Source organism: Desulfitobacterium chlororespirans DSM 11544 (assembly GCF_900143285.1).
Lineage (GTDB): Bacteria > Bacillota > Desulfitobacteriia > Desulfitobacteriales > Desulfitobacteriaceae > Desulfitobacterium > Desulfitobacterium chlororespirans.
The window spans coordinates 113,292-170,962 of record NZ_FRDN01000015.1 but is presented as its reverse complement, the minus strand read 5'-3'; the positions used below and the strand labels follow the sequence as shown (position 1 = coordinate 170,962).

52 protein-coding genes (1 of these 52 only partly in view) are annotated in these 57,671 nt (G+C 46.3%); 7 read left to right on the top strand and 45 right to left on the bottom strand.

Annotated features, from left to right (window positions below; translation table 11 throughout):
• Positions 1-242 precede the first annotated feature (242 nt).
• Both BUA14_RS22165 and BUA14_RS22160 read left to right on the top strand, forming a co-directional pair.
• Positions 243-911: a TVP38/TMEM64 family protein gene (locus tag BUA14_RS22165; RefSeq protein ID WP_072774600.1), complete on the top strand. Its 669-nt coding sequence runs from the start codon at positions 243-245 to the stop codon at positions 909-911.
• Between the two features lie 91 nt (positions 912-1,002).
• On the top strand, positions 1,003-2,151 hold the full coding sequence (locus tag BUA14_RS22160; protein ID WP_072774599.1) for an MGDG synthase family glycosyltransferase: 1,149 nt from the start codon (positions 1,003-1,005) through the stop codon (positions 2,149-2,151).
• A 99-nt stretch (positions 2,152-2,250) separates the two neighbouring features.
• On the opposite strand, the gene BUA14_RS22155 is transcribed toward BUA14_RS22160, so the two are convergent.
• The 24 genes from BUA14_RS22155 to glgB form a co-directional block, all read right to left on the bottom strand.
• The gene (locus BUA14_RS22155) at positions 2,251-2,658 is read right to left on the bottom strand and encodes a hypothetical protein (RefSeq protein ID WP_242954730.1); all 408 of its coding nucleotides are present in this window, start codon (positions 2,656-2,658) and stop codon (positions 2,251-2,253) included.
• 273 nt (positions 2,659-2,931) lie between these two features.
• A complete protein-coding gene (locus BUA14_RS22150) occupies positions 2,932-3,378 on the bottom strand; it encodes a hypothetical protein (RefSeq protein ID WP_072774598.1) in 447 nt (148 codons plus the stop codon).
• A gap of 792 nt (positions 3,379-4,170) precedes the next feature.
• Positions 4,171-4,476: a type II toxin-antitoxin system RelE/ParE family toxin gene (locus tag BUA14_RS22140; protein ID WP_072774597.1), complete on the bottom strand. Its 306-nt coding sequence runs from the start codon at positions 4,474-4,476 to the stop codon at positions 4,171-4,173.
• Positions 4,466-4,732, bottom strand: coding sequence for a type II toxin-antitoxin system Phd/YefM family antitoxin (locus BUA14_RS22135; RefSeq protein ID WP_072774596.1), 267 nt, complete (start codon positions 4,730-4,732; stop codon positions 4,466-4,468). The genes BUA14_RS22140 and BUA14_RS22135 overlap by 11 nt, the downstream gene beginning before the upstream one ends.
• A 210-nt stretch (positions 4,733-4,942) precedes the next feature.
• Positions 4,943-5,524, bottom strand: coding sequence for a hypothetical protein (locus BUA14_RS28610; protein WP_242954729.1), 582 nt, complete (start codon positions 5,522-5,524; stop codon positions 4,943-4,945).
• On the bottom strand, positions 5,508-6,557 hold the full coding sequence (locus tag BUA14_RS28605) for a hypothetical protein (protein WP_242954728.1): 1,050 nt from the start codon (positions 6,555-6,557) through the stop codon (positions 5,508-5,510). The genes BUA14_RS28610 and BUA14_RS28605 overlap by 17 nt, the downstream gene beginning before the upstream one ends.
• A 264-nt stretch (positions 6,558-6,821) precedes the next feature.
• Positions 6,822-8,333 (bottom strand): L-lactate permease, encoded by a 1,512-nt coding sequence (locus BUA14_RS22125; protein ID WP_072774595.1) that lies wholly within the window; start codon positions 8,331-8,333, stop codon positions 6,822-6,824.
• Between the two features lie 166 nt (positions 8,334-8,499).
• Positions 8,500-9,414 carry a sulfite exporter TauE/SafE family protein gene (locus BUA14_RS22120; RefSeq protein ID WP_072774594.1) on the bottom strand — a complete coding sequence of 305 codons (915 nt, stop codon included), beginning with the start codon at positions 9,412-9,414 and terminating at the stop codon, positions 8,500-8,502.
• Between the two features lie 148 nt (positions 9,415-9,562).
• Positions 9,563-11,245 (bottom strand): dihydroxy-acid dehydratase, encoded by a 1,683-nt coding sequence (ilvD, locus tag BUA14_RS22115; protein ID WP_072774593.1) that lies wholly within the window; start codon positions 11,243-11,245, stop codon positions 9,563-9,565.
• 29 nt (positions 11,246-11,274) lie between these two features.
• A complete protein-coding gene (locus BUA14_RS22110) occupies positions 11,275-12,567 on the bottom strand; it encodes a nickel pincer cofactor-dependent isomerase, group 22 (RefSeq protein ID WP_072774592.1) in 1,293 nt (430 codons plus the stop codon).
• Positions 12,568-12,598: 31 nt separating this feature from the next.
• Positions 12,599-13,522: a dihydrodipicolinate synthase family protein gene (locus BUA14_RS22105; RefSeq protein WP_072774591.1), complete on the bottom strand. Its 924-nt coding sequence runs from the start codon at positions 13,520-13,522 to the stop codon at positions 12,599-12,601.
• Between the two features lie 60 nt (positions 13,523-13,582).
• The gene (locus tag BUA14_RS22100; protein ID WP_072774590.1) at positions 13,583-15,073 is read right to left on the bottom strand and encodes a tripartite tricarboxylate transporter permease; all 1,491 of its coding nucleotides are present in this window, start codon (positions 15,071-15,073) and stop codon (positions 13,583-13,585) included.
• A 13-nt stretch (positions 15,074-15,086) separates the two neighbouring features.
• Positions 15,087-15,590: a tripartite tricarboxylate transporter TctB family protein gene (locus tag BUA14_RS22095; RefSeq protein WP_072774589.1), complete on the bottom strand. Its 504-nt coding sequence runs from the start codon at positions 15,588-15,590 to the stop codon at positions 15,087-15,089.
• 93 nt (positions 15,591-15,683) lie between these two features.
• The gene (locus tag BUA14_RS22090) at positions 15,684-16,706 is read right to left on the bottom strand and encodes a tripartite tricarboxylate transporter substrate binding protein (RefSeq protein ID WP_072774588.1); all 1,023 of its coding nucleotides are present in this window, start codon (positions 16,704-16,706) and stop codon (positions 15,684-15,686) included.
• A 78-nt stretch (positions 16,707-16,784) separates the two neighbouring features.
• Positions 16,785-17,867 (bottom strand): iron-containing alcohol dehydrogenase family protein, encoded by a 1,083-nt coding sequence (locus tag BUA14_RS22085; protein ID WP_072774587.1) that lies wholly within the window; start codon positions 17,865-17,867, stop codon positions 16,785-16,787.
• A 299-nt stretch (positions 17,868-18,166) separates the two neighbouring features.
• The gene (locus BUA14_RS22080) at positions 18,167-19,606 is read right to left on the bottom strand and encodes an NAD-dependent succinate-semialdehyde dehydrogenase (protein WP_072774586.1); all 1,440 of its coding nucleotides are present in this window, start codon (positions 19,604-19,606) and stop codon (positions 18,167-18,169) included.
• Between the two features lie 379 nt (positions 19,607-19,985).
• Positions 19,986-20,732: a GntR family transcriptional regulator gene (locus BUA14_RS22075; protein WP_072774585.1), complete on the bottom strand. Its 747-nt coding sequence runs from the start codon at positions 20,730-20,732 to the stop codon at positions 19,986-19,988.
• A 257-nt stretch (positions 20,733-20,989) separates the two neighbouring features.
• Positions 20,990-22,591 (bottom strand): glucose-6-phosphate isomerase, encoded by a 1,602-nt coding sequence (locus BUA14_RS22070; protein WP_207649563.1) that lies wholly within the window; start codon positions 22,589-22,591, stop codon positions 20,990-20,992.
• A gap of 117 nt (positions 22,592-22,708) precedes the next feature.
• A complete protein-coding gene (locus BUA14_RS22065; RefSeq protein WP_072774583.1) occupies positions 22,709-26,233 on the bottom strand; it encodes a bifunctional glycogen debranching protein GlgX/4-alpha-glucanotransferase in 3,525 nt (1,174 codons plus the stop codon).
• 10 nt (positions 26,234-26,243) lie between these two features.
• On the bottom strand, positions 26,244-27,680 hold the full coding sequence (glgA, locus tag BUA14_RS22060; RefSeq protein WP_084078793.1) for a glycogen synthase GlgA: 1,437 nt from the start codon (positions 27,678-27,680) through the stop codon (positions 26,244-26,246).
• Between the two features lie 4 nt (positions 27,681-27,684).
• A complete protein-coding gene (gene glgD / locus BUA14_RS22055; RefSeq protein WP_072774581.1) occupies positions 27,685-28,803 on the bottom strand; it encodes a glucose-1-phosphate adenylyltransferase subunit GlgD in 1,119 nt (372 codons plus the stop codon).
• 14 nt (positions 28,804-28,817) lie between these two features.
• The gene (locus BUA14_RS22050; RefSeq protein WP_072774580.1) at positions 28,818-30,014 is read right to left on the bottom strand and encodes a glucose-1-phosphate adenylyltransferase; all 1,197 of its coding nucleotides are present in this window, start codon (positions 30,012-30,014) and stop codon (positions 28,818-28,820) included.
• A gap of 37 nt (positions 30,015-30,051) precedes the next feature.
• The gene (locus tag BUA14_RS22045; protein WP_072774579.1) at positions 30,052-32,487 is read right to left on the bottom strand and encodes a glycogen/starch/alpha-glucan phosphorylase; all 2,436 of its coding nucleotides are present in this window, start codon (positions 32,485-32,487) and stop codon (positions 30,052-30,054) included.
• A gap of 58 nt (positions 32,488-32,545) precedes the next feature.
• Positions 32,546-34,492 (bottom strand): 1,4-alpha-glucan branching protein GlgB, encoded by a 1,947-nt coding sequence (gene glgB / locus BUA14_RS22040; RefSeq protein ID WP_072774578.1) that lies wholly within the window; start codon positions 34,490-34,492, stop codon positions 32,546-32,548.
• Positions 34,493-34,729: 237 nt separating this feature from the next.
• Here glgB and BUA14_RS22035 point away from each other — a divergent pair, with 237 nt between their 5' ends.
• The gene (locus tag BUA14_RS22035) at positions 34,730-35,254 is read left to right on the top strand and encodes a CarD family transcriptional regulator (protein WP_072774577.1); all 525 of its coding nucleotides are present in this window, start codon (positions 34,730-34,732) and stop codon (positions 35,252-35,254) included.
• Positions 35,255-35,412: 158 nt separating this feature from the next.
• On the opposite strand, the gene carB is transcribed toward BUA14_RS22035, so the two are convergent.
• From carB to BUA14_RS28135, 8 genes are all read right to left on the bottom strand, one after another.
• Positions 35,413-38,673 (bottom strand): carbamoyl-phosphate synthase large subunit, encoded by a 3,261-nt coding sequence (carB, locus tag BUA14_RS22030; protein ID WP_072774576.1) that lies wholly within the window; start codon positions 38,671-38,673, stop codon positions 35,413-35,415.
• Positions 38,663-39,769, bottom strand: a complete 1,107-nt coding sequence (gene carA, locus BUA14_RS22025) for a glutamine-hydrolyzing carbamoyl-phosphate synthase small subunit (RefSeq protein WP_072774575.1) — start codon at positions 39,767-39,769, stop codon at positions 38,663-38,665. The genes carB and carA overlap by 11 nt, the downstream gene beginning before the upstream one ends.
• A 248-nt stretch (positions 39,770-40,017) precedes the next feature.
• Complete coding sequence (locus tag BUA14_RS22020; protein WP_072774574.1) at positions 40,018-40,518, bottom strand: hypothetical protein; 501 nt, start codon at positions 40,516-40,518, stop codon at positions 40,018-40,020.
• 16 nt (positions 40,519-40,534) lie between these two features.
• On the bottom strand, positions 40,535-40,729 hold the full coding sequence (locus tag BUA14_RS22015; protein ID WP_072774573.1) for a DUF4083 family protein: 195 nt from the start codon (positions 40,727-40,729) through the stop codon (positions 40,535-40,537).
• A gap of 46 nt (positions 40,730-40,775) precedes the next feature.
• Positions 40,776-41,423 (bottom strand): LolA family protein, encoded by a 648-nt coding sequence (locus BUA14_RS22010; RefSeq protein WP_072774572.1) that lies wholly within the window; start codon positions 41,421-41,423, stop codon positions 40,776-40,778.
• Positions 41,424-41,425: 2 nt separating this feature from the next.
• Positions 41,426-41,758 carry a hypothetical protein gene (locus BUA14_RS22005; RefSeq protein WP_072774571.1) on the bottom strand — a complete coding sequence of 111 codons (333 nt, stop codon included), beginning with the start codon at positions 41,756-41,758 and terminating at the stop codon, positions 41,426-41,428.
• Between the two features lie 64 nt (positions 41,759-41,822).
• Positions 41,823-42,617 carry a hypothetical protein gene (locus BUA14_RS28140; protein ID WP_178371773.1) on the bottom strand — a complete coding sequence of 265 codons (795 nt, stop codon included), beginning with the start codon at positions 42,615-42,617 and terminating at the stop codon, positions 41,823-41,825.
• A gap of 55 nt (positions 42,618-42,672) precedes the next feature.
• Entirely contained in the window at positions 42,673-42,825 is a 153-nt protein-coding gene (locus BUA14_RS28135; protein ID WP_178371772.1) for a hypothetical protein, read from the bottom strand.
• Between the two features lie 130 nt (positions 42,826-42,955).
• Here BUA14_RS28135 and BUA14_RS28130 point away from each other — a divergent pair, with 130 nt between their 5' ends.
• Together BUA14_RS28130 and BUA14_RS21990 are read left to right on the top strand one after the other, a co-directional pair.
• Positions 42,956-43,126: a hypothetical protein gene (locus BUA14_RS28130; protein WP_178371771.1), complete on the top strand. Its 171-nt coding sequence runs from the start codon at positions 42,956-42,958 to the stop codon at positions 43,124-43,126.
• A gap of 2 nt (positions 43,127-43,128) precedes the next feature.
• Positions 43,129-43,542, top strand: coding sequence for a type II toxin-antitoxin system death-on-curing family toxin (locus BUA14_RS21990; protein WP_018306166.1), 414 nt, complete (start codon positions 43,129-43,131; stop codon positions 43,540-43,542).
• Positions 43,543-43,688: 146 nt separating this feature from the next.
• Here the strand turns inward: BUA14_RS21990 and BUA14_RS21985 are convergent, their stop codons facing one another.
• The 11 genes from BUA14_RS21985 to BUA14_RS21940 form a co-directional block, all read right to left on the bottom strand.
• The gene (locus BUA14_RS21985) at positions 43,689-44,591 is read right to left on the bottom strand and encodes a toll/interleukin-1 receptor domain-containing protein (protein ID WP_072774569.1); all 903 of its coding nucleotides are present in this window, start codon (positions 44,589-44,591) and stop codon (positions 43,689-43,691) included.
• A 389-nt stretch (positions 44,592-44,980) separates the two neighbouring features.
• The gene (locus BUA14_RS21980) at positions 44,981-46,819 is read right to left on the bottom strand and encodes an LTA synthase family protein (protein WP_072774568.1); all 1,839 of its coding nucleotides are present in this window, start codon (positions 46,817-46,819) and stop codon (positions 44,981-44,983) included.
• Positions 46,820-47,033: 214 nt separating this feature from the next.
• The gene (locus BUA14_RS21975; protein WP_072774567.1) at positions 47,034-47,639 is read right to left on the bottom strand and encodes a hypothetical protein; all 606 of its coding nucleotides are present in this window, start codon (positions 47,637-47,639) and stop codon (positions 47,034-47,036) included.
• A gap of 20 nt (positions 47,640-47,659) precedes the next feature.
• Positions 47,660-47,998, bottom strand: a complete 339-nt coding sequence (locus BUA14_RS21970; protein WP_072774566.1) for a HesB/IscA family protein — start codon at positions 47,996-47,998, stop codon at positions 47,660-47,662.
• Positions 47,999-48,227: 229 nt separating this feature from the next.
• Positions 48,228-49,739 (bottom strand): IMP dehydrogenase, encoded by a 1,512-nt coding sequence (locus tag BUA14_RS21965; protein ID WP_072774565.1) that lies wholly within the window; start codon positions 49,737-49,739, stop codon positions 48,228-48,230.
• An 88-nt stretch (positions 49,740-49,827) separates the two neighbouring features.
• Positions 49,828-50,259: a YaiI/YqxD family protein gene (locus tag BUA14_RS21960; protein WP_072774564.1), complete on the bottom strand. Its 432-nt coding sequence runs from the start codon at positions 50,257-50,259 to the stop codon at positions 49,828-49,830.
• Positions 50,256-50,849, bottom strand: coding sequence for an HD domain-containing protein (locus BUA14_RS21955; RefSeq protein ID WP_072774563.1), 594 nt, complete (start codon positions 50,847-50,849; stop codon positions 50,256-50,258). The genes BUA14_RS21960 and BUA14_RS21955 overlap by 4 nt, the downstream gene beginning before the upstream one ends.
• 14 nt (positions 50,850-50,863) lie before the next feature.
• A complete protein-coding gene (gene queC, locus BUA14_RS21950; protein WP_072774562.1) occupies positions 50,864-51,565 on the bottom strand; it encodes a 7-cyano-7-deazaguanine synthase QueC in 702 nt (233 codons plus the stop codon).
• 43 nt (positions 51,566-51,608) lie between these two features.
• The gene (locus BUA14_RS21945; protein ID WP_018211389.1) at positions 51,609-52,121 is read right to left on the bottom strand and encodes a VUT family protein; all 513 of its coding nucleotides are present in this window, start codon (positions 52,119-52,121) and stop codon (positions 51,609-51,611) included.
• Positions 52,122-52,191: 70 nt separating this feature from the next.
• Positions 52,192-52,344, bottom strand: coding sequence for a hypothetical protein (locus BUA14_RS28125; RefSeq protein ID WP_178371770.1), 153 nt, complete (start codon positions 52,342-52,344; stop codon positions 52,192-52,194).
• A 28-nt stretch (positions 52,345-52,372) separates the two neighbouring features.
• Positions 52,373-54,340 carry an ABC-F family ATP-binding cassette domain-containing protein gene (locus BUA14_RS21940; RefSeq protein ID WP_072774561.1) on the bottom strand — a complete coding sequence of 656 codons (1,968 nt, stop codon included), beginning with the start codon at positions 54,338-54,340 and terminating at the stop codon, positions 52,373-52,375.
• A 202-nt stretch (positions 54,341-54,542) separates the two neighbouring features.
• On the opposite strand from BUA14_RS21940, the gene BUA14_RS21935 reads away from it, so the two are divergent.
• Positions 54,543-54,911, top strand: coding sequence for a BlaI/MecI/CopY family transcriptional regulator (locus tag BUA14_RS21935; RefSeq protein WP_072774560.1), 369 nt, complete (start codon positions 54,543-54,545; stop codon positions 54,909-54,911).
• Positions 54,912-56,807: a M56 family metallopeptidase gene (locus BUA14_RS21930; RefSeq protein ID WP_072774559.1), complete on the top strand. Its 1,896-nt coding sequence runs from the start codon at positions 54,912-54,914 to the stop codon at positions 56,805-56,807.
• Positions 56,808-56,921: 114 nt separating this feature from the next.
• On the opposite strand, the gene BUA14_RS21925 is transcribed toward BUA14_RS21930, so the two are convergent.
• Both BUA14_RS21925 and BUA14_RS21920 read right to left on the bottom strand, forming a co-directional pair.
• Positions 56,922-57,149, bottom strand: coding sequence for a tautomerase family protein (locus BUA14_RS21925; RefSeq protein ID WP_072774558.1), 228 nt, complete (start codon positions 57,147-57,149; stop codon positions 56,922-56,924).
• Positions 57,150-57,211: 62 nt separating this feature from the next.
• Positions 57,212-57,671, bottom strand: the 3' portion of a protein-coding gene (locus BUA14_RS21920) for a M56 family metallopeptidase (RefSeq protein ID WP_242954727.1). Its footprint extends 1,814 nt past the window's final position; 460 of the gene's 2,274 nt are visible here — the last part of the coding sequence; its start codon lies beyond the right edge, outside the window; it ends in the stop codon at positions 57,212-57,214.

Sequence of the window (57,671 nt, the reverse complement as noted above, 5' to 3'; positions counted from 1 at the left end):
TGAGAAAACAGAGGTTGGCATTATTTTTTTACCCTCACTTTACTTTTAATTAATGATACAAGGGATACAAAATGTTTGGGCCATGATATTGTATTAATGTGGAAATGAAACTTTTTACTTCACTTTTTCGTTTTACAAACAGCAGAAGATTAACATATTGATCCAAACCAGTTTAATAAGAATTAAGAAAGCGGAACGAGCCATATTAATATAGTGTAAGTGATTAAAACAGCGGGAGGCTGATGATGCAGAATAAGCTCTTAAATGTAAAAAACCTGCAAACTAAAGGTTCCGGCGCCGCTTTCCTGATTACCGGGGTTTTTCTGACTTTACTTGTGGCTTTCCTTTATTTTGACCGGAGTTCTGAGCTTTCGGCTGTCATCCAGAATTTAGGAGCGGCGGGAATGCTGCTCGCCGTTATGCTCATGGCTGTTTTCTGCCTGACCCCCATCCCTTCGGAAGGCCTGGTTGTAGTCTTCCTGAAGATCTATGGCATATACCTTGGAACATTTCTGGCCTGGCTGGGATGCAATCTGAGTACCTTGGTTATCTTTTTTGCAGCCAGGCATTACGGGCAGCTCTTTTTTAAAAAGCTTCTGACTCCGGAGCGGTTTAAGCTGGTGGATAGCTGGGTTAACGATAAAGGAACCTGGGGTTTGTTTATAGCCCGGCTGCTGCCGCTCCCGGCCTTCATCGTCAATTACGCTGCCGGAATGATTCCGTCGATTAAATTGTGGCCCTACTTCTGGACAGCTGCTTTATCCATCATTCCCTATTATGTGGGAACTGCTTTAGTCTATCTGGGGATTACAGCCAAGATGTGGATTTGGCTGGTGATCGGCGGAGCAGCAATTCTTATTTTCTGGAGCGTTAGCTATCTGCTTAACCGAAAATCCCTCAAAGTCGGTTAATCGTAACTATTCCAAGCTGCTAAGACTCAGCAAAGGAGATCTTTTACAGAAATGGCTGCCACTTTAATTTCATTGCAGGAGGTTGAGCAATATGAGCAATTCACGGGTGTTAGTCATTTCCGCTGCCTTTGGTGCAGGCCATATCAGGGCTGCTGAGGCGGTTATTGAGGCAATCTGGGCTAAAAGGCCCAACACTGAGATCTATCACGCCGATTTCGGAGCATTTTTGAATAAAGCCTTTCATTTGGTGATTAAAACCGCCTACATTGATATGATCAAATATACTCCCAAGCTTTGGGGGGAATTCTATTACAGGACATCGGATATCCCGTCGGATTCCTTGTTCCAGCGTTTCTTAAATGGTTTGGGGCGCCAGGAGTTTATCAGCTATATCCATTCTGTGCAGCCGGATCTTATTGTCTGCACTTATCCGACCATAGCCGGCGTTTTGGCTCAGTTGAAAGAAAAACGGCTCCTAACCGTTCCCCTGGCTGCCGTGGTAACCGATTATGCCATTCACAACCAATGGGTTCATCAAGGTGTAGACTTGTACCTGGTGGGCTCACAAGAGGTTGCGGATGGATTGGCTCAACGGGGCATCGATCCGGGGTGCCTTAAGGTTACTGGAATACCGGTCAGTCCCAAATTTGAAATCAAACTGGACCGGGAAGAGCTGGCCGGAAAATTCGGGCTCGATCCGGATCAGCCCACTATACTGGTCATGGGAGGAGCGTATGGGGTTCTGGATAACGCCGCAGGCATCTGCCGGTTGATCATGCAAAACAAACTTCCTGTCCAGCTGCTGATCGTTTGCGGCAGGGATAAACGACTATACAGTACCCTGGAACCGCTGGTCCGAAAAGCAGAAAACAGAGTGCTGCTCTTCGAATTTGTGGAGAATGTAGAAGAATTGATGACAGTTTCCGATCTTATGATAACCAAAGCGGGGGGCCTGACCGTGTCGGAAGCGTTGACCAAGCAGCTGCCCATGGTGATTTACAAGCCTATCCCCGGTCAGGAAAAAGCAAACTCAGAGTTTTTAAGAAGGGTTGGAACAGGAAAAATTGCCGCTACTGAGGGGGAGCTCCTGCAAATTCTGACTCATCTTCTGGAAAATCCGGAGGAAATCAAGGTAATGAGTCATGCGGCCGCGAAACTGCCCCGGCGCACTGCGGAAACTGCTGCGGATTATTTGCTTGAGCTGTTTCGCCAGCGGAATAGGGTCCGAAAGGTTGGGTAGGGTCAATGGCCAGAACAATATCGCAGATAAAGAGGACGGTAATTCTCAAACACCGGTGTCAATCGCCTCAATTAAACCGATCATGTTGACAATTCAATTTTATTGAAGGCTTAGCTGACTACTTTGTAATAAGGCATGAAGACTGCCCTTACTATCCAACACAAAACTTTTGTTATTAAACGAAAATGGTTTCGAAACATCAATTCCTAGTGACGTTAAAAATTCAGCTGTCGATACAGCTCCACTTCCCAAATCTGTTTCATTATATTGCTTAACAGAAATATCACCCTTAGCAACCGAGTAGAGCATTTGAAAACGACCGCTAAGTGAATCCGCTTTAGCCCGTTGTGCTGTCGTATATTTGTCAAGTAATAAAAACGCAAATCTATTTCTATCCGAATTAACAGGATCATCACGGTGGATAGCGGTAGAGAAATTCGTATTCATCCCATAAGAGTCAAAGAATATATTTAATGGGATACCATCCACTGTTCCAATATTTTTCATCTCACCCTCTTAATATTAATACTATTAGTATTTGGATCTGCTACATTTGGCAGATCGGTTGATAGAAGTTGCTCCCATTTTGGAGGCTGATTTGAGATTTTATTTATTTTTAATGTTTCATATTGCTGAGAATTGCTTTGCAGACGATTATTAGAGATTACTCTTGCAGAGGTTAAGTCATTTATTTTCATATGGAGTGACGATATTCTTTCAAGATATTGTCACCTTTCAAATACATTTTCAAAATAATTTAACAGTTATTCATCTGAATCATTAAAAAAGATGCCTAAGAATTTCAACAACCTTCTGATTTTGAACATAGCCCATAGAGTTGCCGGTTTTCAGATCGCTTTGAGCTCGCTGCTCATATTCTGCAATCCAATCTTTCCTACCCTCTGCATTAAATGGGGTCATATGTATATTAACTTTCATGGCTCCAGACGGAGCCAACATAGGTTCGAAGGTTAGCATTCCGTGATCAAATAAGGATATTTGCCCTGCTTTATAGAGTTTAGCGGATATCTCTTGAATCTCCCTGAAAGATGCATTTCTTATATTATAGCTTTTGGATAACTCTTCCCAAATGTCGGTAGCCACATGCTCTTTTTGTTCTGGGGCGGATTCCAGAAGGCTAAAGAAAACATCAGCCTTTTGGTTTGCACTCAGATTTATATTGGTTCTTGAGTACAACAATGGATTATAGTCCATGCTAACTCTCATAGACCTCACTCCTGTATATATTTTTAAATGATCCTCTGTATAAATATTATCGTAAGTAAATCTTCCGATGTTTAATCACTTCTGGATAATTATGTTCATAATGGGAGTATATTAAGTAAAAGGGCATTCGAGCTATTCACTCCAATGCCATAACCCTAGGGAACCACCGTCTCCCGTCTGCGGTTCGCTGCCCCGCACTCATGGAATTGGCTGTTAAGCCCATTGGCTATAAGGCATGCGGATGATTTCTCTTTTCTCATCCCAGGGCAGGTCTTGATGAATTCTAGTTTTCAGATATGTGGTAATTATTTTAATCTCGAAATACATTAGTTCTTATCTCTTGTCTGAGAAAGTTATCCAACTCTACCTTCTGAGAATTTATAATTATCAGGTTAATCCTTATGTCACAAACCAGTTGTTTTTCGTCATCACTAACTTTGCATAATCCTTTAGCTTGCTAAAAGACGGTACACTCCAATTATATGATTTGAAATTATGATTCGTTATGAAAACTCTATATTACCGTTGTTGGCCACAGCTTTTCTTGAAAGCTGTGGCCAACAACCGAGTATAACGGTTAAAATGTTGAGAGCTTTTGTCCCAGGTTCCTATTTATGTGATTCTTAATGAAAGGACTCCTTTGCTGGGGGCCGCCCGTTTGGCGGCAGCAGCTGAATATCCTGAGGATTAACCCTCCTGGTGAATTTGACTCTAAATAATAAAGGAACACTGAGCTTTTGCACTGTTTTTATCAATCATTAAGATGGTCATAATGCTTCAACTCAAAGCTGTTTAGAATTGGCTTCTCGAATATCGCACTGTAACGATAAGGACATGCTTCTTTGTTTCCTCAATGCGGTATAAAACTGTAAAATTACCCACAAAAATCTGGCGATATCCCCTGTCGGCATAAGCACCCGTTTTTCTCAACACTCCTCTTTGAGGTATGCTCTCTAGGCTGAAAATGGCTTCTTCCAAGGAATCCAACAATTTTAAAGCGATAACCGGCTCTGTCAGCGTTTCAGCAATATAAGCATATATGCCGTCCAAATCGCGGTAGACACGAGGCAGTAATTTTACGGCGTATTTATTTTCCAAAATGTTTCCTCTTTAATTTCGATAGAGCTTCTCTTGCATCAACAAGCTGGTGGTCGGAAGTATACTCGGCTTCGGCTTCCGCGATAGCCGTGTCGAGCTCACGACCTTCCAGCATAGCGTCAAACGTCTCGATGCTCATAATAACTAAATCGCCATAGCCGTTTTTTGTTATGAATATCGGCTCCTTCTTTGCATGACACAGGTCAGAGATATCATTTGTGTTCCTTAGATCAGTTATCGGTCTTATTTGGGGCATGGCTGACGCCTCCTTTCATGTACATCATTATAGCATTATTATGTACATTTTACGAGAGCTTAGTTTGGCAAAAAACGTTTGTCATTCCCGCATAATCATCCTGAATCCACCAAGGCTAATAAGATTTATATGAGGGAGCTGCATAGAGATAGTATTCGCTGGTTGCCGTAATGTTCCTCATTCTGATTTGGGGAGACCTTCCACGAACAATCATTCGATACTGCGGCTTCGGCTGAAAACTACGCGCGGTGCATAATCAACAGGAACTGTATTTTTCATCATATAAACCAAGGTTGTTTCGTATTCCTTTGCACCTTTAATGCCATCCACCTTGTTTTCAGCAATGAGCTTGGCTGCTGCTTCCAAATCGGAAAGGTCCAGCTCTTTTGCTTTTTCCGCCAGCCACTTTTCGTTTTCACCAGGTATATATGATGGATGTGCAAAGTAGTACTCTGTCGCCCGGACCGTGATATAGACCTCACCGGACTCCTGCTCTTCAACCTTCAGACCGGTAAGCAGGAAAAACATCCTGTCGAAATCCGGCGTCCCTTCCGGCCAGGGGGAGTAATAACCGCCCGCATAGTTCGCTGTTTTCCCATAAGCCTGATGCGGCATGGGCTGGTGTACGCCGTCTTTGGCCACAAATAAGGCCGCTATGGTACTTTGAACCGTCTGCGCGCTGACTTTTTCCGGAAAGCGCAGATAGCTCAGCGCATAGAAAACCGCGTCGGCAAAGTTGGAATAGCCAAGAGAGTTGGCATAACTGCGTCCTGTATCAAAAAAATGATTCATACCCATCCATATCCGGCATATAGCACCAGCGATGATCCCTGGCAAAGAGATTAAATTTTTCTCTCAGTTCGTTAGTGATTGCCGCTTCGCCACGCAGATCGCAGACAGTTTTGATAAACTCGTAACCGCTGGGATACTGCTGAAACAAATAGATGTCGGACAGCGCCTGCTGAGGCGGCGCTTGCTCGTCTTTAGGGCTCCTGCTGCAGGACATATAGGTGAAGTGAATGTCTCCTTCCGGGTCGTTTACCGCAAACTCAATCGTCCATTCGCAGCCCAATTCAAGTATTGAGCCCGGATTTTTCAATACCAGGCTGTCTTGCACCTGCCAGAAGGTAAGCCCCTTGTTTTCTTCTTTTTTCATTGCTGCCCAGACTGTTTTGCCGTTTTCCGAATGACCTTCTTCGGCAGGGTCACTGTCCAGTTCATGAAAAAAGTAGCCCCGAATCGTCGCCTCCCATTTATCCGGCCCTCTTTCGGTCTTGCCCTTATTTTTCAGTCCGGTCAATTCATAAATTGCCCAACCGTGCGCATCAGAACCATATCTGATGGTATATTTCCCATTCTCATAAATAAGGCCTGTTCCATCTTTTTGCGTGTAGATTACCGGCCAGAAGAATCTCGTTATCTGACGGTCAAATTTTTCTTCGCTGATGGAACCGTCCACAAAGTCCTCACCGGCATTGAAAATAATATACTGGGAAAGATCGTCCCAAGCCGGCGCTTTACCGAAGGCAAATTCCGGCAGAAGTCTCAGCTCATTGCCGTTCTTGGAAAAATAGTCTTGAAAGAACAGCCTAAGCTCCGGCGTAATCTCCGTTTTACCGTTTAAAATCTGGTTCGTATAGAAATCCTGCTGATGCGCATAGACATCCTCGTTTTTAATCGCTGTTTCGGAATCATACAACTCAGGTGCGGGGGAAGGAACAGATGAAGGCACGGACGAACAAGCCGTCAAGAGCAAAGACATCACTAATAATAATGGAATTAATCTTAACGGGGCGGGGATTGTTCCTGTCTCAGTTTTCATCATACTCACTCCTTGTTGAATTGACCTTCATTACTGTTGTCATCCCATACAGAGCTCCACCACCAATAATAACCACCGGGCTGGTTTTAACCCATTCATACATTCCATGTATCGTCCTGAGAGTGCACAGGCCGTAGCACTGGCATAAATTTAGGAATTGATGGTCCCATTACAGTGACAACGTAAAACATCTTGTTGGATTTTATTCAAACGAGGCTGTCCGAAATCAGTACGCGCGTGCTGATTTCGGACAGCCTTTTTCATTCCCTAGAGGAATAGCAAGCCTTGCAGTACTGCCAAGAGCATCATGTAAAAGAAAGCAGAGCGAAAAATCTGTCCTGCCGCCACTACCCTTTCCTGGACAGCGTTGAAGCAAGTGGCAGAGGCTGCGACACAGCCATAGATTAAGGAACTGATGGCCCCAAACAATGAAGCGAGAAAAGGATAAAAGCTGCCGGTCTGAGTGTAGGCCAGACCCTTTATCGCATCAAGGCCTGAGTAGCGAGCTAAATAACTGGAACCGAACATTATGGCCAAAAAGAGGATGAGCATTTTTAAGCTGACCCAGGTTTGCCGAAGGGACTCTGCCCATTGCCCGCCGTTGAGGCGTAAGATAAAAATGCCGGACAGGACGGCGGCAAGGATAACTCCTGAACCTATTGATGAAAGAAGATTAAGAGGAAAGACTGCGTGCATGGCACTCACACCGTCTCCTATCGGCGGAACATGAACCACACGGTCATTGAGAAAGGGAATTGGCAAAGAGATGCTGAAAATACCGTCAAGGAATGCTTTCACGCCGGGTAAACTCCACAGACAAAGGACAATGCCCAAGATCCCCCAGGGCAGCCAGGCTCTGACAACTTCAGTCGCCGAATAAGAAGGTATTTCTCCAGAATCACTTGCATATTGCGGATTTTTTTGCGGTTTCCAAATATATAAAAAGAGCACGGTGAGGACGAAACTGATCAAGCCGGAACCGATACGGGGAAGCCTACTATCGATAATAACACCCATATTGACTTGGGTCAGCGCGAATTGACTCAGAGAGAGGGAAAAACCGGCAACAAGGGCAGCCGGCCAAAGGTCGAAGACATCCCTGAACCTGCCCTTTTCCATAAACACAAAAACTGCCATCAGAAAGAACGAAACAAAAAGCGTAAATATCGGGAACAGATGATGAAGAAATGCGAAGAAGTTCGGCTTTGACCACAAAAAGATTGTCCCCGAGGTCATGCTACTCCAAGCGGTCGGCGCCATATTGGCAATTAAGCAGAGGACAGCTGCCTGGACCGGGCGAAAGCCAAGGGTCACCAGCATCGCTCCGGCGGCTGCTATGGCTAAGCCAAAGCCATAAATGCCATCGATAAAGGCTCCGAAAGAAAAAGCAATAAGCAAAACCTGCAGACGACGGTCGGACGCCAGGGAGATAAGCGAATCCTTGAAGATCTGGAGCCCGCCTCCGGCTTGTGTAGTGTAATAGAAAAAGAACAATGCCAAAAAGGCCCACCCCAGCGGGAAAACACCGGCGGCCGCACCATAGAAAAATGCACTTCCGGCTTGGGCCACAGGCATTCCTATGATGAAAACAGCAATAACAAAAGCGGTTAAGGCTGCGACGAGAGCTGCATAAGGGGCCCTAATCCCAAGTACACGATCTCCCTCTTTATTTTGGTGAGGATGAAGAACAAGCAAATAAAGAAGAATGATGCTGGGTAGTACCGCGACAACGGTTGACAAGGCAACATTATTCAATGGATTATAGTTGTGAAAAAACATATTAATACCCTCCTTCCTACGAATTACCTTCCAGGCCTGGACGTCACCTTGATGGTAAAGTCATACAGAGAAGATAGTAGGAGATGGCATACTTAATATACCGCCCTCATCCATATTGCCTACATTTTACCATACAGAGGGAGGTTTAGGAACATCAGATCCATGATTACAGAAATACACTTGACAGCAAATCCCCTAAAACAACCAGCATTCCTGCTGAAATTACCAATACATAATAGCGCCGAATGTTTCTGCCGCCGACCAGATTAGCAGCCCGTACGCCTAATTGTACCCCAACCAGGGAACCCATAAGGAAGAAGGCCACCAGCAGCAATTCGACGTTACCTTGCAACATATGCCGAATTGCTCCATATCCGGAGGCAAAAAAGATCTGGAAACTGCTGCTCCCTACAGCAATAGCTGTAGGAACACCAAGGATGTATATTAATATGGGTAAATTAATAAAACCTCCGCCAATGCCAAGAAGTCCGGTAAAAACCCCTACCATGACACTTAAAATTAAAGGCACCCAAATGGATAAGGAGGTTATCCCACACTGTGGCAAGGCAATGAGAGGCGGTATTTTTAGGCATTGAATTTTATGAGGGAGAGTTAAATCAACCTCTTCTTTAGCGTTAGAGCCAAAACTTTCTTTCCCTGTGCAAAAGCCAACTCCCGCCAGCAAAACGAAGAATATTATATTTAAGATTAAATCCAGAGCCGGTAATTCTTTACTATGAACAAGCAAGTAGCTTCTCGTTCCTAATAAATCCAGCAATTGCACTCCTATTTCCGTACCGACAAGGGCACCCCCCGCCATAATTAACCCCAGTAAAACATCAACCTTTTGGTTTCTCCAGTGTTTCCAGGCGGAAACAGAACCCGTGATCAGTATTTGCGCTAAGCTGGAGCCTACTGCAATCGGATAAGGAATGCCAAAGATAATTTTAAGACAAGGTGTAACTAAGAATCCCCCGCCAATTCCAAACAGTCCTGTTAAAAAACCAATCAGCAAGCCCAATACTATCAATCCCGGCCAAAAAACCTCAACTCCAACTATATCAATAAAGAATAAAGACACCCTTCTTCCTCCCCAAATCGCTAATTAAAATTTTCCATAGCTAGTGGCCGTCAAACGATTACCGTGGAACATTCAGCAATAATCATCGTTAAAGCAGGCAAGCCTGACTTTAGTCGGGCTTGCCTGAGATAAGGAAGTAAGGAGAAGGCTATTTTAAAATGGCTCCCTCATCAGCTGAACTGACTTCCCTGGCGTAACGGACCAGGTATCCTTCAGTAATTTTAGGCTGAGGATGTTCCAATCCAGCAAAACGTCTTTTCCTTTCCTCTTCAGAAACCTTCAGTTCGATAGAACGATTGGGAATATCGATGGCAATGATATCCCCATCCTGGACAATAGCTAATGGTCCCCCGGCCGCTGCTTCCGGAGAAACGTGGCCGATACAGGGGCCTCTGGTGGCACCGGAGAACCTTCCGTCCGTTACTAAAGCCACCGATTCACCAAGTCCCATCCCTACTAAAGAGGAGGTAGCCGTCAGCATTTCCCTCATGCCCGGTCCGCCTTTAGGACCTTCATAGCGAATGATGATGACATCACCATGTTTAACTTCACCTTTAAATATGGCTTCGGCAGCGGCTTCTTCGGTATTGAAGCAGCGGGCCGGGCCGGCATGCCGTTTCATGACTTCGGCAACTGCAGTTTGTTTTACCACACATCCTTTAGGAGCTAAACTGCCTTTGAGAACCGCCAAGCTACTCTGCATAGAATAAGCATTCGCCACTTTTCTGATCACATCGGGATTTAAATTCTCATAATCCTTGATATTTTCCCGGAATGTTTGGCCGGTAACCGTCATTTGGTCCAGGTTGATGAGACTTGACAATTCCTGCATGACTACCGGAATACCGCCGGCATCTTCCAGATCCTTCAGAGTATGTACTCCTGAGGGTTTGATCTTAGCCAAGTAAGGAGTCGTGGCACTAATCCTCTCCACATCATCAAGGTTGAATTTCAGCTTAGCTTCAGCGGCTATCGCCGGCATATGCAAGGAAGCATTGGTTGAACCTCCCACACTCATTAACACCCGCATACTGGTTTCCAGCATCTCCTGAGTGAGAATATCCCTCGTTTTCAAGTCTTCTTCAACCATTTCCACAATTCTGATCCCACTGGCTTTGGCTATTCTCAGTTTTTTACCTTCTACGGCAAGGGCTGTAGCACAGCCAGGGAGAGAAAAGCCCATAGCTTCGGCGGCGACAGACATACTATTGGCAGTACCCATCATGGCACAGGAGCCTGGACCTGGGGAAAGCACATCCTCCATAGCGAAGAATTCTTTTTCTGTCATTTCTCCTCTGGTCAATAGTCCTGCCGCTTCTTTTAATTCATAAGTTGCACATTCTCTTCCTTTATAACGACCAGGCATCATGGGTCCACCGGTAACGATAATTGAAGGAAGATTGATTCTGGCCATGGCCATTAACATGGCAGGAACAATTTTGTCACAGCTGGCAATATACACTAATCCGTCCAATTGATGAGCGTTAACGTACAACTCAACAGAATCGACAATATTTTCTCTGCTGGGCAGAACATAACACATTCCTTCATGCCCTTGAGCAAAACCATCGCATATGGCAATGGTATTGAATTCAAAGGGCACTCCTCCGGCAAATCTGACTCCATCCCGGACAATACCTGCGATCCGGTTCAGATGGATATGACCGGGGTGCATTTCATTATAAGAGTTGACGATACCGATAAAAGGCTTTTTAAGCTCTTCATTAACGATACCCATGCCTTTAAGGTGAGCCCTGGGTCCACCCATCGTGATACCATTAACGACTTTAGAACTTTTATATTTTTCCTCTTTAAATTTGAAGGCTGTCATGAACTTTACCTCTTCTTCTTTAATCTACACTATCCGGCTTCTACATTCAGGCGACCGTCCTGGGCAAAAGGCCAAGGAACCGGGGCTCCCAATACTTCAATCCGGAGATCTTCTTTTATGTCTTCTAAATAGGTGTCGGAAACAAAGATATATTCCAGCTGCAAGGTATTTTTGATCCAAACAATTTTACTTCCGGGGTGTTTTACCCCATTGCAGGCCCGCAAGGCAACTTGAATCGCCTCATAATCCGTCGGCATAATCACGGGAATTTTGGCAGCCTCCAGAACAGTCGCTGTGATGGTATTGGCGTAGGTATAATCAAAGTTTATCTTGTCAAAAAAGCGCTTCGTAATCACATCGCTAATTCCCATGCCATTGGCGTTGCCCCTGGTTTTGGCGGTAAGGTCCAGGACAACGATCCTATTAATACTGGGAGCGCTGACATATTCCTCCTTAAAAGCCTTGGAAGGGGATCTTCCTGTGATATTGGGATCTATTCCCGGGCCGCTGATCTCTTTACCCATCTCCTGGACAATTAACACGTCTATCTCATTTAAATATAATCTGGGCAGAAGCTCTTTAGCTTTTAGAAGCAGTTCTTTTTCTCGATGAATTAAATTCCCTTTGTCAATAAACTCTAAAAAAGCAATTTTATCGCAAGCATTTTCAATAACAGCTAAGCCAAACAAGATGGGGGCTTTTGCCATGACTAAACTTCCTATCTGAGGCAGTAACTCCGGAAACATGCCCAAGCCAAACTGGTGAACCAAGCTGGCTCCCTTATGTTTTCCCAGACCGATGGTCATCATTTTCAAGAGCCCGCTTTCAAATTCTCCTTTAAACCCTGTATGGGGCTTAATCCGGTTGACGATGACAATCCCATCGCTATCAAGGGCATTCTTATCCACTAGCACCGGCATGCCATTGGGCAATTGGCCGATTGGGCTGACTTCCATGGATGAAACAATGGGGACCTCCATCACTTCTTCTGTTATCCCCAACTCCTTAAGGACTTGAATCTGTCCCTCAGCGGTGGCTCCGCCATGACTGCCCATGGCCGGAATAATAAACGGCCGGGCACCTTGTTTTTTTAGTTCTTTAATCACTGTCCTGAGGATCACATCGATAGCGCAGATTCCTCTGCTGCCCACAGCAATGGCAATTTTAGCACCCGGCCGGACACTGCCCCGAGCTGAAAATTCTTGATAACGCTTACTGACTTCACCTTCGATATCAGCTATCTCTACCATGGAAAACTTTTGCCGGATCGGCACCATGTGAGGCATAGGGAGATTTAAACCACCTTCTATTACCAAGGCCATTCTCTCACCTTCTTAATCGCTCATGATCAGTTCACAGGATGCCGGAGGTTAATTCGAATGCAAACTCCTCCTCTAATTTGGCTATTTCACTTTTAAAGGTATCTATTTCCTGTTTTGTCATAGCTCGCAAAGATTGTCTGACAAAGGGAAAGTCGAACCCCCTCATTTGCAAGGCCAATTTGCGCGGTGCTAAGAAAGGCGGTTTATTGAAGACGATCCGCAGCCTGGAGGCCAATAATTGCAGTTTTTGGGCCTGGACAAGGTCCCCCGCTTGATAATTATCATAAATCTTAACCATCAATTCAGGGAAAGATGTCGCAGTAGCAGAAACTGCGCCCTTCCCCCCCATGACCAGGGCCGCCAGAACCATAGCATCACTGCCCATCAGGTTATAGAAGTCTTTACCCAAGATATCGATATAATCGACAAATCTTAAATAATTTTGACTGGTGTCCTTAACGCCCACAATATTAGGGCAAGCTTCATGCAGTCTTTTAATCAATTTAGGTGTCACATCATTTTTGGCTGATGCCGGAAAATTATAAACATAAAACGGCAGTTCGGGATCGACATGAGCTATGGTTGTAAAGTATTCGAACAGACAGTCATCATCAAAGGGATAATAATACGGAGGTACTGCCATCACACCATCTACACCAAGTTCACTGGCATGCCTGGTTAATTCAACAGCCTCTTCAATCCTGGTTGACCCTACATGCACGGCAAAGGGAACCCTATGATCGACTGCTTCGACATAGACTTCCGCAGTTTGTTTTCTTTCTTCTATGGTCATTAAAGGGAATTCCCCTGTCGAGCCGACAGCAAACAAACCGTGACAACCTTTGGCAATCTGAAAATCACAAAAAGTCTTAACAGCTTCCCGATCAATAGTCCCTTTTTGAGCAAATGGTGTAATTGCAGCTGTAACTATTCCTTCTAATAAGCGTCCTTTCATTCTGTGAACCTCCTAAAATAATCCATGTTTTTTGTTACAAAATAAACTATCGGTATCCGACTAATTGGTTTGAGCTTTCTTTTTGAAAACCTTAAAGAACCTGGGCACAATAATGACTAAAGCCGTAATGATCAGTAACGTCCTCGCTAAAGGCTGAGTTACAAAGATACTAAAGCTGCCTTGAGAAAGCAAAAGCGACTGGCGCAAGGATTCTTCCATCATCGGTCCGATGACCAGGGCCAACAATAATGGAGCGACGGGGAGACCAATCTTTCGGAAAAGATAGCCGGCCACACCCGATATCACCATGATCATGATATCGGTTACTGTGCTGTTCACCGCAAAAGCGCCGATAATACACAAGACAACGATAATGGGCATAAGCAGATTGGACGGAGTTCTCAGCAAACGGACGAACAAGCCGACCAAGGGTAAATTTAAAGCTAAGAGCATCACGTTGCCGATATACATGCTGGCAATGACTCCCCAGAATATATCGGGATGGTCTGTCATTAAGAGAGGACCTGGAGTAATACCATGAATGAGCATCGCCGACAGCAGTAAAGCCGTAGGTGGTGCAAAGGGTATCCCCAGAGATAATAAAGGAACAAAGGCTCCTGTAGCCGCGGAATTATTGGCTGATTCCGGTCCTGCCACCCCTTCAGGCGCCCCTTTGCCGAACTCCTCAGGATGTCTGCTGATTTTTTTCTCCAGAATATAAGAGGTAAAAGTTCCGATAACGGCTGAAGGACCGGGTATCAATCCGATAAAGAATCCCAGGATCGAACCCCTCAGGGTGGGGCCTACGGAACGCTTGGCCTCATCACGGTTGGGCAGCAGATCCCTCAGCTTTACCTTGATCACTTCCTTGTTTTCCTGAACCTTCTGTTCAGCTATCAAAAGCACTTCGGCAATACCAAACAACCCCATGGCCATGGGCACAAAGTCTATGCCGGTCTGCAAATCCAAGTTGCCGAAAGTAAATCGGGGCAGACCGGTAATCATATCCAGCCCTACCGTACCAATGGCCAGGCCCATGGTGACCATCAGTAAGGATTTGATAAATCCTTCACCACTTAGTTGGGATAACATCATCAACCCAAATAAAGCGATGGCAAAGTACTCCGGAGGGCCAAATTTCACCGCCAGGGTGGCCAAGGCTGGAGCCAGCATCGTCAAAATAATTAACCCGATGGTACCTGCCACAAAGGAGCCGATAGCCGCCAGTGAAAGAGCAGCACCTCCCCGCCCCTTACGGGCCATCTGATTTCCGTCAATGGCTGTAACCACAGAACTGGACTCGCCGGGGATGTTCACTAAAATTGAGGTTGTAGACCCGCCATACATAGAACCATAATAGATACCGGCAAACATAATAATCGCGGTGACAGGAGGTAAACCATAAGTAGCCCCCAAGAGCAACGCCATGGAACCGATTGGGCCTATACCCGGAAGTACACCAACCAAAGTTCCAAGGAAACAGCCAATTAAAGCAAACAAGAGATTTGTGGGAGTAAAGGCTACCACGAAACCATGCAATAATCCTTCCATTTACTTTCTCCCCCTAACCCAAGATGCCTGACGGGAAATAGACGCCAAGCCATTCAACAAAGAGAAAATAGGTCACTAGTGTTATAACTACTGCTACGATCAGAGATACCCACCAGGATTTATACTCCATTACCCGCAAACAAACAAAAGTTAAGGGTATCGTGGCCACAACAAATCCCAGAGTATTAAAAAGTGCACAATACATTAACAAAGCTACAGTAATGATCACAGGCTTCTTAGGATAGGCAGCCGCCTCTTTCCCATTGTCTTCTTCGCCAATATCAATGCTCTTTTCGTTGGCCAACTGGGGAAAGAACACTTCCAAAATAATTTGAATAGCGCTGAAAGCTATCAAAGCAAAGCCGATGATGACAGGTATAAATCCCCGATCAGGATAACTAAGTCTCCCTAAGGGAAGTTTGAAGGCTTCAATCAAGTAAATGATGCCTATAATCCCTATCATTCCTATACCCAATGAACCCAATGAACCTAATGTGCCACGTGAAGGTTTGTCCATCCCAATCCCCACTCCTATCGGTAATTCATGCCATGACTTCCTTATGCCAAAGGAGCGGGAAGGCAGTCAACTGCCTTCCGACTCTAACAGCTCTTATTGTTTGGGCATTTTTTCAATTAAGTCTTTCATAATGGGCAGTTGCTCTTCGAGATACTTTTTAACTTCCTCACCGGTCATCACATCATGAATTAAACCGGCATCTTCCATGGTCTTTTTAAATTCTGCACTGTTGGCAACTTCCGTTAGAGCTTCAACCAAGGTGACTCTCACATCCTCGGGCATTCCTTTCGGTGCAAAGACGAACTTTCTGACACCCATATCAATGTCGTAACCAAGTTCTTTCATGGTTGGCATATCGGGGAATACAGCAGCTCTTTCGGGAGAAGAAATCGCCAAAGGACGTAATGTACCGGCTTTGGCATGTTCGATTACTTCACCAGGGTGAGACGCAACAGCATCAACATGACCGCCGATAGCCGCAGTGATCGCAGGTGCTGTCCCTTTGAATGGTATAGGTTGAGCGTTAATATCAGCTAATTGGAACAAATAAGCTAAGGTTAATTGAGGAATGCCGCCGATTCCGGAGTTTCCATAGCGGATAGTAACATTTTGTTCTTGAGAAGCTTTGACTAAGTCCTCAAAAGTCTGATAGGGTGAACCGGCGGGTACTGAAATGACTATAGGCTCATTGGTTACACCGACCAGGAAATCAAAGTTCTCTATGCTGTAATTGACACCTTCCTGAGTAAGCGGTGATGTTGTAAAAAGCCCGTTAGTACCCGAGGAAATTGTATACCCATCGGCTGGAGTACTTGTTAATCCCGAGGTTGCAATAATGCCATTGGCCCCTTCTCTGTTAACTACGACAACAGGTTTCGTAAAAATACCATCAAGCCCTTTACTCAATGTCCGTACTATTAAATCGCTGGAACCTCCAGCAGGCCAAGGGCAGACAAAAATAACTTCTTTTTCCGGATAAGCGGACTTTTGTTCAGTCTTTGGCTGTTCTTCGGTATTTTTCATTGCTTCCTGTTGAGTTCCACCACAACCGGTGAAGAGGATACTTGCCGTCAAAACACCAGCTAATAAAGCCATTAATTTCTTACTTTTTTTCATTTTTCTGCCTCCAAACTTTTTCATCATAATCTCAACTTTCGCACCTTGGCTATGCTAATAAAGCCTTGATATAGCAGGTTAAGAAAAATACTTTGTGCTTAAATTATCAATATACTTAATTGCCTCAACAATCATATCGGAGGTTATTTTTATCGGCATATTATGGATACCATTTGTTTTAATGGCAAAATCGGCTATCATTTTGAGTTCGCTTTCTAAGAATACACCTATGTCTTTCAATTTAATCGGGATTCCACATTCCCGAGCAAGCTCAATCTCCTCCAGGATTTCTCTTTCGTTACGTCCCTCCAAAGCCAGCAAACATAAATTTCCGAAACCAACCAATAACCCATGGCCGAAATTATGCATGCCCGGAATTTGCGTAAATCCCATATAAATTGAGTGAGCCGCAGCACCCCTGAATTTTTCACCTCCCAAAATTGAGCAAATGCCCGCATAATAAATAATGGCATCAATAACATAATCCAATGCTTCACTGCTGCCTTGGCCAGCTATAGTTTTTTGGGCTTGCGGCCCAAATTTTTTAATAATGTCATAACAAACACGGCCATTACTGCTCCCGCCTATCGTCCAACTGGACTGAGCTACACCTGAGGTTGTAGCCCTCAATTCATACCATTTTGCCAAAGTATCCCCTATACCTGAATAAAGCCATTTCTCAGGCGCCCTCACAATGATGTCCGGATCAATAAATATCCCTTCAGGGCAAGCCGCCTTTCCGCTATTCTCAAGATACACGCCCTGGTCATCATAGATAATGGAAAGCGGCGTATACGCAGCACAAGTCGCAGCAATTGTCGGCACTGTAATGCAGGAAACCTCAGCCAGATAGGCAACGGCCTTTGCTGTATCAAGTACCTTTCCACCACCTACTCCTATAATTAGATCTACCTCTTTATCACTTGCCATGTCAGCCAGCCGGTTGATGTTCCCCCATGTACACTCTCCGCCATACCATTCAACAAATGCTTCCACTTTTGCCATTTTCAGATTTGACACCATGGGTTCCTCAGTGGCTTCTAAGGCCATTTTGCCACCAATAATAAGAGCCCTACGGCCTCTATCCTGACAAAAGGCTCCCAGATCATTCAACGCACCTTTTCTCCGCTTATAAAATCCAGGAACTATTAAATCCGTCATGGCACAACCCTCTCTTTCTTTCCTATACTAAGAAAACTACGAAGAACAATTACTCGTTCTTATGTCATTTGTTGAGATTTTCTGAATAGTCAGGGTTCACTTCACCCATGGCTTCTTGCAGGCCCTTAACAGCCAACGTCATCTTGAGCTTCATGCACTAAGAATTTATGGCTGCTCATCACGTTCCTCCTTTTACTCCTTACACCCATTTAGTGGTATGTTGTATGTGGTATTACCACATACAATAATAAGTGTAACATATAACAAAATATTTTGTTTGCTATTTTCTTGCCATTTATTTAAAACTCAGCAGCAATATACTTAACATCCATAAATTCTTCCAGTCCCACTCGCGCACCTTCACGGCCTAAACCGCTATGTTTGACTCCACCCATTGGTGCATATGCCGCTGAAGGCAACGCATTATTGAGACCAATAATACCGAACTTCAGGGCGTCTGTTACACGTCTGGCACAGGCTAAGTCATTAGTATAAACATAAGCCGCCAGACCCATTTCTGAACTATTGGCTTTTATAACAACGTCTTGTTCATCGTTAAACTTGAAGATTGGCGCAGCAGGTGCAAACAATTCTTCAGTTGCGAAGGCAGCTGTTTCCGGAACATTTTCCAAGATAATCGGCGGAACATAATAGCCTTCAGCCGGCACTTCCGCTGGAGGTGTGAGATAGGTTGCGCCAAGAGCTACTGCTTCACCAACTAACTTCTCAATTGCTGTTTTAGCCTTAAGGCTAACCATGGGGCCGAGGTCAAGGTCCAGCTCGGCCATAGGATTGCCGATTTTCATCTTCTCAATTCTCGCCGCAAAGGCTGCCTTGAATTGGTCATAGACCTTTTCATGAACATAAAAACGATTGGCGCCGATGCAAGATTGACCGTTATTTCTGAATTTAGTAATCATGGCAGCATCGGCTGCTTTTTCGATATCGGCATCTTCAAAAACGATGAAAGGTGCATTGCCGCCCAGTTCAAGGGCTAAGCGTTGTACCCCATCGGCTGCTTGACGCATCAAGCTCTGTCCCACAGGTGTAGAGCCAGTAAAGCTAATGACACGTACGGCAGGATGCTTCATCATAACCTCGGTTGTCGATGACGCCGGACCTTGAATGAGATTAGCTACGCCTTTTGGGATCCCAGCATCCTGTAGGCATTTATATAATTCCATTACGCCTAAGGGAGCAACATCAGAAGCCCTGGAAACGACGGTACAGCCTGCAGCCAGTGCCGGGGCTAATTTCCGTGCTTGAATAGAGACTGGAAAATTCCATGGAGAAAGACAGAGGGCTACTCCGGCTGGTTGGGTAAAAACAAGATGACGTTTGTTGGCGACATCAGCTGGAATGAGCTCTCCATAAGGTCTCCTGATTTCTTCAGCGAACCATTGAAAATACTCAGCAGAAAACTTAACTTCACCCACTGCTTGGGGAACAGGTTTTCCTGATTCGGCAGCCAATAGCTTACCAATATAATCCGCTCTTTCACGCAAAAGACCGGCGACACGATTCAGGATATCTGCTCTTTCACGTCCGGAAGTTAAAGACCATGCTGAGAAAGCTTGACTGGCAATATCTACGGCTGAAATTGCATCCTCAGCGCTGCCGTAACCGATCTCGCAAATGGTCTCACCTGTTGCTGGATTAACTACTCCTTTTTTTTCATTCTTGATAGGTGCTTGCCATTCTCCATTGATGAAGAGTGACTTTTCAATAGCGTTGTCCATTGATTTTCCTCCCAAAATTTCGTCATTAGTAATAATTCGCTACTGCGTATCTTTGTTATACTTTTCACCTCACATCACATTCTTCGTTAAGGGATTTCATTGTAATATTACAATATTGCAATATTTAAAATATACTTAGATTATATGTATTTGTGAATACTCAGTCAAGCTTTTTGATAAATTTTTCAGATTATTAATAAATCTTCTTTTTTGCAGCAGCCATTGAGGGGCTTTGGTATTGCTTGCTTTTACTAGTAAGAAAGAACTTGGCTGGTGCCAAGTCCTTGTAGAAGGTTAATTTGTTGTTTTTACTATCGCCACTCCCGGAAAAGTTGAGAAACTTATGCTTTCTACGCAGAAAAAAGCAGCCAGTAATAGCTTAATTCTGACCGCTTCTTTGTAAATGAACTTTATATTTATATCTATCGGCCCGGTAGGCATTGATTGAAAGCTCAATGGGTTTGTCATGCTCATTATAAGCGATGCGCTCCATCGTTAAAACCGGAAACCCGATCTTCACATTTAAATATTGGGATATTTTTTTATTAGCAATATCTGCCCCCACAAACTCTTCTGCCCGAATTAAACTAAAACCAAATTCTCTTTTAATTAATTCATAAATACCCTGAGTAGATAAATCGAGCTCAGCGATTCGCACACCATATTCATAGGGCCAATAGCTCTTAACATAAGCGATTGGCTCATCGTTAAGTTTTTGTATCTTTTCAAATACAAACATTCTCTGTTCACTAAATATCCTCAGTTGGGGGACTTTCTCCAATTCCTTTTTGGAAAGCTCTACCTCGGAAACGTTTAAAACATCGGCGCTCGGTTTTAATCCACGGTTTATCATTTCTTCGAAAAAACCGGTTGGTTCCCCTAATGTTTCCTCGATAGGAGTTTTTTTAACAAATGTTCCTTTACCAGGTCTACGATCAAGCCACCCTTCTTGAACTAATTGTGATACAGCACGCCTTACAGTAGTACTGCTGATATTATATTTATTCATTAATTCTTTGTCGGTTGGGAACACTTCGCCAACACCCCACGTACCTTGTATTATTCCTTCACGAAGATCTGTAGTAAGTTGGTAATGTAAAGGAATGGGTGCATTTTTATTTAACATAGCGGAACCTCACTTTTTTGTACTTTATAACTATATTGCATATTTATTATATTTATTGTGCAATTAATGGTCAAGCTTAAGCTGCTCTAAAAATAGGAATGAGAGGGCCACTCCCTCACAGGGAGATAAGCAATTATCAAATAGTAGGTACCTGAATAGGGTCAGTGCTTTCTTTAATGGAGGAACTGAACGCTTAAGGAACAGACGCAAACGAGACACTTCATTGTGAAGCGCCTCGTTTTTCATTCCCGTATTAGTTAGGATATGGGGCCGTCTACAAAGAACCTGCTCTCCGACCAAGGATGCCCCGGTTCCATGTTTACCCCATGTTCAGTATTAATCGTTAAATGGAGTAAAAGCTTAAACAGCATCTCCTGGTGTTCCTCTTCCTGGATGGCTAAGGCGAGCTCAGGGACAGAAAATTTCTTGCCCGGATGGCTTTTTAAAAACTGTACGATGTTGTTTTTTAATTGTATAGCCTGACCGGCCGCCTTTTTACCCATCTCCACAGCCGGTTGATGATAGGCGTTAATCCCCACTAACAAGGCATAAATGCTCACAGCCCGCTCGAATAGGGCAATTAATACGCCAATGGTGTAGGCGTTGACCTCTTTGACCGTGATGGTCAGAGATTCACGCCCTTTTTGGGTTAACGCTTCCCGTGTTCCTAAAAGAAAGGCCTGCAAATACTCCCCGCTGGTGCTGTTGTCCTCCATATAAGCAGAGAATGCTTGCCGATCTTTCAATACCTCGATAAAGGTCACAAAGAAATTGTCGGGACCTTCCAGAAGCTGCTGAAGATAAGAATGCTGATCAGAGGACCCTTTATTGCCATAGACCGTCATCCCCTGATGAACCGTTTCTCCCTTAAGATTCTTCTCCTTGCCCAGGGATTCCATAATCAACTGTTGCAGATATTTAGTAAAAAGTTCCAGGCGGTCCTTATAGGGAAGCACTACCATTTGCTTTCCCCCTTGGCCCTGGGTGCTATAATACCACATTAAAGCCAAAAGCGCTCCCGGATTAGCTAAGATATCCGGGCGCCGTGTTCGCTGATCGCAATCCCTAGCCCCCTGCAAAAGTTCTCCAATATCTATTCCCTGTAAAGCCAGGGATAAGAGTCCCACCGCCGACAGAAGGGATGTTCTTCCCCCTACCCAATCCCACATGGGAAAGGTTCTCAGCCAGCCTTCCCTTTGGCTGAGCTTATCCAATCGACTCCCTCGTTGAGTGATGGCTACAGCATGACCCGGGAAAGACAGCCCTATATCCTCATAAGCCTTCCTGACTTCCAGCATGCCGTTCCGGGTTTCAACTGTCCCACCGCTCTTGGAGATAATAATGCAGAGGGTGGCCTTCAGTTCCTCACCGATCTGACCTAAGACTCGATCGATTCCGTCGGGATCTCCATTATCGATGAAGAAAGCCTTCATCTTATCCCGGGGAGAAGCCAAGGCGTCGGCGACAAAACGGGGCCCGAGAATGGAGCCGCCAACTCCCACTAAGAGGAGATTGCGGAAAGGCTCCCCGTTTTCTCCCTGAATCCTGCCCTCATGAATCTGCTCCACAAAGCCAAGGATCTCTCTGAGTGTCCCTTTAATATCCTGTGCGATTTCTGCGGAGGGAGCAAGGTCCGGATTGCGCAGCCAATAATGACCTACCATCCGCCCCTCATCCGGGTTAGCCACAGCACCTTTCTCCATAAGCTGAATCTGGTGATAGACATCTCTCATCGGCTCATTCATTTCCATTAAAAATTCCGTACTGAAATCCATCCGACTTATATCTAAAAGCAATTCCATCTCTTGATCATAATATAAATACTCCTTGAAGCGAGCCCAGGAAGTAATGATAACCAACTCCTCCATGTCTTTATTCTAAAACTTTAGCTTGGTTTTCTATAGGAAGGTTTATGCCGCCAAACCCGAAAGTAAGCCCAAGGATTTTGATTTACAAAAAAGAGAGCGAATTTAAGCTCATCGGCCGTATTTTTCAGCCAAACTCCTTAACTGAGCACAGACCTTCTGAGTTAAGGTTCCTCTTTCTACACGCCACTGCCAATTCCCTTTAATTGTACCGGGAGTATTCATCCTCGCCTGGGAATCCAGTTTAAGAATATCCTGAAGGGGAAGAATGACCCAGGCACCGTTCCCTTGATAAAGCTCCTCAATGGTCCTCTCTACTTGCGCCAGGGAATCCTTATCGCTATAGCCTTGGGAGCGATACCAACCCAACAGGGTATCGTTATCATGGGTTCCGGAATAATCAACATAATTCCCTTCTTCCTTCAAGGGGGAAAACTGCGTCACCCTCATCCCCGGAAATCCTAAAATAGCCCTAAGGGTATTGACTTCAGGGGTAATGCAACCTAAGTCCTCAGCGATGACGGGCAAAGGCCCCAATTCACGGACCAGGCTTTCGAAAAATTCTTTCCCCGGCCCTTTCAGCCAGCGGCCTTCTTTCGCGCTCCCGGCCTGAGGGGGAACTTCCCAATAGCCCTCAAAGCCACGGAAATGGTCCAGTCTTAAGGCATCAAAGCGCTCCAACCCCTGCCGGAAACGCAGCTTCCACCATGCATAATCGGCGGCCCGGAGAGCATCCCAATCGTATAAAGGATTTCCCCAGTTCTGTCCCTCAGGGTTGAAATAGTCGGGGGGCACCCCAGCGGTTCCCGTGGGAGCATTATTTTCATCCAGAGCAAAGCACTCCCGGTTAGCCCAGGTGTCGCAACTGTCATAGGCCACATAAATGGGCAGATCGCCGATCATCTTTACCCCTTTTTCCTGAGCATAGTCCTTCAGCCTTTGCCACTGATAGGCGAAAGTATATTGAACAAAGAAAATATAGTTTATCTCCTCGGCGTAGTCTCCAGTCACAGCCTCCAGGGCCTCAGGCTTCCGCAAGCGATAGCTTTCTTCCCACTGGTGCCACGACCTGCCGGAGAACTTAAGCTTTAAACACTTATAGAGAGCGTAATCCTTCAGCCATTCCTGATTCTCTTCTATAAACCGGCTATAACCATGAGGGTCTAAATACCCCTTAGCCTCGGGCATTTTTTTCTTAAACCGCTCATAAGCCTTGCGCAGCAGTTTTTCTTTATAGAGCTCAACTCGGGCAAAGCTCTTACCCCCGTCTCCTTCAGCCCCCTCAGCTCCTTCGTCCCCTCCGCCATATTTGGCCCTTTCCCTGCGGGCTTCCTTCTCTGTCAGCAGCCCGGCCTGAATAAGCAAATCAAGACTGATGAGTAAAGGATTGCCGGCTAAGGCGGACTCACTTTGGTAAGGGGAATCTCCCAGCCCTAAAGGGTTCAAAGGCAGCACCTGCCAGAGGCTTTGCCCTCCTTCAGCCAGGAAATCCACAAAAGCATAGGCTTCTTCTCCCAGATCGCCGATGCCCCAAGGGGATGGCAGGGAGGAGATATGCATAAGGATGCCGCAGGCACGGATCATAAGCTCCTGTTTAAAATAGTAGTTTGGACCATGCTTCTGACAGAAAAGAGCCTTTGCAGATAAGGGGGGTAGGATAAGAGAAAGACTGTGATCACTATATTCGTCAAGGGGGGATTCCGATCCATCCTCTTTTGAGAAGAGCATTTCCCCCGCAAAGATATCGATAACCTGCCCCACGTTCTGCTCCAGCTTCAAGGTCATTTCCGCGGACTCCTCAGCACTGCGATTGACCAGGACAATAATTTCTTCTTTTTCGTCCTTCCTTTTCAAAGCATAAATCTCTTTTCCCTCGGACCAGGAAGAGAATTCACCTTGCCGCAGCACCTCATATTCCCGGCGATAACGAAGCACCCGTTTAAACCATTGGAGAATCTCCTGGTCTTCCCTTCCCCATGGATAGGTCCCCCGGTTATAGGGATCGGGATATCCCTCACAGCCCGCTTCATCGCCGTAATACAGGCAGGGAATACCGGGGAAGCTCATCTGCAGGAGAGTCAGCAGCTTTAACCGCTGGACAGCCAGATGCCGGGCAGGGGCAGGCAAGCGATACTGCTCCTGTTCCACGGCGGAGAGCTGCTCCGGCGGCGGCGCTTCACCGAGGAGGGTGAGAATCCGGGCCCGGTCATGGCTACCGATCAAATTCATCTGCCCGAAAAAGTTTTCCCGGGGGTAGTTTTCATAGAGATTCATGATGCGTTTATGGGCCTGACCGGCATCGATCTGCCCAAGGAAGTACTGGAGAAAGATATTCCGCCAAGGATAATTCATGGTGGCATCCAGTTCTTCCCCCCAGAAATACTGCCTGAGCTTGCCATAGCTGAATTTATAGGTGGGGTCCTCCCAGACCTCACCGATCAGGACTCCCTCAGGGTCCATGGTTTTCATCACCTGGCGGAACTCCTGAATGAATTCATCGGGAAGCTCGTCGGCCACATCCAGACGCCAGCCTTTAATCCCCCGCTTCATCCAAGACTGAAGGACTCCCTGGGAAGAGTGAATGATGAACTCGCGATAAGAAGGCTCCATTTCCCAAACTTCAGGGAGAGTGGACACTCCCCACCAGCAGGAATATTTTTTTTCCTGTCCTTCCCCCTGACATTGATACCAGGAAGAATAGGGGGAATCCGGAGATTGATAGGCGCCTAAACCAGGATATCTTCCGTAACGATTGAAATAAATACTGTCATCACCGGTATGACTGAACACCCCATCCAGAATAATCGCGATTCCTAAGCTTTGGGCTTCCTTAATTAATTGAGCAAAGGTCTCTTCATCTCCATACATGGGATCAAGGGTGAGATAATTCCCCGTGTCATACTTATGGTTGCTGGAGGAATCGAAGATGGGGTTCAAATAAAGGATACTCACCCCTAATTCCTTAAGATAAGGAAGCTTTTTAATGACACCGGCAAGGTTGCCGCCGAAAAAGTCCCAACGCAGGACTTCGCCCTTTTCATTTTTAATATAGAAAGGGGTATCATACCAGTCGCCATGGATTAGGGAGCGGGGGCGGGGATTGAGGACTTTTCCCTGTTCATCCCCGTTAAAGAAGCGATCCACATAGATCTGATACATGATGCCCTGGGTGTACCAGCTTGGCAAGGCCATGGGTCGGTAGACTGTAATTTGATAACCGGGAGGCTCGGATAAACGGAGCTCACCGACTCCTCCCAGTTCTTCCTGATTATTGCCATAGAAACGGGTTGCTCCCCCTATCATGAAAACAAAGTAGTACCAGATGATTCCCGGTTCATGAGGAAGAGGGTATTCCGCCTCATAGACTGTCCCTGTTCCTTGCCTCCCATAAGAGGCTGACCCTTCTTCTTGCTCCCCACAGCATGCTGCTTCTTCCACCCTGATCATGGGCAGCCGCTCCTCCCGGTCCTGCACCCATAAGCGCAAAAAGCACTCCTGAACCGGACTATCTGCACCAGAAGAATCCTCCGGCCGCATAAGCAGCCTTAAGCGCAGAAGACCGCTGCATTGAACCGCCCCAAAGGGGCTGCGGAAGAATGGATCGTGAGAATTATGATACGCCATTACCACAGACATCTCTCCCAGTTTACGAAGAATAATACAAGCTCTCGTAGACATCCCGGTACTGGGCAGCGGATCGGTTCCAGCTGAAATCCGAACTCAGGGCATTTTCCTGAAGCTTTTGCCAAGTATCCTTTTGATTCCGGAACATCTCCACCGCCCTTTGAATGGCGTAGAGAAATTCATGAGCATTGTAATCAGTAAAGGTAAATCCATTCCCTTCCCCCGAGATTGGGGAATAGGGCCTGACAGTATCTTTTAAACCGCCCGTCTCCCGAACGACGGGAATCGTGCCATAGCTCATGGCGATCATCTGGGCTATGCCGCAAGGCTCGAACCGGGAAGGCATCAGAAAGATGTCCGCTCCGGCATAGATCGTGCGGGCCAGCTCTTCCTGATAGCCCAATATAACTCGTAACTTGCCGGGATACGCTTCCGCAAACCTTTGCAGGCGCTGCTCATAATGGGCATCTCCCGTGCCTAAGACAACCAACCGGATATCCAGGGCCAGAGTCTCATCCAGCACATGAAGAAGCAGGTCCAGCCCCTTCTGTTCTACCAAGCGTGAAACCATACTGAGGATGGGGATCTCTTCATTGTTCGTAAAATTCAGCTTCTCCTGGAGCTTCAGCCTGTTTGCTCTTTTATCGGCCAGGGTTGGGGAAGGCCAAGGCCGGGGGACGCCATTAAGTATCCCCAGCAAGGAATCTTTCCGCTCTCTAATGACTCCATGGAGGCCTTCTCCAAAGTAAGCATGTTGAATTTCCTGAGCATAGGCGGGACTCACAGTGGTCACCTGATCACTGTACATGATCCCAGCCTTCATGAAATTGACTCCGCCATAAAATTCAAGCTGGTCTGGAGAAGAAAGCTCCCCGTTCAACCCCAGAACATCCCCCAGAATCTCCTGGGGAAATACCCCCTGATATTTCAGATTATGGATGGTGAATAGGGTCTTTATATTGTAATAAAGGGTATCTTGAGCATAAAAGGCTTTTAAAAACAGAGGCACCAAGGCCGTATGCCAGTCATGACAATGAATAATATCCGGTTTGAACTCAGGCAGGTAGCGGACGCTCTCCAGAACCGCCCGGCTGAAATAAGCGTACTGCTCTCCTTCATCCCCGTCCCCATAGCATCTTGAACGCCGGAAGTAATATTCATTATCCAGAAAATAATAATGTATGCCCTCATACTCCAATTCTTTTAATCCGCAATATTGATTTCTCCAGGCCAGAGGAACTATAAATTCTTTAATCGTCTTCATCTTCTGCAAATAATTCAGGGGAATACTGCTGTATTGAGGAAGAATGACCCGAATCTCCACACCCTGCTCCTGAAGAGCTAAAGGGAGATATCGTCCTACTTCCCCCAGGCCTCCTGTCTTGACAAAAGGCTCTGCTTCAGTTATAGCAAAAAGAACCTTCATTTGCGCACCTCCTCCAAAGCAGCAAAGGAACATTTCTTTAGATAACGGCTTTTTTGGGTATGACCATCAGTTTATTGGGCTGACCTTTCAAAACACTTCCCTCATTGATTTCCACGAACTTATCCATAATCAGGTTCTCGAGAACGGAATGTTTGCCAATCACGCATTTGGACATGATGATGCAATTCCGCACTTCACAGCCTTCTTCGATCACTACCCCCCGGGAAAGGATGGTATTTTCCACTTTTCCTTCGAGAGTGCAGCCGCTGGAAATCAGGGAGTTTTTGACCTGAGCCTGCTTGCCGTATTTGGTCGGTGGATTATCTCTGATCTTGGTCCGAATCGGCCGGGTATTAATAAAGAGATCCCGGCGGACTTCTTCCTGCAATAGAGCCATGTTATTAAGGAAATAATCCTGCACGGAACGAATCCGTCCCACATACCCGCCGCAAAAATAGCCCTGTACATTAATGATGTCAAGATGATGGGCGATGACCTCACTCAATTCAATGGTACCGATACTGCCATAGCCTCTGAGCATCTGCAGCAAAAGCTCCCGCCGGATGATCAGGATATCGATAAAGTAGTTCCAGGGGCTCTGCAAGCCTGCCAATTCCTTGCTTTTGGACATGGCCGTTACCTTTTTATGAGCATTCATCCTTAAGTAAATCCTATCACTCCCCTCCGGGGGATGAACCGATTGATTATACACCAAAGTAATATCCGCCTTCGCCTGTTCATGCTCTTCTAAAACAGGCCGGAAATCCATGTTGAATACTTGGTCGGAGCTGCTGATGATGATATTCTTTGCACAATCTTTCTCCAGAAACTCGATATTGACGGCAATATCCTGCAAGCTAAAATGGACGTTATGATTCAGACTGTGGATAACTCCCGGAAGGAAAAACAGACCTCCTGATTTGCGGTCCAAAGACCAGTCCCTGCCCGCCCCCAAATGATCCAGCAGGGGCCGGTACTGCTGAGGTGTGATTAAACCTACTGTGTGGATGCCGGAATTGACCATACTGGAGAGAGCAAAGTCCAAAAGCCGGTAGCGCCCCCCAAAAGGAACTGTTCCTATGGGCCGGTTGGGGTCCAGTCCTTGTAACGCACTTGAATTCAGATTGCCAAAAATCATGCCGATGGCATTAGTCATTGTTCCCCCTCCCTTCAAGCGGTGTCTTTCATCACATTTTCCCCTTCACTAATGACGGTGCCCTCCGGGATGTGTAAATGGTCGCCAATCACGGTGATGCCCTCCTGGGACGGATTCCCTTCCGCTTTATCACCGATCCGGCAATGAGCCCGGACAATAGCATTCTCTCCGAGGATGGTCTTGCACAGGCGGACATCCTCATGGATTTCTGAATTGGGCAGCAAGATGGACTGTTCAATAAGCGTCCCTTCCCCCACATAGACTCCTGAGGCAATGATGGAGTCACGGACCTCTCCCAGGATCGTGCACCCATTGCCGATGAGGCTATTGTGTATCTTCGCCCGCTCACCAAGGTGTTGAGGAGCGAGAATCTCTTCATTGGAGAAAACCCGCTGCTTCAACTCGAAAAACTTATCCACCCTTTCTTCCTGCAGAACTTCCATATTGGCATTGTAATAGCTTTCAATGGTCCCCACATCCCGCCAGTAGCCCTGAAAAAGATAAGAGTAAAGCCTTTTTTCCTGCTGCAAAAGCCGGGGAAGGACATTCTTGCCGAAGTCATGATCCGATTGAGGGTCCTGTTCGTCTTCCAGCAGCGCTTCCTTGAGCACATCCCAATTAAAGATATAGACGCCCATGGAAGCTAAATTGCTTTCAGGACGAGGGGGTTTTTCCTCAAACCGGATAATCCGGCCCCCGGCATCCGTCACCATAACCCCGAAACGGGAAGCCTCTTCCCAAGGTACAGCAATGGCGGAGAGAGTGACTTCCGCATTTTTTTGCTTGTGGTAGGACAGCATCTCATAATAATCCATTTGGTAGATGTGATCACCGGAGAGGATCAGGATGTACTCCGGGTTGTAAAAATTGATAAAATCCATATTCTGATAGATAGCGTTGGCAGTTCCTTTGTACCAGCTCCCCTGAGCTTCACCGACAAAGGGGGGAAGGATATGGATTCCTCCATTTAAGCAATTCAAATCCCAAGCGGAACCCATGTTTATATAGGTATTCAACGCAAAAGGCTTATACTGAGTCAAAACCCCCACTGTGTCAATATTGGAATTGCTGCAATTGCTGAGGCTAAAATCGATAATCCGGTATTTGCCGGCAAAAGATACGGCAGGTTTAGGAATATTACGAGTCAGGCAGCCCAGCCTGCTTCCCTGCCCTCCCGCCAGCAGCATGGCGATGCATTCCTTCTTTCTCATGATTCCACCTCCTTTTTCCTCACTCCATTCTGTTCCCTCAGTCCATTCTGCGGCAGCGCACCCGCCAAACCTGATGGGCATATTCCCTGATGGTTCGGTCTGTGGAGAAGATTCCCGACTCCGCAATATTGTGCAAAGAGGACCGGAGCCATTTCTCCTGCGCTGCATAACGATCCGCCGCTTCCTCAAAGGTCTTCATATAAGCTTCAAAATCTTTAAGTACATAGAATTCATCATTGTAGAGGAGCAGGGAATCGTAGACAGTGCGGAATTCCCAGTCATTTTCCATAAACTGCTTGGCAATCAGTTGCTCCAGAATGTTCCCCAGACGCGGGTTGGCATGATATTCATCCCAGGAGCGATAGGTTCTGTTCAGATTATGGGCAAGAATTTCCTCGGCCTTCAGTCCGAAGATAAAGATATGGTCCTCTCCCACCGCCTCCCTTATCTCCACATTAGCTCCGTCCAAAGTGCCGATGGTCAGGGCTCCGTTCATCATAAACTTCATATTGCCGGTGCCGGAGGCTTCTTTGCCGGCTGTGGAGATTTGCTCACTGAGATCTGCCGCCGGGTAGATTCTTTCTGCTGAAGACACATTGAAGTTCTCCATAAAGACCACTTTCAGCTGCTCTTTGATCCTTGGCTCCTGATTGATTTTGTCGGCTATAACATGAATCAGTTTGATGATGCTTTTCGCATAATGGTAGCCGGGAGCCGCTTTGCCGCCGAAAATAAAGGTATACGTCCCTTGAACCGACCCAGGATCCGCCAGCAGACGGTTATAGAGCTCCATGATTTTCAGAACATTGAGAAGCTGCCGCTTATAAGCATGAATCCGCTTAACATGGACGTCATAGAGAGAATGGGGATCAACCTGGATTCCCTGCCCCTTGGCAATAATCTCCGCCAATCTCAATTTGTTCTGGTATTTTACCTGAGCCAGCCGGTCAAGAAAAGCGCTGTCTTCTTTAAATCGGTGCAGTTCTGCCAATTCGCCGGCATTGGTCTTCCATCCCGGACCGATCGCCTCGGTAATCAGCTCAGAAAGCAGGGGATTGGCTGTTAAGAGAAAACGCCGGTGGTTCACCCCATTGGTTAGGTTGGTGAATTTATACCCGAAGATCCGGTGAAAATCCTTGAAGACATGCTTTTTGAGAATCTCTGTATGCAGCTTAGCCACCCCATTCACGGAATGGCTGCCAATCATGGCCAGATTGGCCATATAGATCTGCCCCTCTTTGATGATAGGGGTACTCTTGAACAGTTCCTCGCTGTTAAAAAACCGCCTTAAAAGCTTCTCTTTGAAACGCCGGTCAATCTCTTCAATAATCATGGTGATTCTGGGCAGGAGATTCCTGAATAAGTCCAAAGGCCATTTTTCCAAGGCTTCCGGCATAATGGTGTGATTGGTGTAGGAAATGGCATCCACGGTGATATTCCAGCTTTCTTCCCAATCCATGCCTTCTTCATCGATGAGAATCCGCATTAACTCAGGAATACAAAGGGCCGGGTGAGTATCGTTGATATGGATGGACACCCCCTGGGAGAAGTCTCTGAGCGAATCATGATTCTTTTTGTAGTTACGCACAATCGTTGCCAGTCCCGCCGCCACAAAGAAATACTCTTGCTTCAGGCGCAGCTCCCTTCCGGCCAGATTGCTGTCCTCAGGATACAATATGTACGAGATGGCCTCCACTTCCGATTTATTGCTTAAAGCCTGAGTATAGTTGCCTTGATTGAATAAGGCCAGGTCCAGTTCGGAAGATAGTGGCTCGGCGCTCCATAATCTTAGATTATTGACCAGAAAGGGGTTCTCATAGCTGACGATGGGAATATCGTAGGGAACGGCCAGCACCGGCTCATAATTCTCATGATGGAATACCAGCCGGTCATTAATGTTTTCCACCCGCACCTTCCCTTTGTACTTAATCACAACGGATTTATCCGGTTTGCGCACTTCCCAGGGGTAACCGTTCTTCAGCCAATGGTCGGCCACCTCGGTTTGATAGCCATTGACGATTTTCTGTTCGAAGAGTCCATATTTATAGCGAATGCCATTGCCATGGCCGGCTATGCCCAGAAAGGCCATCGAATCCAGGAAGCAGGCCGCTAAACGCCCCAGCCCCCCATTTCCCAATCCCGCATCGCATTCCTGAGCCAAAAGCTCCTGGAGGTCAATATTCAGCTCCTCCAAACCTTCCGCAACGATATCCTGAATGCCGATGTTAATAAGATAATTATGCAGCAATTTTCCAATTAGAAACTCCATGGAAAAATAATAGACTTGCTTGGCGGGACGGTTTTTGGTATCGGCATAGTTGACAAAGGCGCGGCAAAGGCTGATCTCTTCCCTGAGCAGTACAACTAAGGTATGGTATTTATCCCAGAGAGTTCCTTCCTCAATGGATTTCCCCTTGATTTCGGCGAATTTCTCCAGATAGGCATCTTTAAAACCATTTTTGTCTGAGAACATGCTGTTTTTCTCTCCTTCAAAACCGAAGTACTGCACTATTTATTCCCCATTCCAATAATTATGCAAGTTCGGGCTTTAATATCATGGCGCCCAGAGCAGGAACCCGAATTTCCAGGGAAAATTCCCGGCCATGCCACGGTACTCCCTCTACTTTTAAAAGCCCGGGATTGGTCATACCCCCTCCACCGTAGTCTGCCGAGTTGGTGTTCAGTATTTCCCGGTAACCCTTGGCCATTTCCACTCCGATTCGATACCTTTCATAGGTATAAGGCTGAAAATTGATCAGAACCACCAGCCTGTCCTGAAAGAACCTTCCCTTGCGGCAAAAGACAATCACTCCCTGTTCATGGTTATGGACATCGATCCATTCAAATCCGGTCCAGTTCTCATCGATTTCCCATAAGGCCTTTTCCCGCAAATACAGCCCATTGAGCTGTTGAACAAAGCCATGGTATTTCCTATGCATCTCATAATCCATAAGAAACCAGTCCAATTCCCGATCTTCACGCCACTCGATGAACTGAGCGATCTCTCCCCCCATAAAGAGCAGCTTTTTGCCGGGGCTGGTCATGAAATAGGTGGCTAAACCCCTCAAACCTGCGAACTTCTGTCCGTAATCTCCCGGCATTTTATCCAGTAAGGACTTTTTGCCATGGACCACCTCATCATGGGACAACGGGAGAATATAGCTCTCGGCATAGGCATACATCATGGGAAAGGTTAAGAGCTGATGAAAGGATCTGCGCTCAGGAAAGTCCAGGCCAATATAACGGAGGGTATCATTCATCCAGCCCATATTCCATTTAAATGTGAATCCCAGTCCTCCCTGATCAAGAGGTCCGGTCACCCCCTGCCAATCCGTAGCTTCTTCGGCTATGAGCAGGACTTCGGGATAACGACCATAAAGGGTTGCATTAAGCTGTTTTATAAAGGCGACGGCCTCCAGGTTTTCCCGGCCGCCATGCCTGTTGGGCTGCCAGGCTCCTTTCTCTTTCCCGTAATCCAGATAGAGCATGCTGCTCACTCCGTCCACCCGCAAGCCATCCACATGAAAGACATCCAGCCAGAAGACCGCATTGGAGATCAGGAAACTCCGGACTTCCGAACGGGAATAATCGAATTTATAAGTACCCCATTGCTCATGAACTTCTCTCTCATAGAGGGGACTTCCATCAAATTTGCCCAGACCGTGGGCATCCATACAAAAATGGCCCGGGACCCAATCCAGGATCACACCGATCCCCGCCTGATGGCATTGGTCGATCAGGTACATAAGATCGTGGGGGGTGCCATACCGGCTGGTGCAGGCATAGAATCCCGTGATCTGATAACCCCAGGAGCCGTCATAAGGATGCTCCATCAGCGGCAGGATCTCTACATGAGTATAGCCCATGGATTTTACATAGGGGATCAACTCGGTCACCAGTTGAGCATAATTAAGGAACCGTCCGTCTTCTGTTCTTCTCCATGAGCCTAAATGGATTTCGTAGCTGGACAAGGGCAGCACTTGGGGATTCCTGGTTTTGCGCTGAGCCAGCCAAGCCTGATCCCCCCATGAATAATCCTCCAGGGAATAGACCACCGAAGCTGTATGGGGCCGTACTTCGGAAAAAAAGGCGTAAGGGTCCGCCTTCAGCACCGACTCCCCCGAAGAGGTGAGGATTTCATATTTGTAGATCTCCCCTGTGGGCAGGCCGGGAATAAAGAGTGTCCAAATTCCATGTTCCTCCCATTTTTGCAGAGAGTGGTTCACCCCGCACCAGCCGTTAAAATCTCCTACGACAGAGACTTGCCTGGCCTGAGGAGCCCATACGGCAAAATACGTTCCCCACCGCCCCTCATGCTCTAGGAAATGTGCACCGAATTTGCGGTAACTATAATAAAACTCACCACAATTAAAGAGGTACATCTCTTCTTGGGTGAGCAAAGGGCTGTCCTTCTGTATTTTTGACTGCATCTTGATGTCTTGAACCTGTAATGCGTTATCCTCTCCTACCCAAGCCATAATACAACTCCTTTGTTATTGAAATTAAACATAGCATTTAATTCTACGATGGATCACCTTCCTTTAGAACCGCCAACTTTTCCCGGGAGGTTTACCCGCAGCTACTGGAGTATTATGAGAACATAACCAAATATTTATATTGACATCTTGCTTATATTTATGATATCATACTATTTTTTTACATTCAACAAGTTTTGTGTTATAATCAATTCAGGAAATTCTTTGGGGGGTGACTCAATGTTTCAAGTGGGTGATAAGGTACTCTATCCCATGTATGGAGCAGGAATAATCGATTCCATTGAAGAAAAAGAGGTCTTAGGTGTTAAAGGGCAGTATTACCTCCTGAACATTCCTCATGTCAATATGGAAATTATGATTCCAGTAGGCAAAGCTGAGGATTTAGGTATACGCCAAGTGGTCAACAGCGAGGTCGTCGATGATGTACTGCGCTTTTTCTTTGAGGGAGATACGGACCCCGTCATGTTTGAAAGCAATAACCGCTTTTACCGTGATATCAATAAGAAGAAAATGAAGAGCGGCGATATCTATCAGGAAAGCGAGATTATTCGCGACTTAACGAGAAAGAGCAATCTCCATAAACTGGGAATGGAAGATAATAATATGCTGCACACAGCCTTGCAGCTTGTCACCAGTGAAATCGTCCAGGTAAAATGCGTCGAAATGGAAAAAGCCGTGGAAATGCTTCAGAGCGTTATCAATCAGGCTAAAGATGAAAAGGAAAAGCAGGAAGCATTGGGCTGAAGCTTTTGTTAATACACAGTATAGTGCGCAAGTTTATCCTTTCTGACAGTACAAAAAAGAGCACCGCCGAACTACTTCTATAGAGTAGCCGGCGATGCTCTTTTCTTCATGCCTACTGGGCAAATTCGTAAGCGATTCCGAATTTGAGTCATGCTGCTTTATCCCACATCCGCGCCCTTCAAGCGCTCCGGGGTTAGCGTACTGGTTGCTGCGGCGGAACGCTTCATGGCCAGATACGCTTGTAAAGGAAGGGCTTGGGGCGCAGTATGATGGCGAATCTCCTTAAGGGCGCGCACCACCGCTTGAGCAGTATCCATGGAGGTGAGGCAGGGTACCCGGTGCTCCGCAGCCAAACGGCGCAATAAGTAACCGGTCCGCTCTTCAGAGTCCCCCTTGCTGGGGGTGCTGAGTATAAAGGAGAATTCCTGCCGGCGGACGGCTTCCTTAAGCTCGGTGCTGGCCTCTCCTACCTCTTCTAAAGGAATCCCGCAAAAGAGCAACGCTTTAGCTGTATTCCCGGTGGCCTTGACCCCGAAGCCCAGCCGGGAAAGTTCCCGGGTCATGGCGATGGCTTCCGGGCGGTCTTTTTCCGCTACAGCTACCAAAATGTCTCCCTTTTCCGGCAGAGGAACATGGGACGCCGCAAAGGCTTTGGCCAAAGCATACCCAAAATTCACATCCATACCCAAAACTTCTCCTGTAGATTTCATCTCCGGACCTAAGGAAGTTTCGACTTGGGTGAGCTTCTCAAAGGAGAAGACCGGGGCCTTAACGACCACAAAGGGGATCTCCGGGGCCAGGCCATTTCCATACCCCATGTCCGCCAGCTTCTCACCCATAGCCACACGCACCGCCAGGGAAACCAGCGGAATTCCGGTAACCTTGGAGAGAATGGGCACGGTTCGGCTGGCCCGGGGATTCACCTCAATCACATAGACTTTGCCGTTGACCACCACAAACTGAATATTGAGCAGACCACGGACTTCCATGCCTTTCGCTATACGGCAGGTATAATCCTGAATCTGCTGGATTTCTGAAGGGGTGAGGCTTTGGGGAGGATAGACAGCCAGGCTGTCTCCGGAGTGAACCCCGGCCCGCTCAATATGCTCCATGATCCCCGGGATGACCGTGGTCTCACCATCAGCAATAGCGTCCACCTCGACTTCTTTCCCTTCCAGGTAGCGGTCCACAAGAATGGGATGTTCCGGGGATAGGGTGATAGCCCGGGTCAGATAGCCTTCCAGCTCGGCAAGGTCCTCCACCACCTGCATGGCTCTGCCCCCAATAACATAGGAAGGCCGAACCAGCACCGGAAAACCCAGTTCCTCAGCAATAGCCCTGGCCTGACTGACCGAGGTCGCCGCACAGCCTTCCGACTGGGGAATCCCCAGTTCAAGGAGCAATTGGGCAAAGCGTTCCCGATCTTCGGCCTTATCAATAGCATCGACTTGACTGCCGAGAATCCTTACCCCTGCTTTTTGCAGCGGGCTGGCCAGATTAATGGCCGTTTGGCCTCCGAATTGGACCAAAACACCGTCAGCTTTTTCCTTCTCAATAATATGGAGGACATCTTCTAAGGTTAAGGGTTCAAAATAAAGCTTATCTCCTGTATCGAAATCCGTAGAAACCGTCTCCGGATTATTATTGATCATGATCGACTCAATCCCCAGCTCCTGTAAGGCCCAAAGAGCATGAACAGAGCAATAGTCAAATTCTATCCCTTGGCCGATCCGAATCGGTCCCGAGCCCAGAACAATGACTTTGGGGCCGGAATGAACTGCCACTTCATCCTCTTCTTCATAAGTAGAATAGTAATAGGGTGTGGAGGAATAAAACTCGGCAGCACAGGTATCCACTGTTTTGTAGACAGGCTTCAGGCCGTAACGACGGCGTTCCTGCCGGATCTCTTCCTGAGTCATCCCCCGCAAGCGGCCGATGGACTGATCGGAAAACCCTTGGCTTTTGGCTGAACGCAACAGCTCTAAGGTAAGGGGCTCACTCCCCAGGCGGCGTTCCAGCAGCACCAGTTCCTTCAGTTTGTTCAGGAAAAAGGGATCGATCTTAGTCAGCATCCGGACTTCGAGAACGGTCCAATCCCGACGGAAAGCTTCAGCAATAGCAAAGAGGCGTTCATGATCTGCCTGAGCCAGCTTATGCTCGATCTCCATCTCCGTCCAACGTCCTGAATCGGCTATTCTTAAGCCCACCGCTCCGATCTCCAGAGAACGGACAGCCTTCAGCAAGGCGCCTTCCAGCGTCCTGTCTATGGCCATAACTTCGCCGGTGGCTTTCATTTGCGTCCCCAGGCGATTATCCGCCGCCGGAAATTTATCAAAGGGCCAACGGGGGAATTTGACCACTACATAATCCAGAGCCGGCTCAAAGCAGGCGCTGGTGTGACCGGTAACCGGGTTGCGCAGTTCCGGCAGGGTGAAGCCCACCGCTAAAAGGGCAGCCATCTTGGCGATAGGATAGCCGGTAGCTTTGGACGCCAAGGCACTGGAGCGGCTGACCCGTGGATTTACCTCAATGACCACATACTCCCTGCTCTCAGGGTCCAGGGCAAACTGAACATTACAGCCTCCATTCACACCCAGAGCCCGGATGATCTTCAGGGAAGATGATCGCAGCATTTGGTACTCGCCATCGGTCAAGGTTTGTGAGGGAGCTACAACGATACTATCCCCCGTATGGATTCCCACTGGATCGATATTTTCCATATTGCAGACAGTAATGCAATTATCCATAGCATCCCGCATTACTTCGTATTCAATTTCTTTCCAGCCCGCCACACTGCGCTCCAAGAGGCATTGATGAATGGGGCTGGCTTGCAGTCCCCGGTGCAGCACCTCCAGAAGCTCCTTTTCATTTTTAGCAAAGCCCCCTCCTGTACCCCCTAAGGTGTAAGCCGGACGGACAATCACTGGATATCCCCGGCGGACAGTAAATGCCAGACCTTCTTCCAGACTGGTGACGATGGCACTTTCGGCAATGGGTTCACCGATTTCCAGCATGGTTTCCTTGAAAGCTTCCCGATCTTCTGCCTTATAGATCGTTTCCGCACTACACCCGATCAGGGTAACTCCATAACGCTCCAGAATTCCTTCTTCCTGAAGTTTCATGGCCAGATTCAATCCCGTCTGCCCGCCTAGGGTGGGGAGGAGGGCATCAGGCCGTTCCTGATCTAAAATTCCTTCCAGGTTTTGGGGCAAAAGGGGTTCCAGATAGATGCGATCCGCCATCTGTTCATCGGTCATGATGGTGGCCGGATTGCTGTTCACCAGAATGACTTCGATCCCAACTTCCCGCAAAGCTTTGCAGGCCTGAGTGCCGGCATAGTCGAATTCTGCCGCCTGACCGATGACGATCGGGCCTGAGCCAATGACGAGTACTTTTTTCCAGGCTGGATTAAGTGGCATGATGTATCCTCCCTTCCGTCATCAAGGTGGAAAACTCTTTAAAAAGATAGAGTGAGTCATTGGGGCCCGGTCCGGCTTCCGGGTGATACTGCACGGAAAATACCGGGAGCTCCTTATGCCGGACCCCTTCCACAGTCTGATCATTCAGGTTGAGATGAGTGACTTCCAGAAGGGTATCGGCCAAACTCCCCTCAGCCACAGCATAGCCATGGTTTTGGGAAGTAATATGGACCTTTTTCGTACGCAAATCCTGAACGGGCTGATTACCTCCCCGATGCCCATATTTAAGCTTATAGGTGTCCCCGCCTAAAGCTAAGGTCAGGAGCTGGTGCCCCAGGCAGATGCCAAAGACAGGAAACTTATTCACGAATCCGCTAATAGTCTTAATTCCAACCTCCACATCCTTAGGGTCCCCGGGACCATTGGAGAGGAAAACACCATCCGGTTTCAGAGCGAGAATCTCCTGAGCAGAAGCAGAGTAAGGAACCACAGTCAGGGCATAGCCTTCTTCCTGCATAGCTCTGAGGATACTGTTTTTAATGCCAAAATCCATAACCACCACATGGAAAGGTTTCCGGGAGTCCGTTTCACCCAAAGGCGACAGCTTATAGGTCTCCTTGGTGCTTACCCGAGCCACTGCATCCTGGGGAATCTCCCAGTTCTTTAACTCCAGTGCTTTTTGGTCCAGCTCCCCAAGCTCTGTGGTAATCATTCCCCGCAACACGCCATACTCCCGGATAATGCGGGTTAAGGCCCGGGTATCGATACTTTTGATTCCGACAACCCCTGCCTGGGCCAAGGCTCTGGAGATATTCTTTTCCAGTTGCCAATGATGGGGGTTACGCGCTGCTTCTTTGACGATAAATCCCTGGACCTGGATCTGAGGGGACTGATTGTCTAAGGAATTGATGCCGTAGTTACCGATCAGCGGATAGGTCATGCATACCATCTGTCCCTTATAGGAAGGATCGGTGAGGACTTCCTGATAGCCGCTCATCCCTGTATTGAAAACCACCTCTCCCCGAATTTCGCCGCCGGCGCCCAAGGACTCTCCCATGAATATTTTTCCGGTTTCTAATACTAATGCAGCCTGCAATTTAACCCCTCCTCAGATAATTCCGGCTTTTCTCTTATGGTTTATGAATTATTTACTTAAATAATTATACTTTTTAACGCATAATTATTCAATTCCTTTAAAAAAATTTCTTCCTCTCTCCCTACCCGGATATGTCTGGCTACAACAAAAGACCTAACTCCTGTTGAGCAGGAATCAGGCCTTTATCACGGTTCTTTTTTCTTTAGCCGGAGTACAACGAAACCTTACACTGTTAAAACACTTCTTTGCTAAAACTGTACCTCTTTATAGGCAGGGTCTGCGATTCTAATCCTTAATCCACTAATTTTACTTCCGCCAGAAAGTTGAATCTCCACATTACCCTTTGTATACATGTCATGGCTGAACTCTTTGAATCCGCGCTTTTTCAAGTAGGTGACAGCTGAATCCCAATTGTCACCTACTTTAATCCCCAAGATGCTATGTGAGCTATTCTCCGTATCAATCGATGATACTCTGTTCTTGAATAACCCAAGGGATGATGTCATCACAAAAATCTTACTATCGCTGAATCTCCAGCCATTCCCTCCCATTCCATAGACAAACTCCGCTTTTTCACCCATGGTATTAATCAATTCTTCTTCCGTCATAAAAAGCTTAATTGTGGAAACGGAAATACTCTTATTACAATAAAAAGCCTCTAAGACAGGGTAAAATTTATACAGTGCTAAACTTAAAACAATGGCCAATACACTTAGAAAAAGCATAAAACCTTTGATTCTTTTCACCATTTACCTCCCTGAATCTTTAATGGTGATTGCTGTTGTTCTTTTCTCTTTCCAGGATATCTATAACCCTATCCAACTTCCCAAGAATCTCCTGATCCTTTTTTCTTTTCCTTAAAACGAATGGGATGCTAATCAACAGGCCAATGATTAACACAAGGACCAGGAAAGAAATCGTTTGTATTAATAATGTGAAATCCGTGTGTATCGGGTTCATCCCGCACTCTCCTCTCCTTATCTAAACTACTTTGTGAGTTTCCTTCTTATTCTAAGATTAGTGCCGACTCAGGAACCTCAAATTCTTTGTCAGAAACCGAGCCGGGACCTATTTTTATGTTCTTATAAGTCAATGAGGTCACAATCTTCTCATTCTCCGCAAACTCGATCTTAGTTGGGACTCCTGTTTTTTTATCTATCCATATTTTAGATGGATCTACTCCATTAGATGTGTTTGTCCTGACAATGACACTTTGCCTTCCTTCTACTTCTTCCGCTCCCACAATTTCTGCCTTTTCCAGACCGATCCTATCGATATATCTTAAAAACGAATCCTCTCTTATTCCCTGAAATGTTCCCGATATTCCCGTTGATGGGGCAATGGATGCGTTTGGGTTTTGAATCCGATATGTTGTCCTCTTGCCTGAATTATCCGTCAGCAAGCCGAGAGTGTCTATTTTTTCATTATTGCTATAGACCGTTACTTCATATTTAAATTGATTATCTTTAGCCCAGACCTTGCCGTCAAAGATGATTTCTCCAGAATTACGTTCTTCGTAATAAAGCTCTTGAATATCTTTGCTCATGCTGATTAGCTCGTTTAGATCCGCTGACTTAGTACATCCTGTTGTGAGAAAGGCAATGCCGATAAGGATTGCCAGAAAGAATCTGACTTTCAAATCTTTCTCCTCCATTCCTATCTGATCTCCCGCTTATTGCGAGCCCGGGAAATAACCCCGTATAATATCCATGCTATAACTATTCCTAATGAGGTTACTCCAACCACAATGCCACCGATATATGCTGCAAGCTGATTGCCAGATATTGCTCCGGCTGAGTAAGAACCCAGTAACCCAGCCCAAAGAGCTAAGCAATATGCTCCACCTAGGAGAGCCAAATAAATAGGGATGCACTTCACGGCAATGTGTTTTGCCTTGAAGCAGAGAGTGAACTGAATGGCGAGGAAGACTAGTGCTCCCATAGCCCCTATAACGAGGATAGTATAATCAGCACCGTTGACTACAAACACATTAATATCCTCCTCCCCAAATTCCCGTTTGACAAAATAATCTGTTGCTGTTCATAGGGATTCCTCAGCCTGCTTGGAATGGGGCATTTTGGCTTAATCCGGATATTCGGTCTGATTCAACTTCATAAACAAAAGTACCGCTTTGTGTCATGTAGGATGTATCGCGCCATTGGTAGGAAATGAGGATTTCTGAGCTGTCCGGCAACCATTCGGCTGGGATCAGGGCCGGATCGGGACGGGCTTCGTTAACCATATAATCCAATCTCTTTCCCTGTGCTTTAAGTTGCTCCATGACTGAGGCCATAGAGGGGCCTGGCCTCTCGGTAAGCGTTGTGGTATCCACTATGCTGAAATGCGTCCATTCCCGCCCTGAGTAAGTTACGGCCAGAAATTTACTGTTCGCTGACCAGAGAAAGTCAAAGTCCCGCCCGACAATATCGAATACTGTGACCTTTCCGGTTTGGGTATGATAAAGCAGGACTTGATAGATACTGTAAAACAGCCCGTTCTCATCCTTCAAATCTTCCTGAACATTTGACCATACCGCCCAGTTACCGTCCGGTGAATAAATGGCAGATTGGGGGACTGCTGCTTCTGCTACTTCGCCGCTGTCAAAACCGGCATATTCTGTCCCGTTCCCATGTATCTGCTGGACTGACCCGACCGTCTCATCTGAAGCATCGGCATAGTTATAAATCTTGGGATTGACAGCATGAATCCCCAATACCCCTATACAGATGAAAGCCGCAGCTATCATGATCCAAAAAGCCGGCCTTTTGTAGTTCAAAACACTTTCTATGCCTTTTCGGCAAGAATTCAAAAACATCCCTGTGGATTTCAGCCCTTCTTTTGGCTTCATTATTGCTGCCTCCCACTGCATGAGCAATCAGTAGAGTAAAAAAGATTAAAGGGGTCTATTCAGGCTCTTTTTTATTTGCTTCGGATTTGCCACTATTTTCGAGCATTCTTTTAATTTCCTTCACATCGTCTGCAATACGAAACACCTTATAGTAAATTATAAACAAGATGATCATAGGTATAATATAAACCATGATGATATCGCCCATGAAAAGTTCCTCCTTTCAAACGCCTTGTATATGTTCCATGTGACATTATGTTTTATAGTCTTAAGACTATATCCCCTCAGTTTGAATAATAATACTAATAATTGTTCCAAATCACGAAAGGTGGTACAATATGGATAAAGATAGAGCTAAATCTGAGGGAGATATTGATATGGCTATTCCAAAGGAACCTAAAAACGGCGCACAGCCAAACTCTTCAAGTGAGCATAAACGAAAAATTGCTAAGTCACTTAAGGAAGTTACATCACAGCATTCCAAGCTCCTTAAGAAACTTGCGGAATAGTTATGAATGACATCGAACTCCTTTATATAGAGGATATCCTCTCAATTCACGAAGAGGCCATTAAATCTTTTGGCGGGAGTTTTGAACTGTACGGGGATTCTGTGTCAAAAATCCGGAGTATCCTTGACCAGCAATATCCCCATTTCGATCATGACAAATATTCCTCAGTATTTGAAAAGGCAGCGATGCTTTGGTATTTCCTCACGAAAAATCATTGTTTTGTAGATGGTAATAAAAGAGTTGGCTTTTATGCAGCCACAATCCTTCTAAAAATCAATGGATACTCAGATTATATCGATGATGACGAAGCATATGATAAGGCTATTCAGATATCTTGTTCCCAATTAGCCGGCGAGGCATTAGATACCTATATCCTCGAACTGTCACATTGGCTAAAAGAGCGATTTTCTAAGTAAGCAGATCTCATTATAGAGATCTGTATTTTTATTGACCTGAAAGCCCATGTTAGGAACTTTCAGTTAACGTTTAGGTAACCCCGATGCGTCCAGCACTTTCAAAGTATTAAGAAATGCTGTGTTAGCGGAAGTTTTTCTGCTTTTAATTAATACAACTTATCTCCTTTGTACCAATTGAATTTTCTAATCATTTCTTTTGCGGCTTCATGAATCTCATTTCCTCTAGAAAATCGTTCAGTAAAATAACTAGGTTTTTCTTGAGGAATCCCAAATGCAGAATTAAAATCATCCATAAATCTCCATACATATTCATCACATGCATTTACGGAGTTACCAATATAAGTATCAAAATCACTTACTTTAATGTTGTTGGGGTTTGCTTGTTTTTTGAAGCTGGCCATATAAGCATTATTTTCACCAAGTAGTTTAATTGAAATATGTTTGTGTATATACTCATTTTCCTGTTTAACAGAGCAATATAGAGTTATAGAGTATTCATTTGAAGTACCACCAACCCAAGCAGACCAATTATAATCATAAGCTCTATCCACTAATGCGGTCACTAACTGTTCAAATTCTCTTATTTTATATAATTTCCAATCCACTTTTCTATTTTTAGTAAACTTTCTCCAATTATCTTGTGTTATTGCTTGTGTTTCCTTAATCCCAAATATTGAAGCTAATTCATTAAACCCCTGCTCATAATCAACTCTAAAATCGGCGTATTTCCGGTCAATCAGGAAAAATGGCATTTGACATTCTCTATAGTAAATAGGTAATACTACAACTTTTTTCGTTTGCATTTGTTTTACCCATGCTCCACCCAGTTCACTTTTAACCCATTCAGAATTTAATGCTTCTGGAGATAAGATAATGCCTAGATATTCATTTTCTCTGATTCCCTCTTCAATTTTCCATGTAATTGAATCACCAGTTTTAATCTCCCATTTATCATACCAAACATTCACACCAATTCTTTTCAAATCTCTTGCAAGTTTTTCCACAAAGGGTTTATCAATACTTGTATGGCTAAGAAATATACTTGGCACCTTGCTCCCTCCTTTTATTTGTGAAAAATTACTGATAAGGCCTCAATTACGACAATATTTATGCGCATTAATAATATCTCTAATTAAAAATTCAACACTCTTTTAAATATTCCTCCAAATTATCCATATCTTAGAGGGAGTATCTGCTTTCACTTAGATCCCGACCGCATTGTTCTTAACACAAAGGCCCCTCTATCTGCCGGCAGAAACCAGCAGATAGAGGGGTCCTGAAAATTCACCCTTTGCAAATGCCGTGGCAAAGGTAAGCTCGGAAATACGCTTATGCGAATTCGCCCCAAGGGTATTCGTTCAGCTCCCTTTGTAAGGCTATGATTACATTTTCTTCTTTAAAACCCATTCTTGTATAGAGTCGCTCATTGTCCATTTGTTTATTTTTTCTTTTGGTCAAAATAGTTGCTTTGAATGATTAAATCAGCAAGGGTCTGCCCTTTTATGGCATGGTCCTCAAGTTCCTTGCTGGTGCCGACAAAGCTTCCATCAGCCAAAATGGCGTAATCTCTTTGGGTCGTGAGTAGATTTCGGCCCTGTGCAGTCTTTGTGTACTTTTCTTCTTCTATGCCCATCAAATAGGCGACCGTTGGCAAAACATCGATCTGCCCCCCTGTGGTCTCAATAATCTTGGAGCCCATGCCTTTTTTGTAGATAATTAAGGGTACCTTGCGATCGTTTTCCATCCACCAATCTTCCTGAGGCTGGATACCGGCAAGCTCATCATTGTAATATTTATGAATCCCACCATGATCACCATAGATCACAATCACCGTGTTGTCTAAAATCCCTTTCTGATCGAGGGATTCTATAAATAGACCAATTTCCTTATCTGTGTAATGGATGCTCTGAAAATATCCCCCCAGTTTTGTCCGGTCAAGCTGTGGCTCGATGTCCAGTTCACGATATTCTTGAGGCAGATCAAAGGGGCCATGACTGGTCATGGTAATAATGAAATCGTAGAAAGGCTGCCCAGACTGCTCAAGGATAGGGAGCATTTGCCGAAGATAGCTCCCGTCACTTAATCCCAAACCAATTTTCTCATCCATAACAAAATCCGTAATATCCAGGGTATTGGAGAAACCCATGGCGGTTAAAGCCTGGACCCAATTCCAGTAACCGGCGTTATCGGGATGGCTGGCTTGGGTAGTGTATCCTTTTTCAGCAAGCAGCTTAGGCAGGGAATTGTACTCGTTGAGCGGGTATCTGAAAAAGGTGCTCCCCCGCCTTACCGGATATACGGAGGCATTGGTCAGGAGCTCAGCATCAGAAGTGGTTCCATTCCATACCTGCTCATAGAAATTGGGGAAATAGATGCTGTCCTGCAAAAGCCGGTTTAGCGTCGGAGTTATTTCCTGGCCATTGTAGCTTTGATTGATGACAAAGTTCTCCAAGGATTCCACCTGTAAGAGGATAAGGTTTTGCCCCGCAAATACTCCTTGATACTCATCAGCAGGTGAATCTTCCTGATGCTGTACATACCAGTCTTCGATCTCCTCCTCCTGTTCAGGAGTCAGCTCAATGACCTGATTTTCCTTAAAATAAACATAGCCTTCATAGAAATGATAGCCCACAGGCGATAAATTTCTCATCGTATCGGTGGGAGTCCAGCAGATACGGAAAACAATCTGGTTTTGCCCATTCTCCACCCGGTCATAGCGATAATGAGCTGAATAAATAAATCCCACAGCAAGTACACAAATAAGCAGGAACCAGGGAGTTTGCCGTCTGATTTCCTTTCCTGACTCTCTCTTCATGATAAGCAAGAGCAGTCCCAATAAGCAATCGATGAAAAAAAGAGCATCAGGTAAATAAATCAGAGATACAATTGAACCTCCCAGGTCTTCAAGATTGGCCAATTGGGAAATAAGGTGAAAGGTAAGAAAATCACCATATCCTCGATAATAGACTAAATCAGCGAACAGCATAAAGGCCAGGATCGCGCTGAAGACCCATGTTACCCAGAGACGGCTTCTTCCCTTGAAAAGCAACGGGACGGAAAAGAATAAGAGGGTAAAGCAAAGAGCAATAACGCTGGACACTCCGTAATTATTCACAAAGTAAAATTCCCAGGAGTTGTTCCATGATGTGGTCATTCCCATAAAGGCAATGACCTTAATATAGCCAATAATAAAGGATCCCCACCAAAAAGGATCCGGTACAAGGTCTATAATTAGGCGGAGGTTTCTCTTGATGGATTCGTATTGAAGAACGGGCATTACATCACCTTATAGTAAACTTTATTGTGTAAACATATTTTAAAAATAGTGTAACGAAAATGTAAAGACAGTTAACATTATAGCATACCCCTCCGGTCAGTTAAAATTGGCTGTCGTCCAGTTAGCCAAGACTACCGCCCTCTCCCAGCCGATTATTAGCAATACCGTACTATTTTGCTTTGGCCAGGCAAGTGCCAATCTTGCCCCGCAATGCCTAAAAATCGACTCTCTTCGTTACGTTAAAGAGATCTACATACCCTTCCTCATTCAGCTGCACAATTCCTTCGCCTTTCTTCGCTTGACTGGTCCCATCCTTTGCTCTTTTCTCGACCTCCACCGTGTAGTAATATTGCCTATCCTGGTCTTTCTTAATCTGAATATCTTTCACATAGAACCGGCACTCTTCTTCCCAGGCCAGTTGGTCAAATTTGCTTATGTATCTGTTTTTAAGCAACCCCTGCAAAGCAGCTTCCGAGCAGTATCTTTTATACTTTGCAATATAGGGTTTAAATAGTTCCGCAACGCCCTCTGGCGCCATCGTCAGTATTCCTGTTTCTGTTGGCATTAATTCGCTTACTTCCTGCAAATACTGGTTTTGCTTTTCACGGAGTTCCTGATAATCTTTCGTGTTTTCAACCTGATAAAGTTCCAAAAGAAGCCCCTCAATATTCCTTACACCTATTGACTTATTTGGTTGGTAACCGGTTAAAAGAAGGATTATAAATAATAAAGTCACAAACACTATTGCTTTTTTCATGTTTTTTCTCCTTTTTTCAACAACATTAAACACAAAGAGAGCCCCACATAGAGCTCTCTTCATATTCCATACTCTTTAATGACTTAACAGCTTCCGCCACAGCCGCCACAACTGCTGCCACAGCCTTGACCGCCAAAATCTTTCGCTAAGCGGATTTCAAAACCGCTGCCTTCTTCATTTTCTACAAAATCAATGAGGGCATCTTCAAGATATTCGGAAAGAGAGCTGGCTGTAATAACGGATACTCCATGCTCTTCATCCAGAACATCCAGTTCGGTTTTAGCATCCTCTAAGGCCATCCCAAAACTTGGGCCACCGCAGCCAAATCCCGCCAGATAAAGACGAAGATAGCAATTCTCCTTATTCTGTGTCTTTTGTACTTCCTTAACTTTCTGAGCCGCAAGCTCTGAAATCTTAACCATATTCACAACCTCCTTATGATCGCTCGGGACGAACTTCCTTATTATACGCTTTTAAGCTTTGTGCTTGTAGATTACGGATTAAGCCATGTACACTACAGCTTCCTTATGTCTTGGGTTAATTATAGCATTTCTAACCAGCAAAGGGAAAGGTTGTTTTAAAGATACTCTTTACGTAAAAACGAACTTCGGATGATCAGCCATCCGAAGTTCGTTGCCGCAATAATCAAGCTTATTTCATATATTCCACCATATTATTATCTTTGAGCACCACATCATGGGATCCGCCTTCCACAATGCTGGTCGCCGAAACCAGAGTAATTCTCGCTTTTTCCTGCAAATCAGGGATTGCCAGAACACCGCAGTTGCACATAGTGGAGCGAACCTTATTTAAAGAGAGGGTTACATTGTCCTTTAAGCTGCCGGCATAAGGTACATAAGAATCGACACCTTCCTCAAAGGAAAGTTTTTTGTCTCCGCCCATGTCGTAACGCTCCCAGTTTCTGGCCCGGTTAGAGCCTTCACCCCAGTATTCCTTCATATAGCTGCCATTGATATTGACTTTATTGGTCGGGCTTTCATCAAAGCGGGCAAAGTACCGTCCCAACATAATGAAGTCGGCCCCCATGGCCAGAGCTAACGTCATATGATAATCATAGACAATTCCGCCATCGGAGCAGATCGGGACATAGATCCCCGTCTCCGCAAAATACTCATCCCGGGCTTTGGCCACTTCAATCACAGCTGTGGCTTGCCCGCGGCCAATTCCTTTTTGCTCCCGGGTAATACAAATAGAACCGCCGCCAATGCCTACTTTAACGAAATCAGCCCCAGCCTTGGCCAGGAAGAGGAAGCCCTCCCGATCCACCACATTGCCGGCACCCACTTTGACCTGATCGCCGTAATGCTCACGTACCCAGTCGATGGTTATTTTCTGCCATTCTGTAAAGCCTTCCGAGGAATCAATACACAAAACATCCGCTCCGGCATTGACTAAAGCAGGAATGCGTTCAGCATAATCCCGGGTATTGATACCGGCTCCTACCACATAGCGTTTGGAGGTATCCAAAAGCTCATTTTCATTCTCTTTGTTGGAATCATAGTCTTTGCGGAAAACCATGGTTTTCAAACGCTGGTCTTTGTCGATAAGAGGCAAAGAGTTCAATTTGTGTTCCCAAATAATATCATTGGCTTCTTTAAGGGTGGTCTTTTCATCAGCACAAATAAGATCCTCGAATTTGGTCATAAATTCCCCGACCTTGGTATCGGTGGACATCCGGCTCACCCGGTAATCACGGCTGGTTACAAGACCTACTAATTTGCCATCGGCTGTGCCGTCATCGGTAACAGCAACCGTTGAATGGCCTGTTTTTTCTTTTAAAGCTAAAATATCTGCCAAAGTATCCTCCGGCTTCACATTGGAATCGCTGATGACAAAGCCGGCCTTATGGTTCTTTACCCGGGATACCATTTGGGCTTGATTTTCTATGGTCTGGGAGCCATAAATAAAGGCAATCCCTCCCTCTTTAGCCAAGGCAATAGCCATTTTATCATCGGAGACGGATTGCATGATAGCCGAGACAAGGGGAATATTCATGATGATGGAGGATTGTTCCCCTTTTTTGAACTTAACTACCGGTGTTTTCAAACTTACATTGGCAGCTATACAAGCGGTGGAGGAATATCCTGGGACCAAGAGGTATTCTCCAAAAGTCCGTGAAGGTTCGTCAAAAAATAATGCCATTTCTATCACTCCTGATTCGTAAAACTTTTATCTTTTATCTTATCATTATCTACTGAATAAAAACAAGTATTTTTTCAAAAAAGTATCATTATCCCTGCAGCAACCTGAGCAGTATTTCTTCAAAAACCTGGTCTTCAACCGGGGTTCGTTTGCTGGGACCTTTGGTTCTTCCTCCCGAACGGCGGTATTTGGCCTTTAGCTCTCTTTCTTCCAATAAATTAGCTATTGATTCAGGACGGTATTCCTTACCGGCTGGACTCAAGGCTCTGGCTCCTTTGCCCAATACCATGGCAGCCAGACCGATATCCTGGGTCACGATAATATCCCCCGCCTCACTCAGATTCACTACTTTAAGATCCGCTTCCTGAGGAGCGTTGCCAACGACAATATGATGATCCGAGGTAATCTCGTGGTTAAAACTAGCTACTGTCCACACGGGGATACCATATTGACGACCCTTTTTCAGGCAGATCTGAAGAACAGCTTTCGGGCAGGCATCAGCATCGATCAAAATCTTCATGGTTTGAGCATTCCTCTTTCGATTGACCTCTGAATCAATCTTTCGATATATTCGTAGAGTTGGGGGACTCTTTCTTTGGCTATCTCAGTGCGCTTTAATACTTTTTCGCTGGTGATTCCAGGTCTTTGCCAAGTATGACCTTCTGTATTGTAATTAAGCAGCAAAGGTTGGAAACGATCCAAAGTCGCCGCAAAAGCCGCTTCCTTGGTCTCCATCTCTTCAAACTCCTGCCAAAGGCTCATCATCCTTTGGGTCTGATCCTCGGGAAGCATATTAAATAAGCGGTCTGCCGCCTCCTGCTCTCTTTCTGCCTTATCTTCATACCCTTTCTCATCATAACAATACGTATCTCCGGCATAAATTTCCACCAGGTCATGGATCAGCACCATGCTGATCACTTTAGCAATATCGATGGTTTGATCCTCGGCATATTCGGAGAGAATCATCGCCATCACCGCTAAATGCCATGAATGCTCTGCATCATTCTCCTGGCGCCTGCTGCCGGTGGTAATGCTCTGCCGGGTTATATCCTTTAAGGCGTCAATGGCTACTATGAAATCCAGCTGCTTTTCCATTCTTTCGCTGATCAATGTTATACATCTCCTCAATCTTCCAGGGGCGTTGAAAAACAAGACCTGTCCCCTTGATTCACATAGGTTATGGGGTCCTTGATACCTGCTTCAGCAAATCCCTTGAGTCTTAAGGTACAGCTGTCACAGGTTCCGCAGGCCTTTTCGCCGCCGCGGTAACAGCTTGTGGTCTCATGCAGGGGAGCGCCATTCTCCGCAGCCAATTGGATGGTTTCCGCTTTGGAAAGATAAATCAGCGGCGCTTTGATTTCAATGGTTTGGCCGCTCACGCCTGCTTTCGTTCCTACATCCACAACCTTCTGGAAAGCCTGCAAAAACTCCGGCCGGCAATCAGGATAGCCGCTGTAATCCACGGAACTGATACCGATAAAGATGGCCTCCGCTCCGATAGCCTCTCCATAACCTAAAGCATAGCTTAAGAAAAGAATATTGCGGGCGGGAACGTAGGTCACGGGTATTTGGCCATCCTCTGCGTAATCCGGAACCTGAATGGAGGAATCCGTTAAGGCACTGCCTCCTACATTATCGATCTTAATGATCCGATGCTCTTTGGCTTTATAGTATTGGGCAACCGCTTTTGCTGCCTCCAATTCCCGTTGATGCCTTTGACCGTAATCAAAGGATAAAGGATATAGCTCATACCCGGCCTTATGGGCAACACTCATACAGGTCGTGCTGTCCAAGCCGCCTGAGAGCAATACGACAGCCTTTTTCATGACGAAACTCCTTCTCTTCTTATAATTCAAGTGGCTTTTAAGGTCAGGTGGTCTTTAAGCCGTCATCCAATTTTGGCCTGTCCTTTCTGAACAGAATCAATGACCAAATGTAACCACCGAAAACCTTGGCAAAAAATTGTCCAAATACAGCATAGGGAATAAACATCCCGAAGGCCAAGGTCGGAAAAGCGATGGAATCCACCGCCGCAGAGACAATATTGGAACTGTTGACCTTGACAAAGCGGGGATGCTTCCTTAAGGCCTGGTAAACGGCAGTGTCCGTAATACCGGTAAGCAAAAAGGCGATAAACGAGGCCACGGCTATGGGCCCGGCATTGCGATTGATAAACCAGGACAATAAAGCACCGGTTCCTACCAACAGCAGCATTTTCGGCCAGAGATGCTTGCGGCTCCATTGCTCATGGAGCTTATCCCGGGCGACCAAGTCAAAAGCAATAAGCAAAAATGCATTAATCGGTGTTGAGATCGGGCCAAAATAAGTTACCGATAAATTAGCTGCTACATTGGCCGCCAAATATGCTAATACAATGAGCATAATTCCCACTCCTCCGTTTTTCTATCAAACTATTATAAACCCTATGTCAAGCCACGGGCAATATCAAGGTCTACTTATCAAAAAGTCCGCCTTTTTTATGACTCTTGATCCCGCCGCGAGCTTGCCCTAACTTAGCAGCGGCCTTATTGGGCCCGCCTTGCTGGGCACTTTTTTTCTTTTTCTCTTCAATGATCTTTTTCATTAGCTCTATATTTTTATCCATTGTTAAATACCTCCGGTTTTTCTGCTTATTACTCTTGGGGAGATTTACGACCTGCGATCTCCTCGGCAAGCTCACTGAGATAGGTCCAGCGCTCCAGAGATTCTTCCAGCTGTTTCTCCAAGTCATCTTTTGTTTTCAGCAATTCGTTCAATTTGCCGTAATTGCTTCCCGCTTCCGCCATGCCTTGATTCACTTGTTCCAATTGACCCTCAAGACCGGCAATTCGGTCTTCAATCTGTTCATACTCCCGCTGCTCTTTATAGCTCATTTTCAAGAGGCGTTCTTTTGGCTTGGCCTGATTCCCAGTCTCCTCAACCTCACCCGGCTTCGAGCTTTGGCCGCTTAGCTTCTGCGCCTTGGCAAGAGTTTCTCTGGAGAACTGCTCCTCTGCAATCCGCCTGGCCAGATGCTCCCTGTAGTCTGTATAGTTCCCTATGGAGGAATGGATTCTTCCTTGACCCTCAAAGGCCAGAATCTGCTCCACCACCCTATCCAGGAAAAAGCGGTCATGGGATACTGTAATCACCACTCCGGGAAAATTCTCCAGATAATCTTCGAGAATACTAAGGGTTTGTATATCCAGATCATTGGTCGGCTCATCCAGCAGCAGCACATTAGGAGAACTCATCAAGACCTGCAACAGATAAAGTCTCCGTTTCTCTCCTCCGGAGAGCTTTTCCACGGGAGTCCATTGCTGGGCCGGAGTGAAAAGGAAGCGCTCCAGCATTTGTGAGGCTGTCAGAACTCCTCCATCAGAAGTTGGAATCACTTCCGCCACGGCTTTAATCACATCGATCACTTTGGTCTGTGGTTCAAACTCCCGGTATTCCTGGGCAAAGTACCCCAGCTTTACTGTGGGCCCCCATTCGATCTCCCCGGCATCAGCCTCAATCCGCCCAGCCAAAATATTCAATAGGGTGGACTTGCCGCTGCCGTTGGGGCCAATGATCCCAATTCGATCGTATTTAGCCAGAATGATACTGAAATCAGCAATAACCATCCCTGAGCCGGGGTATGATTTACGCAGATGAGAACACTGGATAACTTTTTTCCCCAACCTGGCTGCTCCGGTCGACACGTTTACCTTCCCGGTCTTCTCTTCAGGCTGATCCGCTTGGAGCTGTTCAAACCGATCAATGCGCGCTTTTTGCTTGGTGGTGCGGGCTTGGGCTCCCCGGCGCATCCAGGCCAGTTCATTGCGCAGGATATTTTGCCGCTTTCTTTCTGAAGCCTCTTCCTGCTCATCACGCTCCGCCTTTAATTCTAGAAAACGGCTGTAATTCCCCGGATATGCATAAAGTTTTCCCCGATCCAATTCAAAAATTCGATTCGCCACCCGATCTAGAAAATAGCGATCATGAGTGACCATCAAAAGAGCACCCTTAAGCTTATGCAAATAATTCTCCAACCAATCCACCATCTCATTATCGATATGGTTGGTAGGTTCATCCAGAATCAACACATTGGATGGCTGAATCAGCGCACCGGCTAAGGCCACCCGTTTACGCTGTCCTCCGGACAGAGTCCCGATGGGAATATCAAACTGGGTTATCCCCAGCTTAGTGAGAACGGCTTTAGCCTCACTCTCGATTTGCCAGGCATTGTGGCTGTCCATCTTCTGCCCCAGCTGGAGCAGGGTATTTTGATAACTTTCGCTGTTGGGATCTTGATTCAGCCGTTCCAAGGCCGTTTCATAGTCCCTGAGCAGCTTCATGAGCGGGGAATTGCCTTTAAAGACCTGCTGCAATACCGTAGCCTCTGGATCGAAGTCCGGCTCTTGGGGAAGATATTCCAACTGCAGCTCGTTATTGGTCGTGATTTGCCCTTGCTCCGGCTGCTCCAAGCCGGCCAGAATCTTCAGCAAGGTGGATTTCCCTGTCCCGTTGACCCCGATCAACCCAATTTTTTGACCTTCCTCTATCCCTAAAGAAATATCCTGGAACAAAGGCTTAATTCCATAACTCTTGCTTAGGGATTCAGCAGTTAACAGATTCATTTTAATTCCCCTTAAACCTTAATTAATCTCCATAACACAACAGGCCCATTGGCCATGTTTTATGCACATTAATCTTTAGTATATCATTTCTGCGGGCTTCAGTGAACTGTCAATCCATTAACTGAGATTGTCATTGACAAATTCGTTTTACAATTGTAGAATTTAATTAATTCGACAATTGTAAAATAAGGAGTGAGGGACAATGACGAGCCCGCAGAAGCTTCCCGATAGTGAGCTGGAAATCATGATGCTGATATGGGACGCGGAGGAAAAAGTCACCTCCGACTATCTCATGCAGCGCCTGGCCAAGGCCTGGCAAAAAACGACCGTGCTTAATTTTTTGAACCGTCTTTGTGAGCGCGGCTTCTTAACGTTCCATAAGGAGGGGCGTTTAAATATTTACGAACCTCTGGTGGAAAAAGAGGATTATTTGCGGAACGAAAGCCGGACGTTCCTGCGCAAAATGCACCGCGATTCGCTGGCCAGCCTGGTAGCGTCCCTTTATGACGGGCGGAGCGTTTCCAAAGAAGATCTGGCGGAGCTGAAACGGTTTATCGAGGAGGCGGAGTAGATGGCGGCGGATATTTTTACGGTTTCCCTGACCGCGTCGGCCGGCATTGCCGTACTGCTCTTCATTTCGCCGTTCATCCATAAAAGGTACGGCGCCCGCTGGTGCTGTCTGGCATGGCTGATCCTGGCGCTTCGCCTGCTGATCCCCATCAGCTTTGAATTGCCGGACGCGCCTTTGCATATCCCGGCGCCGTCCAGCCATACCGTCATGCTGAAGCAGGGCGGAAGCCCAGGCCTGATGCTTACAGACGGCTCTCCGGAACAAAGCAGTTCAGCCGACGGGTCCCCAGGGTCAGCCGTCACCGGAACTGAGCCCGCCTCCGAACCGGCCTCCGTTTCCGCCGGATACATCCCTTTTATCACATTGGAGAACCTGCTGTTTGGTATCTGGGCGCTGGGAGCGGCGGTTTTCTTCCTGTTTCATATCTGCGGCTACCTGATCTTCCGGAGAAGTATCAGACCGTACTGCCGGGCGGCTGCCTCAACGGAGCTGGACGCTGTTTTAAAGCAGCTGAAGCTCAAAGGCCGGCCGGGGCTTTTCCGCTGCTCGAACATAACCGGCCCCATGCTGACGGGTTTTTTCCGGCCGGCGGTTTTATTGCCTGACCTGGATTATACCCAGGAGGAGCTTTCCGTTATTTTAAGGCATGAGCTTACCCACTACCGGCGGGGCGATATCTGGTATAAGCTGCTTTTGCTCGCGGCCAATTCTCTGCACTGGTTCAACCCTCTCGTCTATGTCATGCGCCGGGCGGCCTGCCGGGATCTGGAATATGCCTGCGACGACCTCGTGGTCAAAAACAGCAGCCTGGAGGTAAGAAAACACTATTCGTTCATCATCCTCAAATCGATGCAGAATGAACAGGCACCGGTGCTTACCACCGGCTTCAGTGGAAGCGGTAATGACGCCAAAAAAAGATTCGCCAATATCCTGAACCGCAGCAGCAGGAAGAACGGGATATGGGTCCTGGCTTCTATTCTGGTCCTGACAGGGGTCGGCAGCACACTGGTGGCCTGCGGCAACGGACAGGCCGGTGCGACCGGCGATAACCGGGAAAGCCCCATCGCCGGGCAGGAAACCGCCCTGCCTCAGCCGGACAGCAAGGCGGAGACGCTGTATTCCTATAAAGGGACCGATACAGGCGACAATTCCAAGATAGGCGCAATCATCCAAGCGCTTGACTATACGGGTTTGCAGGTAAAATCCTTTGAACGGCAGACGAACAGCGGGCATTACGTCATTACGGTGAACTACCTGATCGACAGTCGCGTCGATTACCGTTCTTACGCTTACGCAGACATCCATACCGCCCTGAAAAAAAACGCGGCCGTGATGTTCAGCCTGATCCCCAATGCCGGTGATATTTCATTCCGGCTTTACGATCCGTATGGTACCTTTGCCGGGTCTTACTACAGCCGGGAGCATCTGAGCGAACAGCCCGGCCTGGAATATTTCACGGATGATAAAGTGAAAGCGGCAACGGACAGCCTGGAATCCTTTACCGCTTACCTGGACAAAGTGGCGGCTCTGCAAAACACAGAAGATGTTTATAGCGAGGAGCAAAAGGAAACCGTGGAGAGAGAGGAGCAGATCTATACCGTGATCGGCGACGACCGCGAGATCAGCGTCAACAGCGGGGTGGGCTTCACAGTGGAGATAACGGATGAGTTCGCCGCCAATCCTCCCCTCAAAGAGCTGGAAGGGCAAAAAGGGGCATTGGCGCAGCACACCGGTCAGAAACTGAACTTTCTGATCTACGATATCCGTAATTATAAAACCGACGACACTACATTTTATCTCTTCGCTTTTGACGGAGCGGAAATGGTCGTTGACGCGGACCTGAAAACCTCCGCCGCCTGGCAAAAGGCCGTTCAGATATTACGAGGGCTGGAGTAGTGTCCCACTTTTCAGGTATTAGCCGGAGATCCTGGAAACTATGAAAAAAACAGACCGACTCCCTTGATTGGGAATCGGTCTGCTCTACAGAACAGCCTTTTTAAATGAAATTGGCTAAGTCAAAGATTTTACACTTTTAGAAGGAATGTACAAATCTTTGTCTTCATATTTTTGCTGAATTGTCTCAACAAAGCTGTCCGGTTCAATCTCTGCAATTGACACTGAAATGGCCTCGGCGGGAAAGTTCAGTTCACTTACCATAAAATCTTTCAGCTTGTTGGCAATCTCCTGCTTGGTATCACTATCCCGTCCGGGATAAAGACTGACTGCGATATGGGGCATAATATATCCTCCTTTGTCAAATTACCGATAGTTAATGAAAACAGCATTTGCACTTTTCTCAATTAAGGCATCACCACAAAGCCGGTGGGAATAGGCCGTTCGCCAAAAATATTCCTTACCTTATTCAAGACCCTGCCATCATAAACCATCTCCACCATGGAGCCGCCATTCAGATTAACCGCTTCCACAGCACCATACTCTAAAAAGACATTTGCCATATCTCTTAGAGTTGCCCCGATACTCCAGTCAGGATCACGTCCATCGATCACCAGCAAAATAAGGGTCCCGTCCGCACGCTGGCCGATTCCGGTACGAGGGGCTATCCCCCAGCCGCCGTCCCCGGAGAGAGAGAGTTCCCCCTCTCTGACTAAAGGCGTCCCCATATTGTATAAGGGTGGGGAAAAACCTACCCCCTCCTGGATATTCTTTTCTTTAATCTCGGCAGCCTTCATAGTTCCAATGATCAGTTTGCCCTCGGCATCAAGCCCCACAAAATCAACTGCTTCATCCCCGGTAGTGTTA

Coding starts and splice junctions, on each gene's coding strand:
- BUA14_RS22020 (WP_072774574.1), bottom strand. CDS start 40,518: ATGGTGAAAAGAATCAAAGGTTTTATGCTTTTTCTAAGTGTATTGGCC.
- BUA14_RS21970 (WP_072774566.1), bottom strand. CDS start 47,998: ATGGTTAAGATTTCAGAGCTTGCGGCTCAGAAAGTTAAGGAAGTACAA.
- BUA14_RS22160 (WP_072774599.1), top strand. CDS start 1,003: ATGAGCAATTCACGGGTGTTAGTCATTTCCGCTGCCTTTGGTGCAGGC.
- BUA14_RS22135 (WP_072774596.1), bottom strand. CDS start 4,732: ATGCCCCAAATAAGACCGATAACTGATCTAAGGAACACAAATGATATC.
- BUA14_RS21960 (WP_072774564.1), bottom strand. CDS start 50,259: ATGAAGATTTTGATCGATGCTGATGCCTGCCCGAAAGCTGTTCTTCAG.
- BUA14_RS22165 (WP_072774600.1), top strand. CDS start 243: ATGATGCAGAATAAGCTCTTAAATGTAAAAAACCTGCAAACTAAAGGT.
- BUA14_RS22150 (WP_072774598.1), bottom strand. CDS start 3,378: ATGAGAGTTAGCATGGACTATAATCCATTGTTGTACTCAAGAACCAAT.
- BUA14_RS22010 (WP_072774572.1), bottom strand. CDS start 41,423: ATGGAGGAGAAAGATTTGAAAGTCAGATTCTTTCTGGCAATCCTTATC.
- BUA14_RS22090 (WP_072774588.1), bottom strand. CDS start 16,706: ATGAAAAAAAGTAAGAAATTAATGGCTTTATTAGCTGGTGTTTTGACG.
- BUA14_RS21935 (WP_072774560.1), top strand. CDS start 54,543: ATGACGAGCCCGCAGAAGCTTCCCGATAGTGAGCTGGAAATCATGATG.
- BUA14_RS22045 (WP_072774579.1), bottom strand. CDS start 32,487: ATGTTCTCAGACAAAAATGGTTTTAAAGATGCCTATCTGGAGAAATTC.
- BUA14_RS21990 (WP_018306166.1), top strand. CDS start 43,129: ATGAATGACATCGAACTCCTTTATATAGAGGATATCCTCTCAATTCAC.
- carB (WP_072774576.1), bottom strand. CDS start 38,673: ATGCCACTTAATCCAGCCTGGAAAAAAGTACTCGTCATTGGCTCAGGC.
- BUA14_RS22065 (WP_072774583.1), bottom strand. CDS start 26,233: ATGTCTGTGGTAATGGCGTATCATAATTCTCACGATCCATTCTTCCGC.
- BUA14_RS21930 (WP_072774559.1), top strand. CDS start 54,912: ATGGCGGCGGATATTTTTACGGTTTCCCTGACCGCGTCGGCCGGCATT.
- BUA14_RS22050 (WP_072774580.1), bottom strand. CDS start 30,014: ATGAGAAAGAAGGAATGCATCGCCATGCTGCTGGCGGGAGGGCAGGGA.
- BUA14_RS21965 (WP_072774565.1), bottom strand. CDS start 49,739: ATGGCATTATTTTTTGACGAACCTTCACGGACTTTTGGAGAATACCTC.
- BUA14_RS22075 (WP_072774585.1), bottom strand. CDS start 20,732: ATGTTAAATAAAAATGCACCCATTCCTTTACATTACCAACTTACTACA.
- BUA14_RS22085 (WP_072774587.1), bottom strand. CDS start 17,867: ATGACGGATTTAATAGTTCCTGGATTTTATAAGCGGAGAAAAGGTGCG.
- BUA14_RS22155 (WP_242954730.1), bottom strand. CDS start 2,658: ATGAAAAATATTGGAACAGTGGATGGTATCCCATTAAATATATTCTTT.
- queC (WP_072774562.1), bottom strand. CDS start 51,565: ATGAAAAAGGCTGTCGTATTGCTCTCAGGCGGCTTGGACAGCACGACC.
- BUA14_RS28605 (WP_242954728.1), bottom strand. CDS start 6,557: ATGATGAAAACTGAGACAGGAACAATCCCCGCCCCGTTAAGATTAATT.
- BUA14_RS22125 (WP_072774595.1), bottom strand. CDS start 8,333: ATGTTTTTTCACAACTATAATCCATTGAATAATGTTGCCTTGTCAACC.
- BUA14_RS22080 (WP_072774586.1), bottom strand. CDS start 19,606: ATGGACAACGCTATTGAAAAGTCACTCTTCATCAATGGAGAATGGCAA.
- glgD (WP_072774581.1), bottom strand. CDS start 28,803: ATGACTAATGCCATCGGCATGATTTTTGGCAATCTGAATTCAAGTGCG.
- BUA14_RS22105 (WP_072774591.1), bottom strand. CDS start 13,522: ATGAAAGGACGCTTATTAGAAGGAATAGTTACAGCTGCAATTACACCA.
- BUA14_RS22035 (WP_072774577.1), top strand. CDS start 34,730: ATGTTTCAAGTGGGTGATAAGGTACTCTATCCCATGTATGGAGCAGGA.
- BUA14_RS28135 (WP_178371772.1), bottom strand. CDS start 42,825: ATGGGCGATATCATCATGGTTTATATTATACCTATGATCATCTTGTTT.
- ilvD (WP_072774593.1), bottom strand. CDS start 11,245: ATGACAGCCTTCAAATTTAAAGAGGAAAAATATAAAAGTTCTAAAGTC.
- BUA14_RS21975 (WP_072774567.1), bottom strand. CDS start 47,639: ATGAAGAGAGCTCTATGTGGGGCTCTCTTTGTGTTTAATGTTGTTGAA.
- BUA14_RS28140 (WP_178371773.1), bottom strand. CDS start 42,617: ATGAAGCCAAAAGAAGGGCTGAAATCCACAGGGATGTTTTTGAATTCT.
- BUA14_RS22100 (WP_072774590.1), bottom strand. CDS start 15,073: ATGGAAGGATTATTGCATGGTTTCGTGGTAGCCTTTACTCCCACAAAT.
- glgB (WP_072774578.1), bottom strand. CDS start 34,492: ATGGCTTGGGTAGGAGAGGATAACGCATTACAGGTTCAAGACATCAAG.
- BUA14_RS22110 (WP_072774592.1), bottom strand. CDS start 12,567: ATGGCCTTGGTAATAGAAGGTGGTTTAAATCTCCCTATGCCTCACATG.
- BUA14_RS21940 (WP_072774561.1), bottom strand. CDS start 54,340: ATGAATCTGTTAACTGCTGAATCCCTAAGCAAGAGTTATGGAATTAAG.
- BUA14_RS22095 (WP_072774589.1), bottom strand. CDS start 15,590: ATGGACAAACCTTCACGTGGCACATTAGGTTCATTGGGTTCATTGGGT.
- BUA14_RS21925 (WP_072774558.1), bottom strand. CDS start 57,149: ATGCCCCATATCGCAGTCAGTCTTTATCCCGGACGGGATAGTGATACC.
- glgA (WP_084078793.1), bottom strand. CDS start 27,680: ATGTTCCTTTGCTGCTTTGGAGGAGGTGCGCAAATGAAGGTTCTTTTT.
- BUA14_RS28130 (WP_178371771.1), top strand. CDS start 42,956: ATGGATAAAGATAGAGCTAAATCTGAGGGAGATATTGATATGGCTATT.
- BUA14_RS21945 (WP_018211389.1), bottom strand. CDS start 52,121: ATGCTCATTGTATTAGCATATTTGGCGGCCAATGTAGCAGCTAATTTA.
- BUA14_RS28610 (WP_242954729.1), bottom strand. CDS start 5,524: ATGAATCATTTTTTTGATACAGGACGCAGTTATGCCAACTCTCTTGGC.
- BUA14_RS28125 (WP_178371770.1), bottom strand. CDS start 52,344: ATGGATAAAAATATAGAGCTAATGAAAAAGATCATTGAAGAGAAAAAG.
- BUA14_RS22015 (WP_072774573.1), bottom strand. CDS start 40,729: ATGAACCCGATACACACGGATTTCACATTATTAATACAAACGATTTCT.
- BUA14_RS21980 (WP_072774568.1), bottom strand. CDS start 46,819: ATGCCCGTTCTTCAATACGAATCCATCAAGAGAAACCTCCGCCTAATT.